At 75.5% G+C, this 54,288-nt stretch carries 56 protein-coding genes and 1 tRNA gene (2 of these 57 only partly in view); 25 read left to right on the forward strand and 32 right to left on the reverse strand.

Annotation, left to right across the window (positions count from 1 at the left end):
* The 3 genes in view from ACIRST_RS25360 to ACIRST_RS25370 are tightly spaced (each overlapping or abutting the next) and all read right to left on the reverse strand, a layout consistent with a single transcriptional unit that may run on beyond the window.
* On the reverse strand, positions 1-248 hold the 5' end (the start) of the coding sequence (locus ACIRST_RS25360) for a DUF6875 domain-containing protein (RefSeq protein ID WP_350519340.1). Its footprint begins 421 nt before the window's first position; the window shows 248 of its 669 coding nt (coding positions 1-248); its start codon is at positions 246-248; the stop codon falls past the left edge of the window.
* On the reverse strand, positions 245-961 hold the full coding sequence (locus ACIRST_RS25365) for a hypothetical protein (RefSeq protein ID WP_402804500.1): 717 nt from the start codon (positions 959-961) through the stop codon (positions 245-247). Before ACIRST_RS25365 ends, ACIRST_RS25360 begins: the two co-directional genes overlap by 4 nt.
* Positions 958-2,517 (reverse strand): pyridoxal phosphate-dependent decarboxylase family protein, encoded by a 1,560-nt coding sequence (locus ACIRST_RS25370; RefSeq protein WP_402804502.1) that lies wholly within the window; start codon positions 2,515-2,517, stop codon positions 958-960. The genes ACIRST_RS25365 and ACIRST_RS25370 overlap by 4 nt, the downstream gene beginning before the upstream one ends.
* 319 nt (positions 2,518-2,836) lie before the next feature.
* On the opposite strand from ACIRST_RS25370, the gene ACIRST_RS25375 reads away from it, so the two are divergent.
* Positions 2,837-4,351: a multicopper oxidase family protein gene (locus ACIRST_RS25375; RefSeq protein ID WP_402804504.1), complete on the forward strand. Its 1,515-nt coding sequence runs from the start codon at positions 2,837-2,839 to the stop codon at positions 4,349-4,351.
* 75 nt (positions 4,352-4,426) lie between these two features.
* Here ACIRST_RS25375 and ACIRST_RS25380 read toward each other — a convergent pair whose 3' ends face one another.
* Both ACIRST_RS25380 and ACIRST_RS25385 read right to left on the reverse strand, forming a co-directional pair.
* Positions 4,427-5,929, reverse strand: a complete 1,503-nt coding sequence (locus ACIRST_RS25380; protein WP_402804505.1) for an FAD-binding protein — start codon at positions 5,927-5,929, stop codon at positions 4,427-4,429.
* Positions 5,930-5,988: 59 nt separating this feature from the next.
* A complete protein-coding gene (locus ACIRST_RS25385) occupies positions 5,989-6,336 on the reverse strand; it encodes a hypothetical protein (protein WP_402804507.1) in 348 nt (115 codons plus the stop codon).
* Positions 6,337-6,879: 543 nt separating this feature from the next.
* On the opposite strand from ACIRST_RS25385, the gene ACIRST_RS25390 reads away from it, so the two are divergent.
* The 3 genes from ACIRST_RS25390 to pgm all read left to right on the forward strand — a co-directional run bounded on the left by ACIRST_RS25390 (position 6,880) and on the right by pgm (position 9,088).
* A tRNA-Tyr gene (locus ACIRST_RS25390) sits at positions 6,880-6,959 on the forward strand.
* Between the two features lie 43 nt (positions 6,960-7,002).
* Positions 7,003-7,302, forward strand: a complete 300-nt coding sequence (locus tag ACIRST_RS25395; protein WP_350519346.1) for a YciI family protein — start codon at positions 7,003-7,005, stop codon at positions 7,300-7,302.
* A gap of 145 nt (positions 7,303-7,447) precedes the next feature.
* Complete coding sequence (pgm, locus tag ACIRST_RS25400) at positions 7,448-9,088, forward strand: phosphoglucomutase (alpha-D-glucose-1,6-bisphosphate-dependent) (RefSeq protein ID WP_350519347.1); 1,641 nt, start codon at positions 7,448-7,450, stop codon at positions 9,086-9,088.
* A 69-nt stretch (positions 9,089-9,157) separates the two neighbouring features.
* Here the strand turns inward: pgm and ACIRST_RS25405 are convergent, their stop codons facing one another.
* Positions 9,158-9,952 carry a maleylpyruvate isomerase family mycothiol-dependent enzyme gene (locus tag ACIRST_RS25405; protein WP_402804510.1) on the reverse strand — a complete coding sequence of 265 codons (795 nt, stop codon included), beginning with the start codon at positions 9,950-9,952 and terminating at the stop codon, positions 9,158-9,160.
* Positions 9,953-9,994: 42 nt separating this feature from the next.
* Positions 9,995-11,272 carry an MFS transporter gene (locus ACIRST_RS25410; protein WP_402804512.1) on the reverse strand — a complete coding sequence of 426 codons (1,278 nt, stop codon included), beginning with the start codon at positions 11,270-11,272 and terminating at the stop codon, positions 9,995-9,997.
* 134 nt (positions 11,273-11,406) lie between these two features.
* Here ACIRST_RS25410 and ACIRST_RS25415 point away from each other — a divergent pair, with 134 nt between their 5' ends.
* Together ACIRST_RS25415 and ACIRST_RS25420 are read left to right on the forward strand one after the other, a co-directional pair.
* Entirely contained in the window at positions 11,407-11,856 is a 450-nt protein-coding gene (locus ACIRST_RS25415; RefSeq protein ID WP_402804514.1) for an ArsR/SmtB family transcription factor, read from the forward strand.
* A 101-nt stretch (positions 11,857-11,957) separates the two neighbouring features.
* Positions 11,958-12,680 (forward strand): HAD family hydrolase, encoded by a 723-nt coding sequence (locus ACIRST_RS25420; RefSeq protein WP_402804515.1) that lies wholly within the window; start codon positions 11,958-11,960, stop codon positions 12,678-12,680.
* A 100-nt stretch (positions 12,681-12,780) separates the two neighbouring features.
* Here ACIRST_RS25420 and ACIRST_RS25425 read toward each other — a convergent pair whose 3' ends face one another.
* From ACIRST_RS25425 to ACIRST_RS25440, 4 genes are all read right to left on the reverse strand, one after another.
* Positions 12,781-13,431, reverse strand: coding sequence for a GNAT family N-acetyltransferase (locus ACIRST_RS25425; protein WP_402804517.1), 651 nt, complete (start codon positions 13,429-13,431; stop codon positions 12,781-12,783).
* A 152-nt stretch (positions 13,432-13,583) separates the two neighbouring features.
* Positions 13,584-14,210, reverse strand: coding sequence for a hypothetical protein (locus ACIRST_RS25430; protein ID WP_402804519.1), 627 nt, complete (start codon positions 14,208-14,210; stop codon positions 13,584-13,586).
* A gap of 101 nt (positions 14,211-14,311) precedes the next feature.
* Positions 14,312-15,133, reverse strand: a complete 822-nt coding sequence (locus ACIRST_RS25435; RefSeq protein ID WP_402804521.1) for an alpha/beta fold hydrolase — start codon at positions 15,131-15,133, stop codon at positions 14,312-14,314.
* A gap of 52 nt (positions 15,134-15,185) precedes the next feature.
* Positions 15,186-15,848: a DUF4097 family beta strand repeat-containing protein gene (locus tag ACIRST_RS25440; RefSeq protein ID WP_402804523.1), complete on the reverse strand. Its 663-nt coding sequence runs from the start codon at positions 15,846-15,848 to the stop codon at positions 15,186-15,188.
* 271 nt (positions 15,849-16,119) lie between these two features.
* Between ACIRST_RS25440 and ACIRST_RS25445 the strand changes: the two genes are divergently transcribed.
* The gene (locus ACIRST_RS25445) at positions 16,120-16,923 is read left to right on the forward strand and encodes a helix-turn-helix domain-containing protein (RefSeq protein WP_402804525.1); all 804 of its coding nucleotides are present in this window, start codon (positions 16,120-16,122) and stop codon (positions 16,921-16,923) included.
* On the opposite strand, the gene ACIRST_RS25450 is transcribed toward ACIRST_RS25445, so the two are convergent.
* From ACIRST_RS25450 to ACIRST_RS25465, 4 genes are all read right to left on the reverse strand, one after another.
* A complete protein-coding gene (locus ACIRST_RS25450) occupies positions 16,924-17,454 on the reverse strand; it encodes a hypothetical protein (RefSeq protein WP_402804527.1) in 531 nt (176 codons plus the stop codon).
* Positions 17,451-18,272, reverse strand: coding sequence for a hypothetical protein (locus ACIRST_RS25455; protein ID WP_402804529.1), 822 nt, complete (start codon positions 18,270-18,272; stop codon positions 17,451-17,453). Before ACIRST_RS25455 ends, ACIRST_RS25450 begins: the two co-directional genes overlap by 4 nt.
* A 126-nt stretch (positions 18,273-18,398) precedes the next feature.
* A complete protein-coding gene (locus ACIRST_RS25460) occupies positions 18,399-19,487 on the reverse strand; it encodes a phosphotransferase family protein (RefSeq protein WP_402804530.1) in 1,089 nt (362 codons plus the stop codon).
* 83 nt (positions 19,488-19,570) lie between these two features.
* Entirely contained in the window at positions 19,571-19,924 is a 354-nt protein-coding gene (locus ACIRST_RS25465) for a VOC family protein (protein WP_402804532.1), read from the reverse strand.
* A 139-nt stretch (positions 19,925-20,063) separates the two neighbouring features.
* On the opposite strand from ACIRST_RS25465, the gene ACIRST_RS25470 reads away from it, so the two are divergent.
* The 3 genes from ACIRST_RS25470 to ACIRST_RS25480 all read left to right on the forward strand — a co-directional run bounded on the left by ACIRST_RS25470 (position 20,064) and on the right by ACIRST_RS25480 (position 21,843).
* Positions 20,064-20,663, forward strand: coding sequence for a MarR family winged helix-turn-helix transcriptional regulator (locus ACIRST_RS25470; RefSeq protein ID WP_402804533.1), 600 nt, complete (start codon positions 20,064-20,066; stop codon positions 20,661-20,663).
* The gene (locus ACIRST_RS25475; protein ID WP_402804534.1) at positions 20,660-21,214 is read left to right on the forward strand and encodes a cysteine hydrolase family protein; all 555 of its coding nucleotides are present in this window, start codon (positions 20,660-20,662) and stop codon (positions 21,212-21,214) included. The genes ACIRST_RS25470 and ACIRST_RS25475 overlap by 4 nt, the downstream gene beginning before the upstream one ends.
* 71 nt (positions 21,215-21,285) lie before the next feature.
* Positions 21,286-21,843: a GNAT family N-acetyltransferase gene (locus ACIRST_RS25480; protein WP_402804535.1), complete on the forward strand. Its 558-nt coding sequence runs from the start codon at positions 21,286-21,288 to the stop codon at positions 21,841-21,843.
* A gap of 46 nt (positions 21,844-21,889) precedes the next feature.
* Here ACIRST_RS25480 and ACIRST_RS25485 read toward each other — a convergent pair whose 3' ends face one another.
* On the reverse strand, positions 21,890-23,323 hold the full coding sequence (locus ACIRST_RS25485) for a cellulase family glycosylhydrolase (RefSeq protein ID WP_402804537.1): 1,434 nt from the start codon (positions 23,321-23,323) through the stop codon (positions 21,890-21,892).
* 370 nt (positions 23,324-23,693) lie between these two features.
* Here ACIRST_RS25485 and ACIRST_RS25490 point away from each other — a divergent pair, with 370 nt between their 5' ends.
* Positions 23,694-24,200 carry a hypothetical protein gene (locus tag ACIRST_RS25490; protein ID WP_402804539.1) on the forward strand — a complete coding sequence of 169 codons (507 nt, stop codon included), beginning with the start codon at positions 23,694-23,696 and terminating at the stop codon, positions 24,198-24,200.
* 48 nt (positions 24,201-24,248) lie between these two features.
* On the opposite strand, the gene ACIRST_RS25495 is transcribed toward ACIRST_RS25490, so the two are convergent.
* The gene (locus tag ACIRST_RS25495; protein ID WP_350519366.1) at positions 24,249-24,686 is read right to left on the reverse strand and encodes a glutaredoxin domain-containing protein; all 438 of its coding nucleotides are present in this window, start codon (positions 24,684-24,686) and stop codon (positions 24,249-24,251) included.
* A gap of 182 nt (positions 24,687-24,868) precedes the next feature.
* Between ACIRST_RS25495 and ACIRST_RS25500 the strand changes: the two genes are divergently transcribed.
* Positions 24,869-25,618 carry a C39 family peptidase gene (locus ACIRST_RS25500; protein ID WP_402804541.1) on the forward strand — a complete coding sequence of 250 codons (750 nt, stop codon included), beginning with the start codon at positions 24,869-24,871 and terminating at the stop codon, positions 25,616-25,618.
* A gap of 133 nt (positions 25,619-25,751) precedes the next feature.
* On the opposite strand, the gene ACIRST_RS25505 is transcribed toward ACIRST_RS25500, so the two are convergent.
* Entirely contained in the window at positions 25,752-26,543 is a 792-nt protein-coding gene (locus ACIRST_RS25505) for a DUF2785 domain-containing protein (RefSeq protein ID WP_402804544.1), read from the reverse strand.
* 158 nt (positions 26,544-26,701) lie between these two features.
* On the opposite strand from ACIRST_RS25505, the gene ACIRST_RS25510 reads away from it, so the two are divergent.
* The gene (locus ACIRST_RS25510) at positions 26,702-27,277 is read left to right on the forward strand and encodes a TetR/AcrR family transcriptional regulator (protein WP_350519369.1); all 576 of its coding nucleotides are present in this window, start codon (positions 26,702-26,704) and stop codon (positions 27,275-27,277) included.
* Positions 27,278-27,366: 89 nt separating this feature from the next.
* Positions 27,367-28,155: an SDR family oxidoreductase gene (locus tag ACIRST_RS25515; RefSeq protein WP_402804546.1), complete on the forward strand. Its 789-nt coding sequence runs from the start codon at positions 27,367-27,369 to the stop codon at positions 28,153-28,155.
* Between the two features lie 64 nt (positions 28,156-28,219).
* Here the strand turns inward: ACIRST_RS25515 and ACIRST_RS25520 are convergent, their stop codons facing one another.
* Positions 28,220-28,816, reverse strand: coding sequence for an XRE family transcriptional regulator (locus ACIRST_RS25520; protein ID WP_402804548.1), 597 nt, complete (start codon positions 28,814-28,816; stop codon positions 28,220-28,222).
* A gap of 308 nt (positions 28,817-29,124) precedes the next feature.
* Between ACIRST_RS25520 and ACIRST_RS25525 the strand changes: the two genes are divergently transcribed.
* The 4 genes from ACIRST_RS25525 to ACIRST_RS25540 all read left to right on the forward strand — a co-directional run bounded on the left by ACIRST_RS25525 (position 29,125) and on the right by ACIRST_RS25540 (position 30,747).
* Positions 29,125-29,376, forward strand: a complete 252-nt coding sequence (locus ACIRST_RS25525; RefSeq protein ID WP_402804550.1) for a hypothetical protein — start codon at positions 29,125-29,127, stop codon at positions 29,374-29,376.
* On the forward strand, positions 29,373-29,621 hold the full coding sequence (locus ACIRST_RS25530; RefSeq protein ID WP_402804552.1) for a hypothetical protein: 249 nt from the start codon (positions 29,373-29,375) through the stop codon (positions 29,619-29,621). Before ACIRST_RS25525 ends, ACIRST_RS25530 begins: the two co-directional genes overlap by 4 nt.
* Before the next feature lie 63 nt (positions 29,622-29,684).
* The gene (locus ACIRST_RS25535) at positions 29,685-30,164 is read left to right on the forward strand and encodes an NUDIX domain-containing protein (RefSeq protein WP_402804554.1); all 480 of its coding nucleotides are present in this window, start codon (positions 29,685-29,687) and stop codon (positions 30,162-30,164) included.
* 193 nt (positions 30,165-30,357) lie between these two features.
* A complete protein-coding gene (locus ACIRST_RS25540) occupies positions 30,358-30,747 on the forward strand; it encodes a hypothetical protein (protein WP_402804556.1) in 390 nt (129 codons plus the stop codon).
* Between the two features lie 131 nt (positions 30,748-30,878).
* On the opposite strand, the gene ACIRST_RS25545 is transcribed toward ACIRST_RS25540, so the two are convergent.
* Entirely contained in the window at positions 30,879-31,274 is a 396-nt protein-coding gene (locus ACIRST_RS25545) for a cupin domain-containing protein (RefSeq protein ID WP_350519377.1), read from the reverse strand.
* Positions 31,275-31,326: 52 nt separating this feature from the next.
* Between ACIRST_RS25545 and ACIRST_RS25550 the strand changes: the two genes are divergently transcribed.
* Complete coding sequence (locus ACIRST_RS25550) at positions 31,327-32,319, forward strand: GlxA family transcriptional regulator (RefSeq protein WP_402804559.1); 993 nt, start codon at positions 31,327-31,329, stop codon at positions 32,317-32,319.
* Between the two features lie 75 nt (positions 32,320-32,394).
* Here the strand turns inward: ACIRST_RS25550 and ACIRST_RS25555 are convergent, their stop codons facing one another.
* The gene (locus tag ACIRST_RS25555) at positions 32,395-32,991 is read right to left on the reverse strand and encodes an AAA family ATPase (RefSeq protein WP_402804561.1); all 597 of its coding nucleotides are present in this window, start codon (positions 32,989-32,991) and stop codon (positions 32,395-32,397) included.
* Between the two features lie 84 nt (positions 32,992-33,075).
* Entirely contained in the window at positions 33,076-33,597 is a 522-nt protein-coding gene (locus ACIRST_RS25560) for a DUF6328 family protein (RefSeq protein ID WP_402804563.1), read from the reverse strand.
* Positions 33,598-33,757: 160 nt separating this feature from the next.
* On the opposite strand from ACIRST_RS25560, the gene ACIRST_RS25565 reads away from it, so the two are divergent.
* Positions 33,758-34,321, forward strand: a complete 564-nt coding sequence (locus ACIRST_RS25565) for a hemerythrin domain-containing protein (protein ID WP_402804566.1) — start codon at positions 33,758-33,760, stop codon at positions 34,319-34,321.
* A 395-nt stretch (positions 34,322-34,716) separates the two neighbouring features.
* A complete protein-coding gene (fusA, locus tag ACIRST_RS25570; RefSeq protein WP_402804568.1) occupies positions 34,717-36,816 on the forward strand; it encodes an elongation factor G in 2,100 nt (699 codons plus the stop codon).
* Between the two features lie 126 nt (positions 36,817-36,942).
* Here the strand turns inward: fusA and ACIRST_RS25575 are convergent, their stop codons facing one another.
* The 6 genes from ACIRST_RS25575 to ACIRST_RS25600 all read right to left on the reverse strand — a co-directional run bounded on the left by ACIRST_RS25575 (position 36,943) and on the right by ACIRST_RS25600 (position 40,550).
* The gene (locus ACIRST_RS25575; RefSeq protein ID WP_350519384.1) at positions 36,943-37,800 is read right to left on the reverse strand and encodes an NAD(P)-dependent oxidoreductase; all 858 of its coding nucleotides are present in this window, start codon (positions 37,798-37,800) and stop codon (positions 36,943-36,945) included.
* Between the two features lie 151 nt (positions 37,801-37,951).
* Positions 37,952-38,314: an ArsR/SmtB family transcription factor gene (locus ACIRST_RS25580; protein WP_402804571.1), complete on the reverse strand. Its 363-nt coding sequence runs from the start codon at positions 38,312-38,314 to the stop codon at positions 37,952-37,954.
* Positions 38,311-38,769, reverse strand: a complete 459-nt coding sequence (locus ACIRST_RS25585; RefSeq protein ID WP_402804573.1) for an SRPBCC domain-containing protein — start codon at positions 38,767-38,769, stop codon at positions 38,311-38,313. Before ACIRST_RS25585 ends, ACIRST_RS25580 begins: the two co-directional genes overlap by 4 nt.
* Positions 38,770-38,872: 103 nt before the next feature.
* A complete protein-coding gene (locus ACIRST_RS25590; RefSeq protein WP_402804575.1) occupies positions 38,873-39,355 on the reverse strand; it encodes a hypothetical protein in 483 nt (160 codons plus the stop codon).
* 4 nt (positions 39,356-39,359) lie between these two features.
* On the reverse strand, positions 39,360-39,920 hold the full coding sequence (locus tag ACIRST_RS25595; protein ID WP_402804577.1) for a hypothetical protein: 561 nt from the start codon (positions 39,918-39,920) through the stop codon (positions 39,360-39,362).
* Positions 39,921-40,019: 99 nt separating this feature from the next.
* The gene (locus ACIRST_RS25600; protein WP_402804579.1) at positions 40,020-40,550 is read right to left on the reverse strand and encodes an EF-hand domain-containing protein; all 531 of its coding nucleotides are present in this window, start codon (positions 40,548-40,550) and stop codon (positions 40,020-40,022) included.
* Between the two features lie 141 nt (positions 40,551-40,691).
* On the opposite strand from ACIRST_RS25600, the gene ACIRST_RS25605 reads away from it, so the two are divergent.
* Entirely contained in the window at positions 40,692-41,540 is an 849-nt protein-coding gene (locus ACIRST_RS25605; RefSeq protein ID WP_402804641.1) for a helix-turn-helix transcriptional regulator, read from the forward strand.
* 170 nt (positions 41,541-41,710) lie between these two features.
* Positions 41,711-42,622 carry a neutral zinc metallopeptidase gene (locus ACIRST_RS25610; RefSeq protein WP_350519389.1) on the forward strand — a complete coding sequence of 304 codons (912 nt, stop codon included), beginning with the start codon at positions 41,711-41,713 and terminating at the stop codon, positions 42,620-42,622.
* 40 nt (positions 42,623-42,662) lie between these two features.
* Here the strand turns inward: ACIRST_RS25610 and ACIRST_RS25615 are convergent, their stop codons facing one another.
* From ACIRST_RS25615 to eccCa, 4 genes are all read right to left on the reverse strand, one after another.
* Positions 42,663-43,571 carry a LysR family transcriptional regulator gene (locus ACIRST_RS25615; RefSeq protein WP_402804581.1) on the reverse strand — a complete coding sequence of 303 codons (909 nt, stop codon included), beginning with the start codon at positions 43,569-43,571 and terminating at the stop codon, positions 42,663-42,665.
* Between the two features lie 215 nt (positions 43,572-43,786).
* A complete protein-coding gene (locus tag ACIRST_RS25620; RefSeq protein WP_350519395.1) occupies positions 43,787-44,152 on the reverse strand; it encodes a hypothetical protein in 366 nt (121 codons plus the stop codon).
* Positions 44,153-44,328: 176 nt separating this feature from the next.
* Positions 44,329-47,271, reverse strand: coding sequence for a hypothetical protein (locus tag ACIRST_RS25625; RefSeq protein ID WP_402804583.1), 2,943 nt, complete (start codon positions 47,269-47,271; stop codon positions 44,329-44,331).
* A complete protein-coding gene (eccCa, locus tag ACIRST_RS25630) occupies positions 47,268-51,203 on the reverse strand; it encodes a type VII secretion protein EccCa (protein WP_402804585.1) in 3,936 nt (1,311 codons plus the stop codon). The genes ACIRST_RS25625 and eccCa overlap by 4 nt, the downstream gene beginning before the upstream one ends.
* 268 nt (positions 51,204-51,471) lie before the next feature.
* Between eccCa and eccD the strand changes: the two genes are divergently transcribed.
* Positions 51,472-52,863 (forward strand): type VII secretion integral membrane protein EccD, encoded by a 1,392-nt coding sequence (gene eccD, locus ACIRST_RS25635; RefSeq protein WP_350519398.1) that lies wholly within the window; start codon positions 51,472-51,474, stop codon positions 52,861-52,863.
* Between the two features lie 74 nt (positions 52,864-52,937).
* Positions 52,938-54,288, forward strand: partial view of a type VII secretion protein EccB gene (gene eccB, locus ACIRST_RS25640; RefSeq protein WP_402804589.1) — the 5' portion only. 104 nt of this gene lie beyond the right edge of the window; 1,351 of the gene's 1,455 nt are visible here — the first part of the coding sequence; it begins with the start codon at positions 52,938-52,940; the stop codon falls past the right edge of the window.

The raw sequence follows: 54,288 nt of genomic DNA on the forward strand, positions 1-54,288 counted from the left end.
GCCGGAAGATCCCCGTCCCCGTCACCGTCGGCGACCGCGATGTGGAACAGGCCCCGGCGCAGCGACGGCTGGGTGTACGGGCACACCGGGCCGCTGCGCCCCAGGTCGGGGTGGGCGGTGGTGAGGAAGCGGCGGGCCCAGTCGAGGACCTCCACGGCCTCGGGGTGCGCGGCGGCGTGGCCGGCGTCGATGTGCTCGGCGCTGAACAGGCGCAGGGCGCTCTCGGCGGCGGGTGCGGGCGCGGTCATCGGGGCCCCCGCCACACCGGGGCCAGGCGGGGTCCGCCGCCGGGCAGCGCGATGGCCTCGCCGAAGCGGGTGAAGCCGTGGGTCTCGCACAGGCGGGCGCCGCCGGTGGAGCTGGTCTCGGCGTAGGCGGCCTGTCCGGCGGCGTCGACCTCCGCGAGGACGGCCTCCAGCATCGCCTCGCCGGCACGGGCCGAGCGGGCGCCCGGGTGCACGCCGATGAACGCGAAGTAGTAGTGCGGGCGGTGACGCGGGTGGCGGCGCTGCTGCAGCCGGGTGATGGCGTCCAGACGGCGGGCGCACTCGCCGTGCCGTCCGGCGTCGATGGCCTCGGCCAGGGCGCGGGTGGCGGCGCCGTCGGCGTGCCCCGGCTCCTCCCACACCCCCGCGGGCAGGAACAGCAGCGCCCCCAGCAGCGTGCCGGCCTCGTCGGCGGCGACCACGACGCCCCGGTGGGCCAGGCACTGTTCGAGGTGGACACGGAAGAACGCGGGCATCACCCGGGCACGGTGCTCCGGGTCGGGGAAGGCCCACAGCATCAGCGCGTCGTCGGCGAAGGCCTCGGAGAGCAGGGCGGCCAGGGCGGGCGCCTCCTGCGGGCGGGCCCGGCGTACGGCGACGCCGGCGGCCGCGGTGGCGGCGGTGGTATCGGGGGCCCCGGCGGCGGGCCGCGGGGCGGTGCCCGTGGCCGCGGGCAGGGTGGTGACGGTGGTCAACGGGCACTCTCCTCGGGCGAGGTGACGGACGAGGGGGCAGGGCGTGCAGGCGGTACGACGGGCGTGGGGGCAGGCGGTACGACGGGCGTGGGGGCAGGCGGTACGACGGGCGTGGGGGCAGACGAGGGGAAAGAGGAGGACGAGGGGGCGGGGGCGGGCGCGGCCACCACGTCGGCGACCGCCTCGGCCGCCAGCTCCGCCACCCGCGCGTGCAACCGCGGCAGCCACGCCTGCGCCTCCGGCTTGATCAGCACACTGCGCAGCACCCGCGCCCCGTCCGCGTCCGCCACCACCCCCCGGTGACGGCGCGCGAAGTCGCCGGCGTCCACCCGCAGCACACTCAGGAACACCGGGTCCTGCTCATCGGCCATGCCCCGGCGCAGCACCCGGTCACTCGCGGCGTCCACCGCCGACAGCGCGGGCACCCCCACCGGGGTCGGGAAGTACGTCACGATGTCCAGCTGCGGCCGCTGGAACAGCGTCAACTCACCACTGGCCTCGATCAGATCGGCCCAGGCCAGCGCGGCCCGCCGCCCCGCCACCAGACCGGCACCCAGCCCGTCCACACTCAGCGGCAGCAACTGCAGCGTCAGCCACAGCGCCGCCGCCGAGGCACCCGCCCGCGAACACTCCAGGCTGATCTCACCCAGGTGCAGCTCGGCATCGGTGAAGTAGGTGTACGGCGAGTCATGGGCGAAGTGCCGGCCGATCGCCGGGTCCGCGAACAGCACCGCACCGCACCCGTACGGCTGCAGGCCGTGCTTGTGCGGGTCCACCGTCACCGAGTCGCACCCGGCGATCGCCCGCCACGGCGCCACATCGACGCCCAGGTCCGCCGCCACCGCGTCGTCCGCGGCCAGCAGCGCGAAGAACCCGCCGTACGCGGCGTCCACGTGCACCCGCGCCCCGTACCGGCGCGCCAGCGCCAGCACCTCGTGCACCGGGTCCACCGCACCCGCCCCGGTGGTCCCGCACGTGACGACCACCGTGCCCACCCGCCCGGTGCGCAGCACCTCCTCCAGCGCCCCCGGATCCATCCGCCCCTCGGCGTCACACGCCACCGCATGACCCGCCACACCCAGCACGTGGCACATCCGGCTGTGCGTGTAGTGCGCCTGCGCGCTGTACGCCACCCCCTTGCCGGGATGGCTCTGCCGCGCCACGTACAGCGCCTCCAGATTGGCGATCGTCCCGCTGCTGGTCAGATGACCCACGTGCGCGGGCAGCCCGAACATCGCGGCCAGCTGCGCCACGCACTCGCGCTCCATGTCGTTGGTCGCCGGCCCGCCCTCGTAGGCGTGGTTGTTCGGGTTGAAACGCATCGCCGTCAGATAGCCCACCACCGCCGCCGGGTGCGGCGGCTTGACCATCTGCCCGGCGTAACGCGGATGGAAGAACGGGTAGTTGTGCTCCAGACGCTTGGCGAAACGCTCGAACGCGGCGGCGAAGTCCGCCTCGTCCACCAGGTGCGAGGGGTGCGCGGTGAAAGCACCGAACCGCTCGCCCCACCGCTCGGCCACCTCGGCCGCCCTCGGCAGCCAGTACCGCAGGTCCACGCTTGGGCCCTTCCCTTCGAGTCCTCTGCGAGCCCACCGGGCCCGGGGCTGCCTCGTGCCGCGAGCCTTCCTCGACCGCACCCCGAGCCACCGTGAAGGCGCCGCGCAACGCGCCCGCAACACCCGCAGCTCACCGCCGCCCGACCCCCCACCGCCCCCACCCGCCCCCGCCCGCACCACCCCCGCCCGCCCCCCGCCCGCCCGCACCGGCCCAAGCCGGACCCAAGCGGCACCCAAGGCGGCGCTGCTGCAATCACCCCCGGACAAGGCCGCCCCGCACCCGCAGGGCAGGCGGGGGAGCACGCGGGAGGAACACGCGATGGTGAGCAGACGCAGGATGATCGGCGCCGCCCTGGCGACCGGAGGAGGGGTCCTGCTCATGCGCACCACGCTGCGCCCGGCCGCCTCCGCCGACGCGGCCTCCGCCGCCTCCGTCCAGGACGCGGCCGCCCACACCCACCCGGCGGGCGACGCCCCCGACCCCGGGCCGGACGCCGGCCCCGGCCTGGTCGAGAAGTTCACCACCGCGCTGCCGGTGCCCCCGGTGCTCAGCCCGGTCTCCACCGACGGCGGCGCCGACACCTACTCCGTCACCATGCTCCGCTCCTACGCCCGCATCCTGCCCGGGCACCGCACCGAGGTCCTCACCTACAACGGCGCCTTCCCCGGCCCCGTCATCCGCGCCCGCTCCGGGCGTCCGGTGATCGTGCGCCAGACCAACCTGCTCAACGACGCCGTCTCCGTCCACCTGCACGGCTCCCGGGTGCCCGTCGCCAGCGACGGCGGCCCGATGAACCTGCTGGACTCCGGCGCCAGCCGCACCTACACCTACCCCAACGACCAGCCCCACGCGAGCCTGTGGTTCCACGACCACGCCCACCACATGGAGTCCGAGCACGTCTACCGGGGCCTGGCCGGCACCTACCTGCTCACCGACGAGACCGAACGCGCCCTGCCGCTGCCCACCGGCCGCTACGACCTGCCCATCGCCCTGCGCGACGCGCGCTTCGACGCCTCCGGCAACCTCGTCTACCGCATGGACGACCCCTTCAACCGCACCACCATCCTCGCCAACGGCCGCCCCTGGCCCAAGGCCGAGGTCGCCGCCCGCCGCTACCGGCTGCGCCTGCTCAACTCCTCCAACCTGCGCTTCTTCTCCCTGCGCCTGGCCGACGGCGGCCCGATCACCCAGATCGGCTCCGACGGCGGCCTGCTGGAACGCCCCCACACCACCGACACGATCGACCTGTCGCCCGGCGAGCGCGCCGACGTCGTCATCGACTTCTCCCGCTACAAGGTCGGCTCCACCGTCGTCCTCACCAACTCCATGCCCCCCGGCCCCGCCGAACACGTCGGCCAGGTGATGCGCTTCGACATCGTGCGCTCCGCCGCCGACTCCAGCAGCGTGCCCGACACCCTGCGCACCCTGCCCGCGCCCGGCCCGGCGGTGCGCGAGCGCACCGTGGTGCTGAAGGTCGAGGAGGGCACCGGCGGCGCCGCGCCGCGCGGCACGATCGACGGCAAGGTGTACGACCCGGACCGCGTCGACGCGCAGATCGCCTTCGGCACCTCGGAGATCTGGACGGTCGTCAACGCCAACACCGACGTCCCGCACAACTTCCACCTGCACCTGGTGCAGTTCCGCGTGCTGGAGCGCAACGGCAAGGCGCCCGGCCCCGAGGAGTCCGGCCTCAAGGACACCGTGCGCCTGCTGCCCGGCGAGAGCGTGCGCCTGCACGCCACCTTCGACTCCTACCGCGGCCGCTACCCGTACCACTGCCACCTGCTGGACCACTCGGCGATGGGCATGATGGCGCAGATGGAGATCGGCTGACACCCGGGGCCGGCCGCGCGCGAACGGCGCACGGCCGGCCCCTTGTCCGTCAGACCGGGTGGACGCCCTTGTCCGTCAGGCCGTGTGGATGCCCTGGCCCGGGGCCAGGATCCCCGCCGGGTCGAACCGGAGCTTGGCCCGCACCACCCGCTCCCACAGCCCCCCGTAGTGACGCCGCCAGTCCGCCCCCGTCATCCCCGGCACCGCCCCGATCAGGTACCGCTTGCCGCCCAGCTCCACCGCCCGGTCGTACAGACGCCGGTTGCGCTCCAGCATCGCCGCCGTGTCCGCCCCCGGCCCCGGGAACGCCAGCAGGTCGAAGTGCCAGCCCACCGCACCCTGCGGCAGCACCGCCAGCGGCGCCTTCACCCGCTCGCGCAGGTACGGGTAGAACAGCAGCAGCCCCGCCCCCAGATCCGCCGGCCCCAGCAGCGCGGCCGCCTCCGCCATGAACACCCCCGCCGTCGAAGCCGGCAGGAACACGCTCAGCCACGGCTTCGGCAGCCCCCAGAACCCCGCCGCCCGCAGGTACCCCGCGAACGCGTCCACCCGGAACGCGTACTCGCGCCAGCTCTGCTCCACCACCGACACCCCGCCCGCCGCCGGCCGCAGCCCGGCGAGGAGAGCCTCGCGCTCTACTGCCTGCCCCGCGTCCGCGAACGCCACCAGCTCCGCCTTGTACCGCCACCGCGACCCGTCCGCGCTGCGCTCCACGTCGCCGACCTGCAGGTCGAAGCGGCCCTCGGCCATCACCTTCTCCTGGTCGGCCAGGTAGGCGTCCAGGTCGTCGTAGTACAGCGAGAAGACGTGGGCGCGCTCGCGCACCGGCACCAGCGCCAGCGTCGCCCGTACGATGATCCCCGCCTGCCCGCCGCCGGCCAGCACCGCCTCGAACAGCTCCCGGTTGCGCCCGGGCGAGGCCGTCAGCAGCTCACCGGTGCCGGTCACCACCTCCAGCTCCAGCACCCGGTCCGCCTGCAGGCCGAAGCGCTGCACACCGCCGCCGATCCCGCCCACGCTCAGCGTGCCGCCCACCGACAGGTGCAGGTAGTCCGTCAGGCACGGCGGCACCCAGCCCTGCGCCAGCCCCGCCTCGACGACCTGCGCCCACGTCGCCCCGGCCTCCACCACCGCGCGCCCCGGGCGCACCGACACCACCGCCGACAGGCCGCGCGCGTCGATCGCGATCCCGCCGCGCGCATTGGCCTGCCCGTAGCTGGAGTGCGACTCCAGCCCCGCCTCGCCGACCTGCGCCGCGTCCCCGCTCTGCCCGTTGACGGCCACCGGGATGCGGTGCCTGCTCGCGAACGCCACCACCTGCTGCACGTCGCGCACCGAGCCGGGCCGCAGCACCGCCCGCGGCGCCTGCGCGACCAGGTGCCCGAAGTCGCCGGAGAACCTTTCCAGGCCCGCGCCCTGCAGCGTCACCGACCCGTCCAGCGCGGGCAGTTCGGCGACGTCCGCCCCGGGCTCGGCGGCCCACGCCCGGGCGGAGGTGTCCCAGCCGACGACGACGGCACCGGCCGCGGCGGCCGCCCCGGCCAGGAGGGAACGGCGGGACAGTCCCGACCTGCTCATACTTCTCTCCGATCAATCGTCAAATAGGGATCGTTGTACCGCAACCATCCCGCGACCGCCTACTGTCCCGCCCGCCCCACCTGCTGCTCCGTCAGCCGAAGATCCGTCACCGCGTAGTCCCACATCCGCCGCTGGTACGCCGGCGCGTCGGCCGGGATGCGGGCCGCCGCCGCCCGGGCCTCCGCCAGCAGCGCCTCCCGCGCCTGCGGCAGGCCCGCCACCCGCGGCCCCTCGGCCGCCTCCCGCAGCACCAGCGCCAGCCGGTAGGCGTACACGTGCGGCGTCACCGCGAACAGCGTCCGGTACACCCACAGCCCCTCCTCGCCGTGCAGCACCCGCTCGTTGTGGCTCAGCAGCCGCACCCGCGCCCTCAGCGCCAGGTCCCCGTGCACGTTCGTCCCGCTCATGTCCTGCGTCCCCCTTCGTCGCTCTGCTCCGCACCACCGCCCCCCGGGCACGGCGGCAGCACGCACCGGGCCGCCCGCAACGGGGGCGCCGGCACGTCAGGCCGTGGAAGGGGGTGGGATGTTGCACGAGTCTGCGGCCCGCGCCCACCGCGCCGCAAGGGCGAACAAGGGTGTGCTGAGTCCTACCGGAACCTTGCCTGACCTGGCAGGATGGGGGTCGACAACCTCCCGGCGCCGGTCTTCGGGCCGGTCTCCCGGCCGGTCTTCGGGCCGGCGGCGCGGGGGACGGAAAACCCTTTGCGGCCCGGCACGGTGCTGCGGCACAGTGGGGACGTACCGCGCCGGACGGCGCCGGACACCACCGCGCAGCGAAAGGGGAGTTCGCCATGACCGCCGCACCGGCCCGTGGCCGCGGTTATCACCGCCCCCCGTACGCCCGCCGCGCCGCCGCCCGCCCGTAGCCGGGCCTGCCCGGTGGCCCGGGCGGCTGCCGTTCTCCTCCTTCCTCCTTCCGTGTCGTGCACGGGTGTCGACGCCTCCTGAGGGCGAGCTGGGCACCGGCGAGCCCACGGGCCTGTAAAGCCCCCGCTTCGGCTGTGGCGGTTCGAATCCGCCCTCGCCCACCCCTGTCGCGACCGCCTGCCCGCCCGGGTCTAGCCTGGGCGCATGTTCGTACTGGAGCTGAGCTACACCGCCCCCATGGAGCAGATCGACGCCGCGCTGGCGCAGCACGTCCAATGGCTGAACGCGCACTACGCGGCCGGTACCTTCCTCGCCTCCGGGCGCAAGGTGCCGCGCGAGGGCGGGGTGATCCTGGCGGTGGGGGAGGACCGGGCCGTGATCGAGGCGCTGGTGGCCACCGACCCGTTCGTGCTCGCCGGGCTGTGCGCCTACCGGGTCACCGAGTTCCTCGCGACCACCACCGCGCCCGCCCTGGAGGGCTACCGCCAGCAGCTGCCGGGCTGAGCGGCAAGACTTCACCGGACCGCCGTGCCCCGGACCGCCCGCCGCGGTTCGGGGCACCGTCGTCTTCTGGCTACGATCGGTGAGCACGGGGCTAGGACTGTGAACGTGGAACCGGACGCAAGTCGGAACTGGCGGGAGAAGACGGATGGCACACGCACGGGCCGGGCAGCCGGCGCAGCCCGGTGACCTGGTGGACGTGGCGCGGCTGGTGACGGCCTACTACGCGCTGCACCCGGACCCGCAGGAGCCCGGGCAGCGGGTGGCGTTCGGGACCTCCGGGCACCGCGGCTCCTCGCTGGACGCGGCGTTCAACGAGGACCACATCGCCGCGACCACCCAGGCGATCTGCGAGTACCGCGCCGAACAGGGCGTGGCCGGGCCGCTGTTCCTCGGCGCCGACACCCACGCCCTCTCCGAGCCGGCGAAGGTCACCGCCCTGGAGGTCCTCGCCGCCAACGGCGTGCACGTGCTGATCGACGCCGCCGACGGCTACACCCCCACCCCGGCGGTCTCGCACGCGATCCTCGCCCACAACCGGCGCAGCCCCCGCGCGCTGGCCGACGGCATCGTGGTCACCCCCTCGCACAACCCGCCGCGCGACGGCGGCTTCAAGTACAACCCGCCCAGCGGCGGGCCGGCCGGGTCCGAGGCCACCGGCTGGATCCAGGACCGCGCCAACGAGCTGATCCGCGAGGGCCTGCGCGGCGTCAAGAAGGTCCCCTACGCCCGCGCCCTGGCCGCGGCCACCACCGCCCGCCACGACTACCTCACCGCCTACGTGGAGGACCTGCCCTCCGTCCTGGACCTGGACGCGGTGCGGGCGGCGGGCCTGCGCATCGGCGCGGACCCCCTCGGCGGGGCGTCGGTGGCCTACTGGGCGCGCATCGCCGACACGCACCGCCTGGACCTGACCGTCGTCAACCCGCTCACCGACCCGACCTGGCGCTTCATGACCCTGGACTGGGACGGGAAGATCCGCATGGACTGCTCCTCCCCGTCCGCGATGGCCTCCCTCATCACCCGCCGCGCCGAGTACGCCATCGCCACCGGCAACGACGCCGACGCCGACCGGCACGGCATCGTCACCCCCGACGGCGGCCTGATGAACCCCAACCACTACCTGGCGGTGGCCGTCGACTACCTCTACCGCCACCGCGCCGAGTGGCCCGCCGACGCGGGCGTCGGCAAGACCCTCGTCTCCTCCTCCATGCTCGACCGCGTCGCCGCCGACCTCGGCCGCACCCTGGTGGAGGTCCCGGTCGGCTTCAAGTGGTTCGTCGACGGCCTGCTGGAGGGCTCGATCGGCTTCGGCGGCGAGGAGAGCGCCGGCGCCTCCTTCCTGCGCCGCGACGGCGGGGTGTGGACCACCGACAAGGACGGCATCCTGCTCGCCCTCCTCGCCTCCGAGATCACCGCCGTCACCGGCACCACCCCCAGCGCCCGCTACGGCGAACTGACCGAGCGCCACGGCGCCCCCGCCTACGCCCGCGTCGACGCCCCCGCCGACCGCGAGCAGAAGGCCCGCCTGGCCCGGCTGTCCCCCGAACGCGTCGGCGCCGGCGAACTCGCCGGAGAGAAGATCACCGCCGTCCTCGCCAACGCCCCCGGCAACGGCGCCGCGATCGGCGGCATCAAGGTCTGCACCGACAACGCCTGGTTCGCCGCCCGCCCCTCGGGCACCGAGGACGTCTACAAGATCTACGCCGAGTCCTTCCACGGCCCCGACCACCTCGCCCGGGTCCAGGACGAGGCCCGCGCCCTGGTCGGCGAGGTCCTCGGGAACTGACGGCCCCTCCCGTACGGCCGCCCCCGGCACGGGGCGGCCGTGCCGGGGGCGGTGCGGGGGCGCTGCGTCCTACTTCTCCTCCGGCTCCCAGGCGCGGAGCAGGTCCAGCAGCCCCGCGTCGCCGTCGACGCGCAGGGACTCGGCCTTGATGCGGTCGTACAGGTAGAGGACCAGCTCACTGGCCGTGCCGTGGACGGAGGCACCGGCCGCGTCCTCGCCGGCCGTGGCAGCGGGCGCGGGGATGCCGGTGATGCGCGCGCCGTCGCCGTCGACCGTCAGGCGCCAGGAGAGGCCCTCGGCGGCGTGGAAGTCGAACGCCGTCGGCTTGTGCGGCCAGGCACTCGGCGTGGCGCAGACGGTGAACAGGAACTCCTCCACACCGTCGAGCGCCAACTCCACCGGCAGCGGCTGCGGGTCGCCCCCGGCGAGCTGGGCGTCGTACGTGTGCACCGCGCTCTCCTGGACCCGGTGCCGGGCGACACCGCCGGAGGTCTGCGGCGACTGCGACGCGGGCCACCACGTCCAGCAACCGCTCTCCGGTCCCGCCTCGCGCAGGGCGTCCAGCAGAAGCTGCGTCGACGCGTCCAGCCAGGCCAGCAGCGCCTCACGCTCCCGCGGCAGCTCCAGAGCGGCGCGCGCGGCGGCGGCCTCGGCCGGGGGAGCGTCGGCAGGCCCCGCGCCGACGATGGCGGCCCAGAAACGGTCCCCCCCACCCAGGTGCTTCACCAGATCGAACAGCGTCCACCCGGGGCAGGACGGCACCGGTGCGTCGAGACCGGGCGCGGCGGCGACCGTGGCACGGAAGGCGGTCGACCGTTCGTCGATCAGGCGCAGCAGCTCGGGGAACTCAAGATTCTTTTCCACGCCGGATGTCTTATCACCGCACTCCGATGATCGGACAGCGATTTATTCACCGTCGCCGCCGCCGGCCGGCCGGTTGCGGACGCCGTCCCCGCCTCCCGCCGCCCGGGTGGAAGCCGCGCAATGCTGCTGCGAGGACGCCGGGGTGACGGCACGCCAGGCTTCCTTCCTGCGCGGCCCTTCGGCCTCGTCGCGCGTGGTCGCCGCCGCCACCGCGCACGCCGCCACCGCCAGCACCGCCGCCGCCAGCGGGAACCACCGCCCGCCCAGCACCGCGACCGCCGCCGAACCCGCCGCACCCCCGGCCGCCGTCCCCAGGTACAGCGCACTGCTGTTCAACGAGATCAGCACCGGCGCGTTCCCCGGATCGATCGACGCCAGCCGGTGCGGCAGCGCCACCGACACCGCCCACCCCGCCAGCGGCACCACCGCCGCGTACACCAGCGCCCCCGGCATGCTGCGCCCCAGCCACGGCAGGGCCGCGAACGCGCACGCCGCCACGGCCGAGCCGGCCAGCAGCACCCGCCGCACCCCCGCCCGGTCCACCAGGCGCCCGCCCAGCCAGCTGCCGGCCACCGACATCACGCCGGTCGTCAGCAGGATCACGCTGAGGCGGTCCGCGTCGCCGCCGGTGGCCCCGGAGACGGCGGTGGCCAGGTAGATGTAGACGCTCTGGAAGGCGAGGAAGAACACCAGGGTGGTGCCCGCCGAGCCCAGCACCCGGCGCTTGCCCAGCGGCGCCAGCCGGGCCCGCAGGGTGGGGGCGGCGGCGGGTGCGGGCGGCAGGCCGCGCAGCAGCGCCGCCAGGCCCGCCAGTGCGGCCAGGCCGAGCGCGGTCACCAGCCACATGGTCAGCCGCCAGTCGGCGCGCCCCACCCAGGTGCCCAGCGGCACCCCGAGGGCGGTGGCCACCGTCATCCCGCCGAGGACGGTCGCCAGCGCCCGTCCGCGCCGCTCGGGGGCGACCAGGGTGGTGGCCACCGCGTTGGCGGTGGGCGTGTAGAGGGCGGCGCCAGCCGCCGCCAGCACCCGGGTGGCCAGCAGCAGGCCGTAGGTGGGGGCGAGCGCGCTGAGCGCGTTGGCCGCGCTGAACACCGCGAGCGCGGTCAGCAGCAGGCGCCGGCGCGGCCAGCGGGCGGTGAGCGTGGCCAGGACCGGGGCCAGCAGTGCGTAGCCGAGCGCGAAGACGGTGACCAGCTGGCCGGCGGCCGGCACCGACACCCCCAGGTCGGCGGAGACCGGGCCGAGGATGCCGGCGACGACCATCGAGTCGGTGCCCACGGCGAAGGTGCCGAGGGCGAGCAGGAGCAGACGTACGGGCACGGGCGGGCCCTCCGGGGCGGAATGGTTGGATGGGCGTGCAACAGTTTGACGCTCGCCAAACATTCGGGGATTGGTGGATGATTGTCAAACCATTCATTCCCCCGCCGTTCCCCGCACCCCGGAGGCCGAGCGCCATGAGCGCCACGAGAACCGCGAGAGCCACCAGCGCCGCGAGAGCCACCAGCGCCGAGCGCACCGAGAAGGCCGACGGTGCCGCGGGCGCCGCGGGTGCTGTGGGCGAGGGCGAGCGGCTGCCCCAGCCCGCCACCGCCGACATCGACCTCGTCACCGTCCTGCACGCCCTCGGCGACCCGGTCCGCCTCACCCTGCTGCTCAGCTACGCCGACGACGCCGAACACTCCTGCGACCCCCGCGGCCTGGGCCTGGAGCACTTGCACAAGTCGACGGTCTCCCACCACATGCGCGTGCTGCGCGAAGCCGGCATCACCACCACCCGCGTCGCCGGCCGCAACCGCTTCGTCCGCCTGCGCCGCGCCGACCTCGACACCCGCTTCCCCGGACTGCTCGACGCCCTCCTGGCAGCCGCCTCGACACACCCCGGGGAAGCAGGAGCCACCCCCTAGCGGGGGCCCGGGCCCGGTCCGGCGGCACACGTAGGGTCCGGGAGCGGAAACGGAAACGGAAACGGAAACGGAAGCGGAAGCGGAAGCGGGAAGGACGGATCGTGCCGATCAGGGGTGTGCTCTTCGACGTCGACGACACCTTGTTCGACTACTCGGGGTCGGAGGAGGCCGGCATCCTCGCCCGTCTGAGGGAGCTGGGCCTGGCGGAGCGCTTCTCCGGCCCCGCGGCGGCGGTGGCGCTGTGGCGGGACGTCACGCAGGAGCAGTACGCGCGTTTCCTCGCCGGGGAGCTGACCTTCGCGGGCCAGCAGCGCGAGCGCGTCCGGCAGTTCCTGGCCCGCCTCGGGGAGGAGGGCGCCGAGCGGCTGCCGGACGAGCAGGCCGCGGCCTGGTTCGCCGGGTACGCGTCCCACCGCGACGCCGCCCGGGCCGCGTTCCCGGACGCCGCGCCGGTGCTGGCCGCGCTCGCGCCCACCCACCGGCTGGGGATCGTCTCCAACTCCTCGCTGCGCCACCAGCGCGACAAGCTCCGGGCGGTCGGACTGCTGGGCCACTTCGGCGACGAGGTGCTGGTCTGCTCCGACGAGCACGGCGAGGCCAAGCCCGCCCCGGGGATCTTCCGGGCCGGGTGCGAGCGGCTGGGGCTGGAGCCGCACGAGGTCGCCTACGTGGGGGACCGGTACGACCTGGACGCGCTCGGCGCCCGCGACGCGGGCCTGCACGCCTTCTGGCTCGACCGCGCCGCCGCCGGCGCCCCGGTGGCGCCGGGCATCCGCGTCCTGCACTCCCTCGCGGCCCTGCCCGCCGCCCTGGGCGGGCACTGACCCGCCGGGCCCGGGAGCAGGAAGTCGGCCCGGCCGACTTCCTGCTCGCCTGCTTACCCGCTCGCCTGCTTGCCCGTTCGTTCCCCGGTCCGCCGGGGTGTCAGTCGGCGATCCCGAGCAGCTCGCGGCAGCCGTCCGTCAGCCCGGTGACGGCCACCGGGGTCTGCGCGTGGCGGGCCCAGTCCTCGCGCGACAGGCGCAGGCGCAGGGACTGCACCACCTGCCCGTCCAGCACGTCGCGCTCGATGCCGTCCTCGCGGTAGCCGAGCTTGCGGGACACCGCGAGGGAGGACAGGTTGTCCGTGAACGACAGCGACGTCGCGAACTGCCCGCCCAGCTCGGCGAAGAGCAGGTGGAGCATCGCGGCGCGCATCTCGGTGCCGAAGCCCCGTCCCTGGTGCTCCAGGCCGATCCAGGAACCGGAGACGACCTCGCGCCGGATCCCGAACTCCTTGGCCCGCACGTCCTGGACGCCCACCGGGCGCCCCTCGTGGAAGGCGACCAGGTTCAGCGCCCACTCCTGCGGCGTCCACCGGCCCAGACGCCGCCAGTGCATCTGCGCGACGTGCCGGGCGCGTTCGGCGGGCGGCAGCTCGCCCCAGGGGAACAGGAACGGGCGGGCGTCCGGCGGGTGGATGCCACGGGCGGCGAGATCGGCCACCTCCGCCAGTTCGTCCTCGGTGGGCAGCCGCAGCTCCAGGCGGGGCGAGATCACGCGCAGCCCGATCAGGGGCCAATGGTCGATGAGCATCGGAACAGTCTGCCCGGCCGCCCCCTGCGTCCGCACCGGAGTTTCCCGCGCCCTCACCACACCACCCCCCGCGGTGACCTGCCGTCATGCCCGCGCGTGCACACGCCGGTACGGTCCGGGGCCGGGCTGGGCCGGGGCCCGGGGTCGGGGGGCTACTCCTCGAACCAGACGACCAGGCGGACGTGGTCGTCGCCGTGGACCTCGGCGAGGGTGCGCATGACGCTCCACACCGGCCGCCAGCCGCCGTCGGCGGGCACGGCGTCGCGGCGCCGGTCGCGTTCGGCGCGGAAGACGGTGGTGCCGACGTCCCAGGTCGTGCCCTCGGCCCACAGGTCGCCGATGCGGTCGGGGTCGACGCTGCGGGTGTCGATGCCGCTGGCCCGGGCGAAGCCGCGGCTCCAGTCGTCGCGGTGCCGGAGCGTCAGGGTGCCGTCCGGGTCGCGGCGGTAGCGGGCGATGGTGGTCGCCCGGGGCAGCGCCGGCTCGTCCCAGTCGACGGCCAGCACCTCGTCCCAGGCGAGCCAGGTGGCGCCGAACGCCGCCTCGCCCCACGAGGCGTGCCCGGCGCGGGTGCGCTGCGACACGTCGCCGGGCAGCCCCCGCCCGGCGCCGACCGGCCGCCAGCGCCCGCCGGGGTCGCGGACGCCGAAGAGGCAGGCGAAGGCCGGGTAGTCCCGGGTCATGCCGAGCAGGGAGAGCTCGACGGCGCCGTGCCAGGCCTTCGCACCGCTGTCGTCCCACGTGCGGCATTCCACGAATCCCCGGATGTCCGTCCCCATGGGGGCTGATTGTGCCCGGCGCCGGCCGGCGCGCCCGCAGCGGGCCCTGCCCCGCGGCCGCCTCGCCGTGGCACCCGCAGCGCCCCGGGCGCCCCGGTCCCTCACCGGCCGCCGCGGGCGCAGCCGGCGGAGGTGGCCTCGCGCGCGGCGGCGGCGACGGCGCGGAAGTCCTTCTTCAGGATCGCGCCGTGACTGCTCGCCACCTTCGCGCTGATCTCGATGTGCGGGTTGCGGGCGGCCACCGCCGTCAGGCTCGCACGGATGCGCTCCTGCTCGTCGCCGCGGCTGCCCAGCGACGACCCCGAGGCGACCACGTACCGCGTGGGCACGGCGACGGCGTCCAGCACGGGGGCCAGCGCGCGCTCACGGGCGACCCGGCCCAGCTCGATGTTGCACTGCGCCATCTCCTCGCCGTTCATCCGCGGGGTCAGGCCGGTGGGCCGCAGCAGCGGCAGGAACCGGCCCCACCGGCGGAACTGTTCGCGGATGCGCTGCTCCATGGCGTCGTCGAGCCAGTCGTGCGGCTGCGCGCCGTCGACCAGGACCGCGCCCAGGGCGCGCCGCGGGTTGCGGCTCGCCCAGTGCGCGGCGACGAACGCCCCGTAGGACCAGCCGATCACCAGGGCCCGGTCCACGCCCCGGGCGGCGAGGACGGCGTCGACGTCGCGCACGCACGCTTCGAAGGAGTAGTCGGCGGAGCGCCCGGACGTGCGGCCGCGGGCGCGCTCGTCGAAGGTGATGTGCCGGTAGCCGTCGCCGAGTTCGGCGATGACCCGCTTCCAGTAGCCCTGGGTGGCGAACTGGCCGTTGCAGTAGAGGACGGGGGTTCCGCTACCGCCGGTGTCGGTGACGGCGAGGGTGGTGTCGTCGACGGGGACCGTGCCGCTCCAGGCGGACGGGCGGGCGGTCGTCTCGGTGCTCATGGGGTGCCTTCCTGCGGGCCGTCGGGGGATGGGATGGGGACGGGGGAGGGGGTCAGAGGCTGCGGGCGGTGATGTCGCCCTGGGCGGTGGTGGCGCGGATGTCGAGGGTGGTGGTGCCGTCGTTGCGCAGGGCGTTGGTGATGCGGCCGTGGCCGGTGGCGGCGTCCAGGGCGGCGGAGGCGCCGGGGGCGGTGTCGACGGTGATGTCGCCGAGCTGGGTGCTGAGTGCGAGGGTGCCGCGGTGGGCTTCGGCGATGCGGATGTCGCCGCGGGCGGTGCTGATCTCGGCGGGGCCGGTGAGGCGGCCGATCTCGACGTCGCCGTCGACGGCGGTGAGGCGCACGCTCGCGGCCTCGTCGATCTCGATCCGGCGGTGGGCGCCGTCGAAGGCGAGGTCGCCGAGGCGGCCGGTGGTGTGCAGCGCGCAGGCCTCGGTCCTGGCCTCGACGCGGGAGCCGGCCGGCAGGTGGACGGTGACCTCGACGCCGCCGGCGCCGAGCAGCGGGTTGTCGGCCGGGGCGCTGCGGACCGTCAGCACGCCGTCGGCGTAGGAGACGGCGGTGCGCTCGGCGGTGCGGGCGTCGCGGTTCCTGGCGGGGTCGGCGGGGCGGACCTCGACGGTGGTGTCGGCGCGGTCGGCGGCGACCAGCCGTACGAGCCCGGCGGGGACGTCCAGGACGGCGGTGATCGCGGCGGGGGTGTCGAAGGTCTGCATCGTGGTCTCCGGTGTTCGGTCGCGGTGTGCGCGGTGTCCGGCCGGGATGTCCGGTCGGTGTTTCTGACATCGGAAACGCTACGTTGCTTTCCGGGAAGCGACAATGATGTCGTTGCATCAGAATGCCATCGTTGCAGGTGAAGTGCGGGAAAGTGTTGCAACGGTTCTGTCGGTAACGCAACGACATGAGACTTGTTCATTGCAATGGGTGAGAAGTGAACGCTATGGTGGGGATCAAGGACCACCACGAGGCACCACCGAGGAGACCGCGATGCCGGGAGGCCGACTCACCCAGCACGAACGCCAGCAGATCGCGCTGGGACTGGCCGACAGCCTCCCCTACGCCGAGATCGCCCGACGCCTGGAGCGCCCGACCTCGACCGTCACACGCGAGGTGATGCGCAACGGCGGCCCCACCGCCTACCGCGCCGACCTGGCCCACCGCGCCACCGAACGCCGCGCCCACCGGCGCAAGCCCGCCGCCTCCCACGGCCCGGACGCCGCCGCCCGCCCGCAGGGCCGCGACGCCGAGGCCCTGGCCGACTACGAGGAGACGCTCACCACCGTCCTCATGGGCTCGGGCCTGTCCCGGATGACGGCCCGCGTCCTGACCTGCCTGTTCACCACCGACGCGGGCAGCCTCACCGCCTCCGAACTCGCCCGGCGCCTGCAGGTCAGCCCGGCCTCCATCTCCAAGGCCATCGCCTTCCTGGAGAGCCAGAGCCTGGTGCGCCGCGAACGCGACGAACGCCGCCGCGACCGCTACATCGTCGACGACGAACTCTTCTACCAGGCGACCGTCGCCAGCGCCCGCGCCAACGACCAGCTCGTCGCCACCGCCCGCCAGGGCGCCGCGATCCTGGGCGCCGACACCCCCGCCGCCCACCGCCTGGAGAACGTCGCCCGCTTCCTCGACTTCATCAGCGAGAGCATCATCCGCGCCGCCGAACAGGCCCGCGCCGTCCTGCACACCAGGCCCGCCCCCGTTCCCGGCGCCGGGGGCGATCCGGCCCCGGGCGATGCCGCCCGTCAGGGCGCCGCCGCCGCCAAGGGCCAGGGCGCCGCCGCGAGGTGATCACCCGTCGGGCCGCTCCCGGAAGCCGTCCAGGAGCCGGTGCGCGTACGCGTCCCGCGCACCGAGCTCCCGCACCACCCGACGGGCCTGCGCCGCCCGGCCCGTCCCGCCCAGCAGCCGCACGAGCCGGTACAGGGCGCCGCCGTCCCCGGCCGCCGCGCGCTCGCGCAGCTGCGCCGCCATCCCGCGCTCGCACAGCGCCCGGGCGAGCCTGCGGCGCGCATGGACGTCCCCGCCGGCCCCGCTGGCCCGGTCGGCCCGGTCGGCCCGGTCGGCCCGGTCGGCCCGGTCGGCCCCGTCGGCCCGGTCGGCCCGGTCGGCCCGGTCGGCCCCGTCGGCGAGGCCGGCGAGTTCGGCGAGGCGCCCGGCGCGGGCCAGCGGGTCCAGGTGCCACAGGTGGTGGGCGTGGGCGAGGTGGTCGGGGGAGAAGCAGACGGCCCGCGCGGCCACCAGGGTGATCGCCGTCTCCCAGTCCTCCCGCTGCTCCGCCTCCAGGGCCCGCGCGTAACAGTCGTCGGGCGGGGCGCTCACGTGGCCGGCGGCAGGTGGCGGGCCGCCGCGAGCCGGGCCACGTCGCGCAGCCGGGCGAAGTAGGCGGCGCAGTACGCCTCGTCGATCAGGGGCACGACCCGGGAGAGGTCGGCGATGCACTGCCACAGGACGGCGATGCCGTCGTCGTCGAGTCCGCCGTTCAGCTCCCGGTGGACGAGCCCGGCGACGTACACGTCCAGGAGGACCAGGTCCGCGCCGTCGACGTCCACCCCGCGGAAGCTCGCCGGGAACGGGGCCCGGGTGTACTCCTGCCACTGGCGGGCGAGGTGCTCCAGGTGCCCGCCCGGGCCGGGCCCCGCCGGCGCGGGCGCCACCGGGCGCAGCGCCAGGGCGACGGCGTCGAACACGGCGCGCAGCAGGACGACGGCCCGCGGCGGGTAGAGGGCGGCGCTGCTCGCCTCGCCCCGGGCGATCCGCTCGCGCAGCCGGACGGCGTGCTCCAGCTCGCCGTCCGGGTCCGCCGGGAGGAGCCCCGCCTCCCCGGCCCGCCGGACGAGCTCGCGCAGCGGGGCGGTGGCGCAGGTGCTGTCGTCGGCGCCGGCGCTGTCGTGGCCGCCGTGGTGGCCGGTCCGCTCGGCGAGGACCTGCTCCAGGGCCAGCAGGGCGTGCGCGACGGCGACGGTGGCGAACTCGTACCGGAAGTAGGAGTGCCGGACGAGCTCGCGGGAGGTGTCCAGTGCGCTCGTCACGGACATCGGCGCGCCCTCGGGCAGCACCAGGTCGGCGACCAGGGCGTGCATGGCGGCGTAGTCGGGCACGACGGTGTGCATGCGCAGGTCCGGTACGGCGGTGTCCACCCGGGCAGTCTCGCCGCCCGGAGCCCGCCCCTGCCACCGGTTTTGCCCGCGGGCCCAGCCGCACGCCGGGCCCGGCCGAACAGGGCGCAGCAGGAGCACCGGGCGCAGCCGTGCCCGGCGGCCGTACTACGACTGCCGGGGGCGCAGCAGGGGCAGCGGGCGCAGGTGCGGCCAGCGGGCGAGCATGGCCCGGCGGACGTCCGCCGCGAGCAGCCCGAAGGCGCGCAGCCCGCCACCACCGTCACCGCTGCCACCGCTGCCACCGCGACCGTCGCCGCCGGCCCCGTCGGCGGTCAGCCGGGCGACGACGTCGAGGCGGTGGGCGAGCCGCTGGCGGGCGGTGGCCGTGCCCCAGGTCCAGTCCTGCTCCACGGCCCTGGCCAGGTGGTCGACGGTGCCGCGTTCGGCCCGCTGGACCAGCGCGTCGCCCCGCAGCAGCCAGCCCGCGCACGCGTCGGTGAGGTCGTCCCCGGCCTCGGTGCCCGTCGCGGCGTGCCATGCGGCGCGGTAGGCGGCCTCCGCCTCGTCCAGCAGGGCGGCGGGCGGGGCGGTGGAGCACCAGCAGGTCGGGAACCCGATGCGCAGGTAGGCGAGTTCGACCAGGCCGCTGCCGAGCGAGGCCTGCTCGAAGTCGACGAACCGCACGCCGTCGCCGGTGTGCAGGTCGTTGCCGGGGCAGGGGTCGCCGTGCAGCAGCGCGTGGCCCGGTGCGGTGCGCAGACGCTCCGTCAGGGCGTCCATTTCGGCCCGTACGGCGGGCGCCGCCGGGACGCCGAGGGCGGTGGCCAGCGCGAGGAAGGAGTCGGTGTCGCCCGGGCCGGGGGCCGGCCAGGCGGGCAGCGCGCCGCCCGCGTCGGCGGGGCCGGTGGCGGCGTGCAGGCGGGCCAGGGCCGCGGCGTAGTCCACCACCCAGTCCTCGGCGGGCGGCCGGTGCTCCAGGTACTCCAGGACCAGGACCCGCCGGGCGGGGTCGGTGCCCAGCAGCCGCGGCACCACGGGCGGCTCCACCCGGGCGGCGAGGGCCAGCGCGGCCGCCTCGCGGGCGAAGCGCTCGTCGGCCTCCGGGGCGTCGACCAGCTGCTTGACCACCACCGGCGCGCCGGACAGCTCCGCCCGCCACACCCGCGACCGCGGGCTGCTCTCCAGCAGGCGGGCCTGGCGGGGCGTGCCGAGAGCGGCTCGCAGTTCCTCTCCGAACGGCAGTGTCGACTCCATGGCCCCATCCTGGCACAGGAGTGAACGGGGGTTCCCGTGAAGCGAGTTGGCGCCGGAGAGGCTTCGACTTCGGCTGCGTACGGTCAGGCCGGCTGCCACAGTTCGATGCGGTTGCCCTCCGGGTCGGTGACCCAGCCGAAGCGGCCGACGCCCGCCATGTCCTGCGTCTGCTCGGCGACCTGCGCCCCCTTGGCGCGCAGCTGCGCGAGCATCGCGTCCAGGTCGCGGACCCGGAAGTTGAGCATGACCTGCTGGGCGGGGGAGCCGAAGTAGTCGGTGTCGGCGTCGAACGGCGCGAACACCGTCGGCCCGCCCTCCTGGCGCCACAGCCCGTTCACGTCGGCGTCCAGCCCCAGGCAGTCGCGGTACCACGCGCCGAGCGCCGCCGGGTCGGCGGACCGCAGGAAGTACCCGCCGATTCCAAGCACACGTTCCATGCCGCCCCATCCTGCCAGCCGGCGGGCCGTACGGACGGGCGGGCGCGCCCGGGCCCGCATCTGGCGGTGTATCAGTCCCCTGATATAACGTAGAACCCTCACAGTCCGTGACCCGGGGGGAGCCAGGGAGGCGATCGCCATGACCGACCACAGCGCCGACCACAGCACCGACCCGGCGGGCGAAGCGGCCCCGGCGGCCCCGGCTCCGGCCGACCCCCACGACCGCCTCGGCCACGCCATCAAACGCGCCGAACAGGCCCTCATCGGCGAGAAGACCCGCGCACTGCGCACCGTGGACCTGACGGTGCCCCAGTACGTCACCCTGCTCCTCCTCCAGCAGTCCACCGGCATGTCCGGCGCCCAGCTCGCCCGCGGGTGCATGGTCACCCCGCAGACCATGACCACGGTCCTGGCCAACCTGGAGACCAAGGGCCTGATCACCCGTGAGACCTCCAGCGTCCACCAGAAGGTCCTGGTGGCCAGGCTCACCCGCTCCGGCCACGCCCTGACCAGGAAGGCCGACGCCCTGGCCCGCGGCGTCGAACAGCGCCTCACCGACGCCCTCGACCCGGCCGAACAGGCCCAGCTGCGCAACCTCCTGGACCGCTCCACCGCCGCCCTGCGCGGCACCGACGGAGGCGCCGACCGCGGCACCGACCGCGGCACCGACCGCGGCACCGACCGAGCGTCCACCCGCCACCACCCGTCCGCCACCGCCCACCCGAGGAAGCCCCGATGACCGACCGCCCCGCCCCCTTCGGCCCCGCAACCGCCCCGGGCACCGTCCTGGTGCTGGTCGACCTCCAGCAGTGGATCGTCGACCGCCCCTCCGCCCCGCTGGCCGGCGCCGACGTCGTGCGCAGCGCCGCCCGCCTGAAGGCCGCCTTCGAGGACGCCGGCCGGCCCGTCGTCCTGGTCCGCTACGCCCGCCTCGACGGCAGTGACGGCGGCCCGGACTCCGTGTTCAACCGCTTCGCGCCCGAGGTCGCCGCCGGCCCCGGCAACGAGGTCGTCACCAAGTACGGCATCGACGCCTTCGAGGGCACCGACCTCGCCGAGCGCCTGCGCCGCCTCGGCGCCACCCGCCTCGTCGTCGCGGGCATCACCACCGAGTACGGCGTCGGCGAGACCGTGCGCACCGCCCTCACCCTCGGCCACCCCGTCGCCGTCCCCGAGGACGCCGTCACCGCGCTCGCCGCCCCCGCCCACACCGCCGCCCTCCACGCGCTGCGCGGCCTGGGCGCCACCGTCACCACCACCGACACCCTCCTGGCCACCGCCCGCAACTGACGGGGCGTCGCGTCGCAGGGCCGCGGAAAACCCGTCGCGCGTGCATCCGGCGCCTTGGTGGGATGACGGGCATGAACTCCCACCGGCCCCCCGCACCCGCCCCCACCCCCGTCGTCCCCGCCCCCGCCGCCGCACCCGCCCCCGTGTCCCTCTCCGTCCCCGTCCACGTCCGTGACCTGACGCCCGCCGACCTGCCGGCCTGCACCTGGTCGGGATCCGCGACCCACCTGCGCCAGGTCGCACGGGAGTTGGAACGGGCGGCGGCCGGCGAGGTGGACTACCTCGCCGTGTGCACCGGCACCGGCCTGCCCGTGGCGATCGGCGGCGTCGACTACCGCAGCGCCCCCGGCGCGGGCACGCTGTGGCAGCTCGCCGTGCTCCCGGCCCTGCAGTCCCACGGGCTCGGCTCGCTGCTCGTGCGCTGCGCCGAGGACCGCATCCGCGCCCGGGGCCTCGGGCGGGCCGAACTCGGCGTGGAGGACGACAACCCGCGGGCCCGCGCCCTGTACGAGCGGCTCGGCTACACGGCCTTCGACCGGCGGCCCGACGCCTGGGACGAGGAGGCGCCCGACGGCTCGGTCCGCCGCCGCGAGACCATGTGCACGATCATGCGCAAGGACCTGGCGTAGCGGACACCGGCCCGGCCCCGGGCCCGCCGGTTCAAGGCCCGCCGGTTCAGGGCCGTGTCACCGTCACCTGCACGGTGTCCTGCCCGGGGTCGGCGGTGAGCTGGAGCAGCCGGGCGCCGGGCACGGACACGACGGTGGCGCCCCGGCTCTCCACCCGGTAGCCGTCGGGGTAGAGGGACTGCGGCAGGAACACCTCGGTGCGGGCGCCGGCGGCGAACGGCGCGCTGGAGTCGGCGCGGCGGGTGCTGTAGCCGAGGGTGAACGTCCCGGTGGTGGCGTCGTACCGCCACTGCTGCGGGGTGCCGGCGACCGCCTGCGGATACGGCCGGACGATCGCCGGGTCCATCAGGTTCGGGCCGGTCGGCGGTTCCTGGGGGTGCCCCGGCGTCTGGTCCTGCGCCAGGGACCAGAACATCCAGGACGCCGTGTTCTCGTCGAACCGGTCGGTGAGGCGGGTCAGCCTCGCCGCGTCCGTCGTCGCGCCGAACTCGGTCACCACCCCGACGGCGCCGTCGGCGGCGGCGCGCTCCAGCCCGTTGGTCACACAGGTGTCGACCGGGCCGAAGCAGTAGTCGTGGAAGCTCAGCCCCGCGTCCGGGTCGCCGGTCGGGTTCGGCACGAAGTCCGGCGTGCCGAAGTCGTTGGTCAGGGAAGGCTCGTAGAACAGGAGGTGGCGGCGGTCGACCCCGCGGATCGCCGTCATGGCCTTCGCCTCGAACGGCGCCAGCACACCGCGCTCGAACGCGGGGCAGCCGTCCGGGAAGCACGTCGGGTAGTCCCAGCCGGGCCACGGCTCGTTGATCAGGTCGTAGCCCAGCACGGACGGCTGGTCCGCGAAGCGCTGCGCGACGTGTGCCCACATCGCCGCGTAGTGCTCCTGCACCCCGACGCCGTCGGGCGCGGCGTGGTCGTGCCAGAAGTTCGCCCACGCCTGGTTCTGTGCGGGGCTCGTGAAGTACACCTGCGGGAAGCCGGGATTCGGCTGCACCGGGTAGCCGTCGGCGAACGTCGCCCAGTCGGGGAACCCGTTCCAGCTCGCGCCCACCGACTCGTCGAACGCGTCCTGGTGGGAGTCGACGAGGCTGAGGATGCCGTACCGGGCCAGCAGCTGCTGGGTCCGGCGGATCTGCTCGACGTAGGCGTCGTCGTACACGCCGGGCTGCGGTTCGACCGCGCTCCACGCGAAGCCCAGCCGCACCGCGTTGAAGCCGTTCTCCGCCAGGAACCGCGCGTCCTGCTCGCCGAAACCGCCGGCCGCGGGGAAGTACGGCGGCTTCTTGTCGACCAGGTTCACGCCGTGGACGGTCACCACCCGGCCCTGGTCGTCGGTGAGCCAGCGGCCCGCGTGCCCCAGCGCGCCGGCCTGCGCGGCCGGCTCCGTCCTTGCCGCTGTCGCGGCCGTCGCCGAGGCCGGTGCGGTCAGCCCCAGCACCAGCACGGCCGCCCCGAGACACCGCGCCGCCGAAGAAATGACAGTCATGGCACGAACCTTCCGACGGGAGAGCGCCCGCGGAAACGCCCGCGGCGCCGACGACGGGAACGGAGAAGCTGCGGAGGTCCGCCGCACAACGGGACCGTCAACGAACGGTCGACACGGCGGAACTGACGCGCAGATGCTATCCACCGCCGCCCGGAACGGCTCACGACACCCCGCCGGACCGCCCCCGCGCACGGCACCACCGCACGGACGGCCCCGGAGGCGGGGACGGGGGACAGGGCCGGGGACGGGAAGCACCGGTCATACCCGCGCGGGCATGGCCCCATAGCCGTATTGGTCTTGGAACACACCGGCCCGCCGGCCATAGCGTCGAGGGAGTTCGCACACGAGTCCACAGCGAAGGGAATCCACCATGCCCGCCGACCCGAACAGCAGCCGCAGGCACCTGACGGTCAACCGGCTCCTCGCCGCCGCGCTGGCCACCGCCGCGATCGCCGTCGCCGCAGGGGGAACCGCGGACGCCGACACCCCGCGCAGGAGCCACGTCGAGGTCCTCGAACTCAAGATCCACAACGAGCAGTACCAGGCCGTGGACCTCGCCCCCGCCGGGCCCAGCCTGGGCGACCTCGACGTCTACTCCGGCACCGCCCTCAAGGACGGCCGCAGCGTCGGCCGCGGCGGCGGATCGTGCCAGGTCATCCAGGCCGACGACACCGGCGTCACCGCGCAGTGCCTGCTCACCATGGAAGTCGAGGGCGGCTCCCTGACGATGCAGTCCCTCTGGACGAAGGGATCGACCGCCCCGCTCGACATGGCCGTCACCGGCGGCACCGGCACCTACGCCGGCGCCCGCGGCACCATCCGCTTCTGGGACATCGGCACACCCGACGAGAGGGCGCGGGCCGAGATCCAGCGCTGACCCGCGACCCGGCCCGCGAGGGGACCAGGCAGCGGGGCAGGCAGTGGATCACGCGACCGGCGAGAGCTGTTCACGCACCCAACCGGGATCGGGGTTGGTGTGCGCCCGGCCCGCCACGAAGACCGTCGGCACCGTCTCGTTGCCGTCGTTCACCGCCCGCACGGCCGCCGCCGCCTCGGGATCGCGCCGGATGTCGACCCAGTGCAGCCGGCCGGCACTGCGCCCCAGCCGCAACCGCAGCCGCAGGCAGTACGTGCACCCCGGCCGCCAGAAGACGACCGGCCGACCGTCGGCCGCACTGCGGCGCTGCGCCTCGGCGGCGCTGACCGACCGCGGGAAGACCAGCGGGGTGTTCACGGCGGCGAGCAGCAGGAACACCAGCAGCAGGGCCGCGGCCGTACCGATGTCCCCGTCGGCGGCCGGCCGCGCCGCAACGACCGCGCCGGACAGGACGATCAGGGCCGGCAGGATCCAAAGGCGTGTCATGGGTCCGCAGACTACCGATGACCCGCCCCGGGCAGGCTTGTGGCGGCTGAGGCTGCGGCGGCTGCCCGGCCACCGTGACGGGCTCCCCGCCCGCGACGGTGACGGACGCCCCGGCCTCCCCAGCTGCGAGGCGGGCGAGGACGAGGTGCCATGGAAGGGGGAAGCAGCGAAGGAGAAGCGCCATGACGAGGAGCGCCGTGACGAGGAGCGAGCACACCCGCCGCCCGGGGAAGCCGCAGCCCACGCCCCGCAGGGCCAGGCGGTTACCGCGCGGCGGGCGGCTCACGGCGCTGGCCGCCGCCCTGGCCGGCGCGGCCACGCTGCTGTGCGCCGCACCCTCGGGCGCCGCCACCACCGCGGTCCCGCACTACTCCCAGCAGCTGGCCAACGACTGCGAGGCGGCATCGCTGCGCATGGTGCTGGCCGCCCGTGGCGTCCAGGTCGGGGACCAGGCCATCCTCGCCCGGATCGGCGTCGACCGGGTCCACTACCAGTTCGGCGTCTCCGGTCCGCTCTCCGGCGATCCCTACCGCGCCTTCGTGGGCGACCCCAACGGCTCGGAGACGGCCGGCACCGGCTACGGCGTGTACTACCCGCCGGTCGCCCGGGCCGCGGGCTCCTACGGCCTGGCGGTCATGCAGGCGGGGCAGGGCATCAGCCCCTCCGAGCTGCGCGCGCAGGTGGCGGCGGGCCATCCGGCGATCGTCTGGGTCGACTACGGCTGGCGCGACGTCGCGGCCGGCTCCTACACCGCCTACGACGGCCGCCAGGTGCTCTACGCCGGGCCGTCCGAGCACACCGTGGTCGTCTCCGCGGTCCGTGACGGACAGTTCCTGGTCGAGGACCCGGCCCGCGGGGAGTCCTGGATCAGCGAGGGCGCCTTCGACGCCGGCTACGCCACGTACCAGGACATGGCGGTCATCGTCCGGTGACACCGCGCCGCCGCTCCACCCCGGGCGACCCCGGGCGACGGGACGCGAAGTCCGTGCGCCCGGAGGACCGGCCACCGCAGCGCACGACCCCCGGTCCCGGCCAGGCCCCCCGGCCCCGGGACCGGGGGTCGTGTCAGCGCTTGACGATCCGGTCGAGGACGGCGGCGACGGCGGACTTGACCGCGTCACGGTGGGCAAGCGGCTGCGCGGGCTGGTCGGGCGCGGGACGCACGCCCCGGTCGGCGAGGACGTAGAGCAGGCGCAGGGTGCGCAGGCAGTTGCTGAGGTGGGCGGGCACCGGGGTGCTGAGGCGGTCGGCGCCGAAGCGGTCGGCGATCGGCTCCAGCCAGTCGACGGCCTCGCGCTCGGTCAGGTCGGTGCGGGTGAGGACGCGGGCGACGGCCCGGGCCAGGCGGTCGTCCTCCAGCTGGTCGAAGACGTGGTCGGTGGGCGCCGTCAGCCGCGCGGCGGCCAGCTCCAGCATCCGCACCGGCGCCACCTCGCGGTGGCGGCCGAAGGAGGCCAGCAGGTCCGCGCCGTGGGCCACCGCGTGCAGCCAGCCGAGCACGTCGTCGTGGCCGCGCAGGTCGTGCTCCGCCGGGTACCAGCGCTCGAACGCGTCCACCCAGCCGGCCTTGAAGTCCCCGGCGGACACCAGCATGTCGAGGACCAGGGGCGCGAAGGTGCGGGCCTCGATCCGCGGGTCGGTGAAGCGGGCGGCCATCTCGTCCCCCAGCTCCAGCCGCCGGGAGGCCCCGATCACCCCGCGGGCTATCCACGTCGCGAGCACGGCGTAGGGCGCGCCGTCGCGCACCAGCGGATCGGGATCCGCCAGCGCGCGGGACAGCTCGTCGACGACGTCGTCCACGGGCGGTCCGGCGGGCACGGCACAGTCGGCGGCCTCGATGCTCTTCCAGTCGATCATGACGCGCAGGATAGGGCGCCGGCGATGCCGTACGCCTGCGAATAACGCCCGGGAGTCCGGCCCTTCCCGGGGAAAGGTGGCACGCCGTCAGGCCGCGGGCCGGGCGCTTGCGGCCGCAGTAGTTGACCTCCGGGTCAAATACTCACTACGGTGGCGGCATGGGCAGACCGAAGGGCTTCGAACCGGACGTGGCCGTCGCGCAGGCGATGGAGACGTTCTGGACCAAGGGCTACTCGGCCACCTCACCGGCCGACCTCGCCGAGGCGACCGGAGTGGCCAAGGGCAGCCTGTACCACGCCTTCGGTTCCAAACGGGAGCTGTTCGCCAGGGCGTTGGACCTCTACGGCCGGCTCGGCTCGGGACTGACCGAGGAGTTCCTCTCCCGGCCGGGCACCGCCAGGGAGCGCATCCACGCGTACTTCGTGCTGCTCGTGGACACGGACCTGGACGGGCCGGTACGGCGCGGATGCCTGGCCCAGAACACGGTCGAGGAGCTCGGCGGGCAGGACGAGGAGGCCGCCCGCGCGGTGCACCGCATCGAGGAGCGCATGATCGCCCTGTTCACCGCCCGCATCGAGCAGGGGCAGCGGGACGGCGACGTCGACCGGAGCGTCGACGCCGGGGCGCAGGCCCTGCTGCTGCAGACCACCCTCGCCGGGCTGCGGGTCATGACCCGGACCTTCGAGCGGCCGGTGCTGCACCGGATCATCGACACGGCCCTGGCCGGCCTCTGAGGCGCTGCGCCGCCGCGGGCGGCGCCTTTTCGCGCCCTGATTTTAGACCTTCAGTTCAAGAACCTGTCATTCCTACAGTGGGGGAGAGCATGGACCTCGGTATCAGCGGGAAGACCGCCCTGATCACCGGCGCGAGTCGCGGCATCGGCCTCGCGATCGCCCGGAACCTGGCCGCGGAGGGCGTCCGGGTGGTGGGTGCCGCCCGGACCGTCACGCCCGAGCTGGAGGAGGTCGCCGTGGCGGCCCTGTCCGTCGACCTGAGCACCCGCGACGGGGCGCGGTCGGTCGTCGACCGGGCGCTGGCCGCGGTCGGCGGGATCGACCTCCTCGTCAACAACGTCGGCGCGGGCGACCCGGAGAACCTGTCCCTGAACGGGTTCGCGGACAGCGACGACGAACAGTGGCAGCGGATCTTCGACCTCAACCTGTTCAGCGCGATGTGGACCACCAAGGCCGCCCTGCCGAGCATCCTGGAACGCCGCGGCGCGATCGTGAACATCTCCTCGATCAACGCCCGCATGCCCGCCGGCGCGCCGGTCGGCTACGCGGAGGCCAAGGCCGCCCTGACCCAGTTCGGCAAGCGGCTCAGCGAGGAACTGGCCCCGCGCGGGGTCCGCGTGAACACCGTCTCCCCGGGCCCCACGACCAGCCCGCAGTGGACCGACCCGGACCGTCTCGGCGGCAAGGTGGCCGCCGCCGCCGGCGTCGACCACGACGCCCTGCTCGCAGGCCTGCCCGGGCAGTTCGGCATCGCCTCGGGACGCCTCACCGCGCCCGAGGAGGTCGCGGACCTGGTCGCCTTCCTGCTGTCCGAGCGCGCCGCCAACATCCACGGCGCCGACCACGTCATCGACGGCGGCACCATCAAGACCGCCTGACACCCCCCGGCCGCGGGAGCCGCCCGAGAGGTCCCGTGCGTAGGAAGTCGGCCCCGCCGACTTCCTACGCGGGGGCCGGGCTGGTGCGGATGTCGCTTCCCCGGGACCAGAGTTCCTCGACGTGGTCGGCGAAACGGTCGAACATGCCGTGCTCCTCGCCGCGCCGCAGATGCATCAGCGGCGAGTCGTGGCCGACGGTGCGGGCGAGGTGAGGTGTGACGAGGGCGTGCTCGTCGAAGCGGAAGACGGAGAGGCCGACGTGGTTCGGGCCGTCCTCAGGGGCACTGAACCGGGCCTCGACCCCCGGGACACCGGCGAGCTTGGCCAGGTTCTCCAGCGTGACCCGGATCCGGGTGGACACCGTGAGGGTCACGTCCTCGATCTGCTCACGCTGGCGCGTGGTGTCGGAGTCGGGATCCCCGAGCAGGAAGCGCACCCGGCAGCCACTCTCGGCCTTGTGCCGCAGGGTCTGCAGCAGGGCGGGCTGCTCCAGCCAGACGAAGTAGTTGGTGTACCCGGCGAGGAAGATCTCGGACCGCGCCTCGGCGATCAGCTGCGTCCACACCGAGCGGGGGCAGGCCGATCGGTACGGGTAGACGGCGAACACCTCCCGGTCGTGCCCGGTCTTCACGTTCGCCCGGACGCTGTTGGGCCAGATCACCCGTTCATCAACCCCTAAAGCCGCGCAGACATCGAAGCGGTTCCGCTGATGCGGCACGAGCGACGCATCAGAGAGCCAGCGTTCCACTGTTTTAGGTGTAACACCGACCCGGGCCGCCAGCTGGCGGGGAGACATACGAGCTGCCGTCATACCTTGTTGAAGCGCAGTGTTCAAGGGGAATCCTGAGACGTTTGGGCTTTCTCGGACAGTAGCGCCGAGACGTGGCAGCTGTCCTGGAGATGGAACATCCATGGACCATTTGGGTGCCGATGATTTCCGCGTAGGCCACGCGAAATGGAGTCGTGCTCATGGAAGCAGAAGCGATCGGTGAATCCGCCGGCACGTCGGAGGAGGGCGCCGAGGTCTCATCCCGGCTGCACGGGTACGGGGTGCGGTTCGACCCCGACGCGCAGCGCTACCGGGTCCGTAACGAGATCACGGGGGAGTGGCTGCGTAGCGACGTGAGCGGCGAGTTGGCCTCGTTCACGTTCTTCGGGGACGCCTACACCGCGTGGCGCCAGTTCGAGGTGCACCCGAGGCCGGGGGAGGCGCCGCGATGACCTCCGCGCTCTCTCGCGTGACGGCCGAGCAGCGCCGGCAGGCGGCCTGCGTCGTGGAGGACCTCGTCTCCGTGCTCGCGCTGGGTGGGGTCACGTTGCCGTCGATCGCGGTGGACTGGGAGTACGGGCGGATCACCGGGAACTACCTGGTCGACCTCGGGTCGGCCCGCCCGCTCGATCTGCTGCGCATCCTGGACCTGCTGCGCAAGGGGCTGCGTTACGAGCGCCTGACGTATGACGACTGATCACCTCGCCCGCCTCCTGTGGTGGGCCTGCTTCGCCCTCCTTCTGTCCCGCACGCTTCGAAAGTGAACCGTCCGATGCGCGACCCCCGTCTTCTCGCCAAGCCGCCGGTGTGCCGGCTCGGCTGCCTCGTCCTCGTGCGCAACCGGCGCGGCGAGGTCCTGCTCGTCGACCCGGACTACCTGGACGGCATGATCCTGCCCGGCGGCTCCGCCAAGCCCAACGAGCCCCCGCACCTGGCCGCCGCCCGGCACCTGCACGCCGAGACCGGCCTGCACCTGCGCCTGAACGACGTCCTCGCGGTCGACTTCACCCCCGCCGACCGGCACCTGGAACGCCTCAACCTCGTCTTCGACGGCGGCACCGTCCCCGACGACGTCCCCCTCACCGTCCCCGCGCAGCAGCGCAGCGGACTGCTCGGCGCCCGCTTCGTGCCCGTGCGCGACCTGCCCGCGCGCATGGCTCCCGCCCAGGCCGCCCGCGTCACCGAAGCCCTCGCCGGCCGCGCCCTGCCCGTCCTCCTCCACGGACAGCGACCCACCTGACTCAGGGCGCCGGCACCAGCCGCCCCCGCGCCCGAGCCGGCGGTCCGCCGCACTGGCCAACCGGGCGGCGCTCACTGCGGCTTGGGGGCGGTCACGGCCGCAACCGGCCGGGTGCGGGCTCGTTGTCCCGGGCGGGTCGAACGGCCCGGCCGGCGGCAGCAGGCCGTCCGGCCCCCGAGCGAGAGGACCTTTCATGACCGACACCGACACCCAGGCCGGTGCCGCCGTGCGCAGCGGCAGCCTGGACTCCGCCGTGGACCGGGTCGCCGACTTCTACGGTGCCTACATCGACGCCGTCTCCGACGGCACCGACGGCCTGGGCGACCAGCTGCGCGCCCACTACCTCACCGAGGACCTGCGCCGGCGGCTGGCGGCCTGGGAGGAAGCCAACCACGCCGACGGGGTGCTGCGCGCCCAGGACGTGCCGACCCGCTGGGAGGTGCGCTACCACGACTCCGGCGCCGGGCACCTGTTCACCACCGTCACCCTGACCTGGGGCACCGGTCCGGACGCTGGGCACACCCGGCTGGCGGTGCAGAGCGACCTGAGCACCAAGCTGATCTCGGACATCGAGGAAGGCTGAGGCCCCGCGCGTGAGCGCCCCCGCCCCGCGCGGAGTCGCCGTCCGGGGGGTGTTCCCTTCCGGCCGGTCCCGTGCACAGGAAGTCGGCGGGGCCGACTTCCTGTGCGGGGTGGGGCGGGGCAGGGTCGGGGTCAGGTGCCGAGGGTGTGGCCGGTGGTGGCGTCCACGTGGTCGGGGATCTCGTCGTGGCGGTCGCCGACGGTCGGGGTGCCGGTCGGTTCGAACATGAGGATCGCGGCGCCGTCCGGGGCGGACGGCCTGTGCTCCGTGCCGCGCGGGACGGTGAAGACCGACCCGCGCGGCAGGACGACGGTGCGCTCGCCGCCGGGTTCGCGCAGGGAGATGCGCAGTTCGCCGTCGAGGACGAGGAAGAACTCGTCGGTGTCGTCGTGGGCGTGCCAGACGTGGTCGCCGTGGACCTTGGCGATGCGGACGTCGTAGTCGTTGACGCGGGTGACGATGCGGGGGCTCCACAGCGCGTCGAAGGAGGCCAGGGCCTCGTCCAGGGGGATGGGCAGGCTGTTCATGGGGCCCATCCTGCGGGTACCGGCCGTCCGGCGGGAGTGCTAGGAATCGCACATGTCGAAAGAATCCTCGCAGCCGGCCGGCACGGCGGGCGTGCACCGGGTGGTCGTGATCGTGGACGAGAACTCCAACCCCTTCGAGCTCGGGTGCGCGACCGAGGTGTTCGGTCTGCGCAGGCCGGAGATCGGCCGCGACCTCTACGACTTCCGGCTGTGCTCGCCCGGGCCCCGCACCCTGATGCGGGACGGGTTCTTCACGCTCACGGGCGTCGCCGACCTGGAGGCGGCCGATGACGCGGACACCCTGATCGTGCCCAACCGCCCCGACCCCGAGGTGCCCCGCCGCCGCGCGGTGCTGGACGCCGTCCGCCGGGCGCACGCGCGCGGCGCGCGGCTGATGGGCTTCTGCAGCGGGGCGTTCACCCTGGCCGAGGCCGGGGTCCTCGACGGGCGGCGGGCCACCGCGCACTGGCAGTGGGCGGATTCCTTCCGGGCCCGCTTCCCCTCCGTCCGCCTCGAAACGGACGTGCTGTTCGTGGACGACGGCGACATCCTCACTGCCGCGGGCAGCGCGGCCGCGCTCGACCTCGGGCTGCACGTGGTGCGGCGCGACCACGGCGCGGAGGTCGCCAACGCGGTGAGCCGGCGGCTGGTCTTCGCGGCCCACCGGGACGGCGGGCAGCGGCAGTTCGTGGAGCGGCCGATGCCCGACCTGCCGGACCAGTCGCTGGCGCCCGTGCTGGCCTGGGCACAGGAGAGGCTGGACGCGCCGCTCACGGTGGCCGACCTCGCCGGGCGGGCGGCGGTCAGCCCGGCGACGCTGCACCGCCGCTTCCGGGCGCAGCTGGGAACGACCCCGCTGGCGTGGCTGACGGGGGAGCGGCTCGCCCTGGCCTGCCGGCTGATCGAGCGGGGCGAGCGGCGCTTCGAGGTCGTCGCACGGCGCAGCGGGCTGGGCACCGCGGCCAACCTGCGGGCGCTGATGCGCCGCGAGACGGGCATCACGCCGTCGGCGTACCAGCGCCGGTTCGGGACGGGGGCGGGGTGAGGGCCGGTCACCACGCGCGCCCGGCCGGGGAGGCCGGGCCGGTGGCCGGGAACGGGGCCGGGGCGGCCGGGTAGGTCAGGCGAGGGCGGCGGCGAGGCGTTCGGGCAGGGTGGCGTACGGGCGGCAGTCGAGCACCGGCAGGGCGTGGGCGGCGGCCTGGGCGGCGAGCCAGGCGGAGTAGCGGGCGCTGACGGCGGCGCGTTCGGGCTGGGGGCCGTAGTCGGGCTCGCGGTCGGCGTAGTTGGCGGCGATGCGGGCCGGGTCGTCCTCGTGGAGGAAGACCGCCCGTACCCGCCGCCCCTGCCCGGCGGCCTCGGCGGCGGCGCGGACGGCGGCGGCCGGGGTCAGGTAGTCGCCCTCGACGACGGCGGGCACGTCGACGGTGAGGCGGTTGCGCACGACGCCGAGCAGGGCCGCCTCCAGGGCGCGGGCGGTGGCGATCTGCAGCTCCAGGACGCGCTCGGCGCCCCCGGCCGGGGCCGGGCCGGTGAAGTGGTGCAGCCCGGGGTGGGTGGCCGCCGTGGTGGCGGCCTGGAGGGCGGCGACGACGTCGTCGAACTCCACCGTGAACGCCCCGTGCCGGGCGGCCAGGCGGGCGGCGGCGCGGCTCTTGCCGACCCCGGAGGCCCCGCCGATCAGCAGGACGTCCCACGGGCTGTCGTCGGTGTGCATACGGCCACGGTAGGCGCCGGGGGCATGCACGAATCCGGCGGGGTGCGGGCGGCGGACCCCCGGGGCGGGTCCCCGGCGGCCGGGTCAGTCCTGGTCGCGGGTGGCGGCGCGGCGGACGGACCAGGGCAGCACGAACCACAGGCCCGTGAAGGTCAGCGCGATGACGCAGGCGATCGGGACGGCCACCGCAGTGCCGAGGACGACGTCGAGGACCAGCAGGACGGCGCCGGTCAGGGCGCTGGCGAGCAGCACCAGGCCGATCTGCGCGATGCGGGTGGAGACGGTGACGATCCGTGTCTTGGCGGGGTGGTGGTACAGGCCGCGGTGCAGGGCGACGGGGGTGGCGAGGACGGCCGCGGCGACGACGGTCAGCAGCAGGGTGGCGATGTAGATGTCCTGCTGGTCGTCGGTGAGTTCGGTGAAGCGCGGGGTGAAGGCGATGCCGAGGAGGAAGGCGAAGACGATCTGCACGCCGGTCTGCAGCACCCGCAGCTCCTGCAGCATCTCCACCAGGCGCCGGTCGGCCCGTACGGCGGGGTTCTCCCAGCCGGGCGGCATCGCGGGGGAGGGCTGCGGGGCGTCCGGGGGCGGCGGTGTGCTGGTCATGGGTCACATTGTCGCCGGGCGGCGGTGCGCGGCGGCGGAGCCGGCCGTACCGGCGTGCTTGCCCGGGCGCGGGGTGACGTGATCTGCTGGCGCCGGCATCGCGTGCCGGTGACGGACTGCGTCAGGCATGGAGGTGCACGACCGAAAGGGACCGCCCCCCGTGGCCTCCCCCTCCGACGGCCGCACGGCCGCCCTCAGCCTTCAACTCTCCCTCGCGCACCAGGACTTGCGCCGCCGTCTCGCCGCCGTCCGCGCCGGCCTCGGGCACCGCCGCCCGGACGGCGACGACACCCTCCTCACCCACTGCCTGGCCTTCTGCACCGCCCTGACCAACCACCACCAGGGCGAGGACGACGGCCTCTTCGCCCAACTCCTGCGCGAGCGGCCCGACGTGGCGCCGACCGTGGCCAAACTCGTCGAGGACCACGGGTTCATCTCCGCCATCCTCACCCGGGTGCGCGACCTCGCCGCACAGGCCGCCGCCCTGCCCGAGCCCGCGAGTGCCACCGACCCCGCCACCGCCCCCGCGAGTGCCGCCGCCCCCACCGGCGCCACCGCCCCCGCCGACCTGGAGGCCATCGGGCGCGAACTCGACGGACTGGCCGCCATCATGGACTCCCACTTCGGCTACGAGGAACGGGCCATCGGCGCCGCCCTCGACGCCGGGGTGCGCGACGACGGCTGGTCCGAGCCGGTCCTGCGCTTCGGGACACCGGCCCCGTAGAACCCGCCGTAAAACCCGTCGCCAAGGGCGAGCGGCCTTCCCTACACTCGCCACGCGGCCGCGCCCCGACGCGTGGCCCACCGAGCCGACGAACGAGACGAGAGAGGGGGGCGAGCGGCCGTGCCGAAGCAGTGCGCCGCCGCCCCCTCTCCCGCGTCGCGGTACGAGGTGATCCTGGTGTCCCCGTCCTTCCGGTGCCCGCTGCGCGGCCGGCACCGGAACGGTGCCGCCACCGTCTGAACCCGGCACAGCCAGGCACAGCCCGGCATGCCCCCGGACGGTCCCCGCCCTGCGGCCCCCGCGGCCCCTGCGGGACCACCCGGGTCCGACGGCCCGCCGGCACCGGCAATCGCGCGCCCACCCCGTACCGAAACGCCTCGAAAGGCAACCGGGCCATGCGCACCCACACCACCACCAGCACAGCCGCCGTCACCACCGCCACCGGCGTAGCCACCATCGCCGCCGTCCGCAACCTCGGCATCCTCGCCCACGTCGACGCCGGCAAGACCACCGTCACCGAGCGGATCCTCTACCTCACCGGCACCACCCACAAGCGCGGCGAGGTCCACGACGGCACCACCGTCACCGACTTCGACCCCCAGGAACGCGACCGCGGCATCACCATCTTCGCCGCCGCCGTCAGCTGCGCCTGGGCCGGCCACCGGATCAACCTCATCGACACCCCCGGCCACATCGACTTCGCCGACGAGGTCGAACGCTCGCTGCGCGTCCTGGACGGCGCGGTGGCGGTGTTCGACGCGGTCGCCGGCGTCGAGCCGCAGAGCGAGTCCGTCTGGCGCCAGGCCGAACGCCACGGCGTGCCGAGGATCGCCTTCGTCAACAAGCTCGACCGCGCCGGCGCCGACCTGGACACCGCCGTCGCCTCCATCCGCGAACGCCTGCACCCGCGCCCGCTCGCCGTCCAACTGCCCATCGGCACCGAGGAGTCCTTCACCGGCGTCGTCGACCTGCTGCGCCTGCGCGCCCTCACCTGGCACGACGACGGCACCCCGGCCGCCGAGACCCCGGTGCCCGCCGGCCTGGCCGCCGAGGCCGCCGCACGCCGCCGCGCCCTGGAGGAGGCCGTCGCCGAACTGAACCCCGAGGCCCTGGAGGAGTTCTGTGCCCACGGCACCGTCACCGCCGCGACCCTGGCCACCGCCCTGCGCGAACTCACCCGCACCGGCGAGGCCGTGGTCGTGCTGTGCGGCTCCGCCTACCGCAACCGCGGCATCGAACCCCTGCTGGACGCCGCCGTCGCCTACCTTCCCTCCCCGCTCGACGTCCCGCCCGTGCGGGCCGCCGACCACGGCGAGGACGGCACCCGACAGCAGCGCACCGCCGACCCCGGACAGCCCCTGACCGCCCTGGCGTTCAAGGTCGTCGCCGCCCCCACCGGCCGCCTGACCTACCTGCGCCTGTACGCCGGCACCCTGCACAAGGGGGCCACCGTGCTCGACACCACCACCGGCCGCACCGAACGCGTCGCCCGCATCCTGCGGGTGATGGCCGACCGCCACAGCGAGACCGACCACGCCCGCGCCGGCGACATCGTCGCCGTCATCGGCCCCAAGGCCGCCCGCGTCGGCGCCACCCTGTGCGACCCCGACCACCCCATCCGCCTGGAGGCACCCGTGAGCGCCGAACCGGTCGTCACCGTCGCCGTCGAGGCCCGCCGCGCCACCGACACCGACAAGCTCGCCGCCGCCCTGGCCCGCCTCGCCGAGGAGGACCCCTCGCTGCGCCTGGCCACCGACCCGGAGACCGGCCAGCGCACCCTGTCGGGCCTGGGCGAGCTGCACCTGGAGGTCGCGGTGGAGAAGGTGCGCCGCGACAGCGGCATCGAGGCGGTCACCGGGGCGCCGACGGTCGCGCTGCGCGAGGCCCTGGTCGAGGGCGTCGGCGGCTTCGTGTACCGGCACGCCAAACAGGACGGCGGCGCAGGCCAGTTCGCGCACCTCGTGCTCGACGTCCGCCCGCTCGCGGACGACGCCGACGGGGAGTTCGCGTTCGCCTCGGCCGTCACCGGCGGGCGGGTGCCGCGCGAGTACGTGCAGGCCGTGGAGGCGGGCTGCCGCGACGCCCTCGCCGAGGGCCCGCTCGGCGGCCACCCGGTCACCGGCGTAGCCGTCACCCTCACCGACGGAGCCACCCACCCCAAGGACTCCTCCGAGCTCGCCTTCCGCACCGCCGCCCGCCTCGCCCTGCGCGCGGCGCTGCGGGCCTCGCGGATGCGGCTGCTGGAGCCGGTCGCGGAGGTGACGGTCACTGTGCCCGAGGACGCGCTGGGCACCGTCCTCGGCGACCTCGCCGCCCGCCGCGGCCACGTCCGGGCCACCACGGCCGGACACGGCGGCACCGCCCGGGTGAGCGCACTGGTGCCGCTGGCCGAACTGTTCGGCTACGCGGGCCGCCTGCGCAGCCGCACCCAGGGCCGCGGCACCTTCACCAGCCGCCCGGCCGGCTACGCGCCCGCACCCGCGAGCGCCGGCTGAGCCCGCTGCCCGGCCCTCCCCGCCCCGGGGAGGGCCGGGCAGCGGGTCCGGGTGTGGGGCCGGCGCGGGTGCCGGCGCGCGTGCGGGGCGGGTGCGCGTGCGGCGGCGGGTGCGCGTGAGCGTCCGCTACAGCGCCCCGGCCTCGGCCGCCGCCCACGCCGACGGGTACAGCGGACGCCAGCCCAGCTCCCGGCGCGCCGCCGCCGTCGACACCTGCCCCTCCCACGGGTCGAACGGCGCCTGCGGCGAACCGCCCGGGTGCGTACGGCCGTTGAGCGCGTGCAGGTCCCAGGCCGTCAGCGGCGCGTCGTCGCCCACGTTGTAGGTGCGCCCCTCGATGCCCGGCACGGTCACCGCCCGCCACAGCGCCTGCGCCACGTCCGCGTGGTGCACCACCGCCAGGCGCTGGTGCGCGGGCCAGGACGCCGCCCACTGCAGCGACTGCGCCAGGTGCGGATCGCCCTCCCCGTACACGAACGCCAACCGCGCGACCACCAGCGGCAGTTCGTCCCCGAGCGCGCGCAGCCCGGCCTCCGCCTGCGCCTTGGACGCCGCGTACACCCCCCACGCCGGATCGGGCGCCAGGCGGTCGCCCTCCACCGCGGGGCGCCCCAGCCCCCGCCCGTACACCAGGTTCGTACTGGTGTGGACGAACCTGGCCACCCCCGCCTTCGCGGCCTCGCGCCCCAGCGCCACCGCCGCGTCCCGGTTGACCGCCCACGCCGCCTCGTCCGGCACCCCGCGCAGCGCCGCCGCCACGTTCAGTACCACGTCGGCCCCCGCCAACGCCCGTGCCCGGTCCGCCTCTTCGCACAGGTCGCCGGTCACCACCTGCACGCCGAGGCCCGCCAGGGCGGCCGCCTTCCGCTCGTCGCGCACCAGCACCCGCACCGAGGAGCCCTGCGCCCCGGCCCACCGCACCAGCCGCGGCACCAGCCGGCTGCCCACCGAACCGGTCGCGCCCGTCACCAGGATCGTCGTCATCGTCCGTCCCCTCCAGGGAAGTCACTGCCGTTCTTCGACACCCACCACCCTGCCCGCGCACCGTGTGGCGCGGCAGAGACCTCCCGAACCAGGGACCGGCGGTCCCTGGCTGGGCCCGCCGGCCGGCCGCCGGCGGGGATCGCCGACGGGCTCACGGGGCGGTGGCGTCCTCCGACAGCTCCCTGATCGCGTCGAGGCGGTGCTCCCACCGGGCGGCGAGGGCGTCCATCCACCGGGTCGTCCGCTTCAGCGGTCGCAGGTCGGCCTCGTAGCGGACCTCGCGTCCGGCCCGGTGGGCGCGGACCAGCCCGGCGCGGTCGAGGACGGCCAGGTGTTTGGCCACCGCCTGGCGGGTGACGGGGAGCCGTGCCGCCAGCGAGGTCGCGGTCGCGCCGCCCTCGCGGGCGAGGACGGCCAGCACGTCCCGGCGGATCGGGTCGGCCAGGGCCACCAGGACGTCCTCGGGGGCCGGTCCCTCCTCGGGGGCGGGTTCGTCCTCGGGGGTGCGGTTCATGCGGCGATCTGCTCGCAGTCCGCGCACAGCCGGTCGAGTTTGCCGGGCCAGTTCAGGCCGTTGGCGCGGTGCCGTTCGGCGGCCTCGCCGGCGGGCAGCCCGAGGCCGGTGAAGCCGCTTTCGACCATGGTCAGCCGGGTGCCCCCGGTGGTGGCGTCCTCGGCCAGGGTGAACTCGACCAGGGTGGCATTGATGTCGTCCGGCTCCTGGCCGGCGGCACCCTGGGACCACCGCCAGGAGAGGGTGCGCGGCGGTTCGACCGTCCGGAGGCGAGCGGGGATGGTGCCGTGGACACCGTGGTCGAAGAGCACGAGACCGCCGGGGCGCAGGTCGATCTCGACCGGCTGTCCGCTGCCGAACCAGCGGCCGAGGAAAGCGGGTTCCGTCAGAACGGACCAGACCCGCTCCCTGGGGGCGTTGATCACGATGGTGCGTTCGATCGTGTCGGGGATCATGGGCAACCTCACCTCGTCCGGATACGCAACCCAAAGGTTGCACATCGGAGGCTGACGCGCAACCTCCCGGTTGCACGTGGGCGTAGCACCGCAACCCCGGCCGTCAGCCGGGCGCTGCGGCCTCCTCGACGATCCGCAGGGCCTGCCCGCCGCTCAACTCACTCCCGTCGGGGCCCCGCCCGAAGGCGGCCGCCAGGACGGCGGGCAGGTCCGCCGCGGCGACGGCGTCGCGCAGCCGCGCGAGGACGCCGGGGAAGTCGGCGTCCTCGACGGCGCCCGCGTGTTCCCGGCGCAGGCGGTGGACCACCTCCACCAGCTCGGGCCGCAGCCGCATCCAGGCGCGGGAGGCGCGGATCTCCTCCTCGACCTGCTCCACGAACCAGCGCAGCACCTCGAACGGGACGTCCGGGCAGCGCTCCTGGGGATCGAAGCTCACCGTCGGCTCGCGGGCCGGGTCCTCGTCGGGGACGACCGCGACCGCCAGGGTGCGCTGCTCGCGGAGGAACTCCAGTTCCAGGTGCCAGGCGTCCTCGGCCACGGAGTACATCGCGACGACCGCGTAGTCGCGGCCGGGGTGGGTGGCCATCGACTCAGCCCTTTCCGTCGCCCGGTGAAGCGTCGGCCGGTGATGCGCCGCCCGGTGGAGCGCCGGCCGGTGGAGCGCCGGCAGGTCTTGCGCCGGCCGCCCGCGTGAGGTCCGGGCCCTCGTGCAGGTGGGCCCCGGCCGGGCCCGGGTGCCGGTCGTCGGCGATGGTCAACTCGTCGACGAGGGCGAACAGTCGGACGTCCCCGCCGGGGAACCGGAGGGTGAGGCCGGCCGCGAAGGCGACCCGGCCGTCGTCGTAGCCGATCTCCCGCACCGCGCGGACCGGCTGCCCGACGAACCCGGTCAGCGGGACGCCGGGCGGGTCATCGGTCACGCGGACGCTGCCGTACTGCGCCATCGCGTACGGCCCGTGCGGCCGCTCGGCCCGCAGTGACAGGCCGGTCGACGGCGTGTGGAACAGCACTGGGCCCAGGCCCTCCAGATGCAGCCACAGGTGCAGCAGCGACGGCTCGTCGTCGCCGTGGTGGTGGTGCCACGCCGCGGTCACCTTCAGCAGCCGTCTGCCGATCAGGTCGGCGCCGGACAGCTCCTCGATGTCGATCACCCGCCGATGCTCGCACGGCCCCACCGGCGGGGCGCCCGGGTTTCCCGGTGGGGGCGCGCGTCCGGCCGGGCTTCGGTCGGGCGGACGGTCAGGGGCCGGTCAGCGGGCGGACGGTTCCCGCAGGCTCGGGCGGGCGTCGCCGTAGGCGCCGGCCATGGGGGAGGAGCCGGTGGTGAGGAAGGCGTGGATCGCGGCCAGGTAGGCGGCGCGGTCCACGGTGCCGTCGCCGTCGGGGTCCAGGGCGTCGAACGCGGTGTCGGCTCCCTCGGTCGGGTTGCCGCTCGCCGTCCGCAGCCCGGTGAACTCCTCGCGGGTCAGGCGCCCGTCGCCGTCGCCGTCGGCGAGGTCGAACAGCGAGCCGAGGGCGGGCCGGCAGGTCTGCTCGAAGGTCTCGTGACCGGCCCAGTCGCGGTACTCCTCGAAGGTGACACCGCCGTCCCCGTCGCCGTCCATCCGCCCGAACACCTCCCGGTGGGCCGTCCGGGCCGCCGCGACCAGCGGGTCCTGCGGGCCGCGCCCGAAGGCCGCGGCGGCCCGGTCGACCCGGGCGAGGTACTCGCCGCGGGTGATCACACCGTCGCCGTCGGCGTCCAGCATCGCGAAGATGCGCCGCTTCGCCGCATCGGACATTCCATCACCAACCGTTCCTGACAGGGATGTTTGCGTCCGTCACGCTATCGGCGGGACGGGCGCGGGCGGGGGAGCCGCGCGCAGCCGGGGACCGGCGGTCCCTGGCAGCGGCCCGCCCCCGCGGGCCATGCTGGGGGCATGATCGACCGAACGGCGCTGGCCGACTTCCTCACCCGGGCCCGGGCCCGGCTCACCCCCGCCGACCTCGGGCTGCCGCCCGGCGCCCGGCGGCGCACGCCCGGACTGCGGCGCGAGGAGGTCGCGCAGGTGGCCGGGCTGTCGGTGGACTACTACGCGCGCCTGGAGCAGCGGCGCGGCCCGCAGCCCTCGCCGCAGCTGCTGGCGGCACTCGCGCGGGCGCTGCGGCTGAGCGAGGACGAGCGCGACCACCTGTTCCGCCTCGCCGGGCACGAGCCGCCGCGCCGGCACGGGCCGCTCGGACACGTACGCCCGGGGCTGCTGCTGATCCTGGACCGCCTGCACGACACCCCCGCCCAGGTCGTCACCGACCTCGGCGACGTCCTCGCCCAGAACCCGATGGCCGGCGCCGTCTTCGGCGACACCGCGGCCCTGGCGCCCGAGCGGCGCAACCTGCTGCTGCGCTGGTTCACCGAACCCCGCAGCCGGGAGCTGTTCCCGCCCGAGGACCACGAGGACCTGGCCCGCGCCCACGTCGCCGCCCTGCGCGCGGCCCGCTCCGCCCGCCCCGGGGACCGGCGCGCCGCCGAACTGCTGCAGCAACTCCTCGCCACCGGGGAGGAGTTCACCGCGCACTGGGAACGGCACGAGGTCGCCCGGCGGCGCACCGGCCGCAAGCGGGTGCGGCACCCGGTGGTGGGGGAGCTGGAGCTGGAGTGCGAGGTGCTGGCCGCCGGCGGCGAGGACCAGCTGCTGCTGGTGCACACCGCCGCACCCGGCAGCGAGTCCGCCTCCCGCCTGCAGCTGCTGCGCGTCGTCGGCGCACAGGCGCAGGCACAGGCGCAGGTGTGAGCGCAGGCGCACGCGTCAGCGCGGGTGCCGGCCTGAAGGCCCCCGGCTCCCCTCACCCCCGGGCCCCGGCGCGCCACGCCCGCGGCCGCTGCCCGTAGGCTGGGCGGGCCGCCGACGGCACAGACCGTCACCAGCAGGGCGGAACACGTACGGAACCGGGCAGGCAGGGCATGCAGTTCGACGACCAGGGCGACCTCGACACCTCGCAGGTGGACGACCGGCGCGGCATCCCGGGCGGGAAGATCGCCATCGGCGGCGGGGCCGTGGGCCTGATCGCCGTGCTGATCGCGGTCGTCCTCGGCGTCGACCCGAAACTGCTCGGTCTGTCCTCCGGCAGCGGCTCCGGCTCCGGTTCCTCCTCCTCGGGCGTGCGCACCGCCGGCGAGGCCCAGCAGGCCTGCAAGACCGGCGCGGACGCCAACAAGCGCCAGGACTGCCGGATCGTGGCGGTCACCAACAGCCTGCAGGAGTTCTGGCGCACCGAACTGCCGCGCCGCACCAACGTCCCGTACAAGAACGCCGAGACGGTGCTGTTCACCGACCGGGTCTCCACCGCCTGCGGGCCGGCGACCTCGGCCGTCGGCCCGTTCTACTGCCCCGGCGACAAGAAGGCCTACGTCGACCTCGGCTTCTTCAACGAGCTCTCCGCCCGCTTCGGCGCCAAGGGCGGCCCCTTCGCCGAGTCCTACGTCGTCGCCCACGAGTACGGCCACCACATCCAGACCCTCACGGGCACGATGCAGAAGGTCGGGAACGACCGCCAGGGCGCGAACAGCGCCTCGGTGCGCCTGGAACTGCAGGCCGACTGCTACGCCGGGGTGTGGGCCCACCACGCCACCACCACCCCGCAGCCCTCCACCGGACGCCCGCTGATCGCCTCCCTCACCGACCAGGACATCGCCCAGGGCCTGGACGCGGCCGCGGCCGTCGGCGACGACCGCATCCAGCAGCAGGCCACCGGGCGGATCAACCCGGAGGCCTGGACGCACGGCTCCTCCGAGCAGCGCAAGGCCTGGTTCACCACCGGCTACCGCAGCGGCGACCTCGCCCAGTGCGACACCTTCTCGGCGGCGAAGCTGTAGCAGCGGGCAGCGCCGAGGCCTCCGCTGCGCGCCCGCGCCGTCAGGCCGGCCCGTCCGCCGGGCCCGCCGCGCTGCCGCCCGCCCAGTCCCAGCCGGCGACGGCGTCGCGCAGCAGGCGGACGGCGGCGGGCAGGCGGGTGCCCGCGCCCCAGGCGAGGGTGAGGGTGCGGCGACAGTCGGGGGCGTCGACGGCGACCCAGGCCAGCGGCAGGCGGGTGGCGGTGCGGCGGCCGACGGCGGGCACCAGGCCGATGCCCAGGTCCGCGCTGATCAGTTCGGCGATGGCGCCGACCTCGTCGACCTCGCAGACGATCCTGGGCACCAGGCCGCGCCCGGCGAACAGCCGCTCCAGCAGGCGCCGTTGCCAGTGCCCGGGGCGGGCGGCGATGAACGGGTGGCCGGCGAGCTCGTCGATGCCGACCGCGGTGCGGGCGGCCAGCGGGTGGCCGGGGGCGACGGCCAGCCCGACCTCCCCGTCGAGCAGCGGGACGGTCTCCAGCCCGTCGGCGGCGATCGGCTGGGAGACGACGGCGAGGTCGACGTCCTGGGCCCGCAGCCGGCGGACGGCCTCCTCGGCGGACAGCTGGTGCAGCTCGATCTCCACCCCGGGGTGGGCCCGCTTGAACCCGGCCAGCGGCCCGCTGAAGGCCAGGAAGGTCTCCGAGGCCAGCCGGACCGTGCCGAAGCCCTGCCCGGCGGCCTCGGCCACCGCCCGCCGTCCGGCCGCCAGTTCGCCGAGCGAGCGCTCGACGTGGCCGCGGAAGATCCGCCCGGCCTCGTTGAGGCGCAGCCGCCCGCCCCGGTCGAACAGCGGGGTGCCCAGCTCGGCCTCCAGGCGGGCGATGCTGCGGCTCAACGACGGCTGGGCGACGCGCAGTTCCTCGGCCGCGCGGCTCAGGTGCTCCAGCCGCGCCACGACGAGGAACTGGCCGAGCGTGTGCAGGTCCACCGGCGTTCCGTCCCGTCCTGTCCCCGTGTCCGCGACGACGGCACACCGCCATCCCTGGTCCTGCAGGGTATCCGCGGCTTCGGACGGGCCGGCGGGCAGTGCACCGGCGTGGGTGCTGCCGGTGCGGGTGACGTGGGCACGGGCAGTGCCCGCCGCTCCCCCGTGCGGCGGGCACTGCCGGAACCGGAACCCCGGTGACGATCCGTGACGATGCGTCAGGGACGGTCGAGCGTGATCGAGTTGATCGGCCCCAGGTCGTAGTACACCCCGTTCTGCGCCGGGATGTCGTAGACGCAGTTCGTGCCGCCCGAACCGCGGCACAGGTGCGCGTGTGCCCCGCCGGTCTGGTTGTTCAGCACCCAGTGGTTGCCGAACTGGTTGCTCAGGTTGTGCGCGCCGTAGCTGTAGTAGACGTCGGTGGGGGAGACGGCCGGGTTCTGGTTCTGCGGGTAGATGCAGACCGCCCCGGACGGGCAGCCCGCCCAGGAGCCGTCCGCGGCGCCGGCACTGCCGGTGCCCATCGCGGTCAGGGCGGCGGTGGCGAGGCCGAGGGCGGCCAGGGCGTGGGTGATCCTGCGCATGGGGTGGTTCTCCCTTGGCTGGTACGGGGCCCGGCGATCGGCCGGACCGGTGCCCGTCAGCCTAGGAACGCGGCGCCCCGGGCGGTCCCTGACATCTGACAGGGGCGTGGCTGCTTGCCCCCTGCCGCCCTGCCGCCCCGCGCCCCCGGCCTCCCGGCCGGGGGACCCCCGGGGCCTCAGCCGGTGGCGACCCCCGGCGTCAGGCCCAGCCGCTCCGGACGGGCCGGCGGGCGCAGCTGATCGGGCGTCAGCTGATCGCGGCGGGCCTGCCAGGCGAGCAGCCGGACCCGGGCCTGCTGGTTGCGCTCCGCCGCCGCCCCGTCCGCGGCGGGAACGGCGTCCGCCTCGCGCAGCAGCACCCTGGCCGGACGTTCGTCGGCGCCGGGCAGGACGTCCAGGACGAGGAAACGCGCACCCGGCGGGAAGACCACCTCCGGGTCCCCGTCCTCGGCGATCACCGACGTCCGGCGGCCGGTGGCCGACCACACCAGGAACTCCGCCGACGTCCCCGGAAGGAGATCGGCCTCCGGAGTCCCGACCAGCGGTGCGGGCTCCGTCAGCAGCGCGTCCCGCACGTAGTGCCGCAGCACCTCCTCGTCCGCGTCGGCGCCCAGCAGCACGGGCCCCCGGTGGTTGGGCAGCCGGCGCAGCCCGGAACCCAGGCACGCCAGGTACGGGTCCAGCGCCCCGGCACCGCCGGGCCGGCGGGCCGCCGCCACCAACTCGGCCCGGGACGCGGGCAGTCCGGTGTCCGCGTGGTGGAGGTAGACCGCCGCGAGGTCGTCCTTCAGGTCGTCACGGGCCTGCGACCGCAGCGCCGGCAACCGCAGGGCGACCTGCTCGGCCCGGCTGGCGTAGCGGTGGAAGTGCGGGCCCAGCAGGGCCCGGAACGCCGCCCGCTCCGCGGCGGTGGACGGCCGGCCGGCGGGGAACGCGCCGTCCGGCGCGACGAGCCGGGACACGGCGGTGCCTTCGGTGTCGCCGGCGTCGGTGCCGCCGTTGCCGGTGCCGCCGGCCGGCCCGGCCGTGGGGTCCACGGAGACGGGGACGGGTTCGGGTTCGGGGACGGGTTCGGGGACGGGTTCGGGGACGGCGGGTTCCACGGCGGCGGGCCCGGCGCCCGGACCGACGGGTGCCGGTTCGGGCTCCGGTTCCGGGTCGGGTTCGGTGTCCGGTGCGTCGGGGAGCGGGGTACGGGCGGGGGCGGGTTCCCGGGTGCCGGTCGTGGTGTCGGGGCCGGCGGAGGTGGCCGCCCAGGTGGGCGGTTCCGGGAAGCCGGGGTCGGTGTCGGTGTCGGCGCCGTCCGGGTCGGCGGGTGGCGCCGACGGCCCGGGGTCGGGTTCGGTGTCCGGTGCGTCGGGGAGCGGGGTACGGGCGGGGGCGGGTTCCCGGGTGCCGGTCGTGGTGTCGGGGCCGGCGGAGGTGGCCGCCCAGGTGGGCGGTTCCGGGAAGCCGGGGTCGGTGTCGGGGTCGGTGTCGGCGCCGTCCGGGTCCGGGCCGGCGGGTGGCACCGACGGCCCGGGTTCGGGCTCGGTGTCCGGTGCGTCGGGGAGCGGAGCACGGCCGGGCACGGCCGGGCGGGCGGTCTCCGGCGCGGGGCCCGCGTTCAGGAGCAGCCCCGGTACCGCCGCGCCCGGGACGGTGAGCGCCGTCAGCAGGCCGTCCACGGCGGCCAGCACCTCCGCCGGCACCGTACGGTCGGTCACGCCCGCGATGAGCACCGGACGGGCCGGGTCGGGGTCGAGCAGCCGCGGGCCGTGGCCCAGCGGTGGGTCCTCCGGGCGCAGCCACAGGCCGGCCGGGACCGCCTCCAGGCACCAGCCCGCCACCGGCGCGCGGTAGAGCGCGGGGCCGCAGGACGTGGTGCCGTCGGGCAGGGGACGCCACGCCGAGGCGACGACCCGGCCGCGGCCGGGGGAAGCGGTCAGCTCGGTCAGCCACGGCTCCCAGCCGGGGATGCCGTCGGCGTCCAGGATCCGGGCGGAGCAGCCGTCCCCGGTGCGCATCGGCAGGCCGACGGCGGCCCGGACGTCGTGGCCCAGCTCGGCCGCGAGGGCGGCGGCCAGGGTGACCAGGGCCGTCGTGGGCGCCCAGGGCGCACTGACCAGCAGGTCGTCCGGGGCCGGGTGGACGCGGCGCAGCCGCTCGGCGACGCCGGCGGCCTCGGGCAGCGGCGCACCGGGGTGGCCGACCACCAGGACCAGGGTGCCCGGCGTCGCCGTGGTTCGGGCCGGCAGGCCGGGCCGAACGTCGGGGGCGGGCTCGTCGCGGAACCAGTAGCCGCGCGGCAGCACGGTCACCAGCGGGTCCCCGTCGAACGGGTCGCGGTCGCCGCCCGCCACGGGGGAGGGCGCGGGCGGTGGCGGTGTCCGGGGGGCTGTCGGGCCGGTCGTGACCGGTACGGCCGTGCCCGCCGCCGACGCGGGCAGGGCCGCCGGTGCCGGTGCCGGTGCCGGTGCCGGTGCGGGTGCGGCCGCGGCTGCGGGGGAGGGCAGGGCGACCGGCACCGCGCCCGCCGCGACCGGCACCGCCGCCGCCGCGCCCGCCATCGCCGCCGCCGTCTCCGGCAGCGGCCACACCGGCCCGAGCCGGCGGGTGCGCCCCGCCGGGGTGAACAGCCACCAGGAGGACGGCTCGCCGTCCTCGGCGCCGCCGCTCAGCAGGGTCCCGTCGGGCCGCAGGGTGACGACGCCGTCGGGCGCGACGATGCTGGTGGCGGCGAGTTCGGCGATCCGCTGGGCGGGCCGCCGTCCGTCGGCCTGGCCGGCGGCGAGGCCGGAGGCCGCGAGGACCAGGGTGGCGGCCCGGCGGGCGGCCGCGGTGCGGGCGAGTTCGTCCAGGCCGGCGAGCAGGACGGGCTGCGCGTCGGCGGCCGCCGCCAGCACCGTCACGGTGCCGACCACGGCCGGCAGCAGGGCCAGCGCGTCGGCGAGGTCGGCCGGCAGCACCGCCGTCGCCTCGGTCCCGTCCGCCGTCCCGCCGGCCGCGCCCTGCGCCGGGCCGGGCGCGATGACGAAGTGCGGGCCCGCCTCGTGCAGCACCGCGGGCGCGGGCGCGGGCGCCGGGACGTCGCGGTGACGGGCCAGCCAGCGCCGCACCGGCGCGCTCCCGGCGCTCACCGCTGCGCCCCGTCGGCGTCGTCGAGGACCGCGGTCTGCACCTGCACGGTGCGCCGCCGGGTGATGTGCAGGGCCCGTCCGGGCGGGAACGTGCGGGGTTTGGTGTTGCCGAACAGGAAGCCCTCGCTCGGCGGGCAGGACAGCAGCACCGCCGGGGTGTTGACCTCCTCCAGCTTGCGCAGCAGCTGGTCGGAGGAGGCCCGTCCGATGCCGTTGGCGCTGCGCGCCACGATCAGGTGCAGGCCCAGTTCGGCGCCCTGCGCGAGGTGGTCCAGCAGCGGTGCGAACGGGTGGGCGGCGATCCCGCCGGGGGAGCCGGCGACCAGCTCGTAGTCGTCGATCAGGATGAACAGCTCGGGGCCCTCCCACCAGTCCCGCAGCCGCAGCCGCTCGGGCGGGATGTCCGCGCCGGGCAGCCGGTTGCCCATCGCCCGTGCCGCGCCGTCGACGATCTGGCGCAGAACGTCCACGGCGACCGCGTGCCCGAGCCGGTACTCCTCCGGCACCGCGCCCTGCAGCACCCGGCGGTAGTCGACCAGCATGATGCGCGCCTCGTCGGGCCGGTAGGCGCCGGTGATGCCGGCCGCGACCAGCTTCAGCAGGTTCGTCTTGCCCGACTCGCTGTCACCGACGACCACCAGGTGCGGCGTGTCCTCGAAGTCGTGCCACAGGGTGTCCATCGACACGTCCTGCAGACCCAGCGGGACGCGCAGCCGGCCCTCGGGCGCGGGCAGCGCGGCGGCGGGCAGCTGCAGCGGCAGCATCCGGACCTCGGGCGCGCGCGGCCCCGTCCAGTGCTCGGCGACGGCGTCGACCAGGTCCGCGACCCCCTCGCCGAGGTCGTCGGTGGCGCCGTTGCCGTCCATCCGGGGCAGCGCGGTGAGGAAGTGCAGTTCGTCCACGGTCAGACCGCGGCCGGGGACCTTGGGCACCGTCCCCGCGACGCGCATGCCGATCGCGGAGTCGACCGGGTCGCCGAGGCGCAGTTCGAAGCGGGTGCCCAGCAGGTCGCGCAGCGCGCCGGTGACCTCGCCCCAGCGGGTGGTGCCGACGACCAGGTGGATGCCGTAGTTGAGGCCGCGCTGGGCGATCAGGGTCAGCACCGGAGCGAGGTCGGGGAACTCCTGGCGCACGGTGTTCCAGCCGTCGATCACCAGGAAGACGTCGCCGTGCGCCTCCTGCGGCAGCTCACCGGCCGCCAGCATCCGGCGGAACGCCGCGACGGAGTCGATGCCGAGTTCGGCGAAGCGCTGCTCGCGCCGCGCGAGGATCGCGTTGACCTCCGCGACCGTGCGCACCACCCGCTCGGGGTCGTGCCGCCCGGTGACCCCGCCCACGTGCGGCAGCCCGCGCAGCGAGGACAGCGTCCCGCCGCCGAAGTCCAGGCAGTAGAACTGTACTTCGCGCGGGGTGTGGGTGAGCGCCAGCGCCGTCATCAGGGCCCGCAGCAGGGTGGACTTGCCGCTCTGCGGGCCACCCGCGATCCCCACGTGCCCGCCCGCCCCCGACAGGTCGGCGGTGAGCAGGTCGCGCACCTGCTGGAAGGGCCGGTCGACGACACCGACCGGAACGCTCAGCGTGCCGCGGCCCGCCGCGCCCTCGGTGGTCAGCCCGTGCTCCGGGTGCGGCGCCAGCGGCGGCAGCAACTGGTCCAGGGTGGGCGGCACCCCCAGCGGCGGCAGCCACACCTGGTGCGCCGGCGGCCCCGCGTCCAGCAGCATCCCGGCCGCGATGGCCAGCAGGCTGCCGCTCTCCTGCTCCTCCTCCACCTCCGGCTCCTCCGGCACCAGGACGGGCTGACGCGGCGCCACGTACCCGGTGCCGTACGCGGCGACCTGCCCGGCCGCGGCCTGCCGGCGCACGGCCGCGGGCCGCGGCGCCCGGTAGGGCCCGGAGACGTACGCGGCCTTGAACCGGGTCAGGGTGGCGATGTCGCTGCGCAGGAACCCGTTGCCGGGCTGGGACGGCAGGTGGTACGCGTCCGGCACCCCCAGCACGCCCCGGCTCTCCATCGCCGAGAACGTCCGCAGCCCCACCCGGTACGACAGGTGCGACTCCAGCGCGTGCATCCGGCCCTCGTCCAGCCGCTGCGAGGCCAGCAGCAGGTGCACGCCCAGCGACCGGCCCAGCCGGCCGATCATGATGAACAGCTCCATGAAGTCCCGGTGCGCGGCCAGCAGTTCGGAGAACTCGTCGACCACCACGAACAGCGTCGGCAGCGGCTCCAGATCGGCCCCGCCCGCCCGCGCGGTCTCGTAGTCCAGCAGCGAACTGTAGTTGCCCGCCGCCCGCAGCAGCTCCTGACGGCGCACCAGCTCACCGTGCAGCGCGTCCCGCATCCGGTCCACCAGCGCCGCCTCGTCGGCCAGGTTGGTGATCACCGCCGAGGTGTGCGGCAGCCGGTCCAGCCCCAGGAACGTCGCACCGCCCTTGAAGTCGACCAGCACGAAGTTCAGCACCTCCGAGGAGTGCGTCAGCGCCAGCGCCAGCACCAGCGTGCGCAACAGCTCCGACTTGCCCGACCCGGTCGCCCCGATCAGCATCCCGTGCGGACCCATGCCGCCCTGCGCCGACTCCTTGATGTCCAGCTCCACCGGCGTGCCGTCCGCCGCGATCCCGAGCGGCACCCGCAGCCGGTCCGCGATCCCGCGCCGCGCCCAGCTCAGCGCCACGTCGTGCCGGTGCAGGTCCCGGATGCCCAGCAGCGACGCCAGATCGAAGTCACCCGCCAGCGGCTCCCCGGCCTCCACCTGGTCCCCGAGCCGGTACGGCGCCATCAGGGAGGCCAGCCGACGGGCCGCCGGCAGCGACAACGCGTCCGGCCGCCCCAGCTCCGTCACCTCGTCACGGTGGTTGCGGTCCGCGCCGACCATCGCCAGCCGGCCCTCCTCGATCCGCAGCCGCAACCGGTGCCGCAACGGCTTCCACTCCAACGCGTCACCCAGGTCCAGCAGCACCGCGTTGCGCCACCCCGCCAGCGCCGCCCGGCTGCCCGCACCCGCCTGCGGACCGTCCAGCACGATCACCGTGAACGGCTCGTCCCGGCCCGGCTGCGCCTCCGGCTCCCACGGCCCGCGCCCCGCGAACTCCGCCCCCAGCACCTGCTCCAGCTCCGCCAGCGACCCCGCCACCAGCCGCACCGGCCCCAACGCGTCGGTGTCCACCGGGTGCAGCGCGTGCGGCAGCCACTTCGCCCACTCCCACCGCTCCCGGTGCTCCGCGTCCGTCACCACCGCGATCCGCAGCTCGTCCGGCGCGTGGAACAGCGCCAGCTGCGCCAGCATCGCCCGCGCCAGCGCCCGCGCCGCCTCCCGGTCGTCACCGCGCACCAGCACCTGGGCGTACCCGCGCACGTACACCGCGATCGGCTGGTCCGCGACTGTGCCGTAGGCGTGGATGAACCGCCGCAGCGCGTGCGCGCACAACGGCTCCAGGTCCTCCACCGGCTTCGTCGACAGCGGCGCCAGCCGCACCGCCAGCCGCTGGTGCCCCACCCCGATCCGCACGTCACCGAAGTCCGGGTGCGCGCTGCGCCGCTCCCACAGCCGCGAGGTGCGCACCAGCGACGCCACCGTCGACGGAGCCGGGTGCCGCCAGGCCAGCGCCTCCTGCTGGCGCACGATGTGCCCGCGCACCTGCCGGCGCATCTGCGACAGGTACCGCAGGTAGTCCCGCCGCTCGGCCCGCAACTCCCGCTTGCGGTCGCTGGAACCGCGGATCAGCGAGGTCACCAGCATGCCCACCGCGGACAGGCCCATCATGCCCACCGCCACGTAGCCGAGCACCCCGCCGCCCTCACCGGGACGCAGGAACACGAACACCATCGACAGCGAACTCAACGCCATCGGCGCCATCGAGATCATGCTCGACATGCCGCTCTGCGACTCCGGCAGGACCGGCGGCTCCTGCAACTGGATCTCGCCGTCGGGCATCGCCGGACCAGGACGCCGAGGCGGACGGTCGACCAGCACCACACTCAACGCAACGGCTCCTCGCACCAGGGGGGACGGCCGCGAAGGCCCCGCGGTCCGGGGCGCCGTCCGCCCAGGACGACGGACGGCGCCCCGCCCCGGGTTCACCCGCCGTACGGAACCCGCCACCCGCCGGTGAACCCCGCGGCCCCCGCCGCCCGTGGCCCAGGGTGAAGGAGACCGCCCCCGCGGGGCGGACGGCCCAGGCCGTACGGACGTGAGGAGAGCCTTGAACGGGAGCGCCAACGGGACCGCAGTCGCCGGACTGTGCCGACTGAGGTTCCACGCACCCGAAGCGGTGTTCGACCTCGCGGTCCCCGCCGACGTGCCACTGGCCGACCTGCTGCCCGCCGTCCTCGCCCACGCCGGCGACGACCTGGAGGAACGGGGCACCGAACACGACGGCTGGATCCTCCAACGCCTCGGCGAACCGCCCCTGGACGAGGAACTCGGCGCCGACGCCCTCGGCCTGCACGACGGCGAGGACCTCCACCTGCGCCCGCGCCGCGACCCCCTGCCCGAGGTCCACTACGACGACCTCGCCGACGGCGTCGCCACCGGCATGCGCGAACGCCCCGACACCTGGCGCCCCGCCCTCACCCACCACGTCGCCCTCGCCCTGGCCGTCACCGCCCTCGCCGGCGGCCTCGCCCTCCTCCTCCTGCCCGGCCCGCCCCACCTGCGCGCCGGCGCCGCCGCCGTCACCGGCCTGTTCTTGCTCCTCGGCGCCCTCAGCGCCTCCCGCGCCGTCGGCGACGCCGGCGCCGGCACCGCCCTCGGCGCCACCGCCGTGCCCTACCTCGCCCTGGCCGGCGCCCTCCTCACCACCGGCACCGGACCCTCCGCCACCGGAGCCCGCCTGCTCGCCGGCGGCTGCACCGGCGCCGGAGCCGCCGTCCTCGCCATGGCCGCCGTCGGCTGCGCCGCCCCGCTCTTCCTCGGCCTGGTCCTGCTCGCCCTGCAGGTCACCACCGCCGGCGCCCTGCTGCTCGGCGGACTGACCGCCCCCGCCACCGCCGCTGTCCTCGCCGTCCTGCCCGTCGCCACCGCCTCCTTCCTGCCCGGCCTGTGCTTCCGCCTGTCCGGCCTGCGCCTGCCCGCCCTGCCCCGCAACGCCGAGGAACTCCAGGAAGGCATCGAAGCCGTCCCCGCGGCCTCCGTGCGCTCCCGCAGCGCCGTCGCCGACGGCTTCCTGACGGCCTTCCACCTCGCCCTCGCCCCCGTCCTCGCCCTCTGCCTGGTCACCCTCACCGGCCGCGACGGCTGGGCCCCCACCGCCCTGACCTGCGCCCTGGCGCTCCTGCTCCTGCTGCACGCCCGCGGCATCGGCAGCATCCCCCAGCGCCTGGCCGTCCTCGTCCCCGGCGTCCTGGGCCCCGCCCTGCTCACCGCCCACCTCGCCGCCGGCCGGTCCACCGCCGAGCGCACGGGCCTGCTCGCCGCCCTGGTCGCCACCGCCGCCGTCCTGGCCGCCGTCTCCTGGACCGTCCCCGGCCGGCGCCTGCTGCCCTACTGGGGCCGCGCCGCCGACCTCCTGCACACCCTCGCCGCCGTCAGCGTGCTCCCGCTCGCCCTCGCCGCCGCCGGCGCCTACCAGGGGCTGCGCGCCATCTCCGGCTGAAGCCCGCCGCCACCCGCACCCGCGCACCGCCCGCGCGAGCCGACCCGACGCCCCGCCCCGAGGAGAACCACGCCATGCAGTCGAAGCGCGACCAGGTGCAGGCCCACCTGTTCGTGATGGGCCGTCTCGCCACCGGCATGCTCCGCGGCGAACCCGACGCCCCCGACGCCCCCACCGGACGCACCTCCCGCGGCATCGTCACCGGCACCGTCATCGCCGTCCTCGCCTGCCTGATCGCCGCCGTCTACGGCGTCCTCGTCCCCGGCGGCGCCACCGGCTGGAAGAAACCCGGCACCCTCGTCCTGGTCAAGGAGAGCGGCGCCCGCTACCTCTACCTCGACGGCACCCTCCACCCCCTGCTCAACGAGACCACCGCCCGCCTCATCGCCGGCGACCAGCTCACCGTCGACCAGGTCAGCACCCACTCCCTCGCCGGCACCCCCCGCGGCACCCCCCTCGGCATCCTCGGCGCCCCCGACGGCCTGCCCGAACCCGGCCGCCTCACCACCGCCCCCTGGCTCGCCTGCGCCGCCCTGCGCCCCGGCCCCTCCGGCACCCGCACCCCCCACCTCGCCCTCGCCGTCGACCCCGCCGCCCGCGGCACCGCCCTCACCGACAACCAGGCCCTCCTGGTCACCGCCCCCGACGGCACCGCCCACCTGCTGTGGCACGGCCGCCGCCTGCGCCTGGACACCCGCAACGGCGCCCGCCAGGCCCTCGGCCAGAGCGCCGCCACCGCCCAGCCCGTCCCCCAGGCCTTCCTCAACGCCCTGCCCGCCGGCCCCGACCTCGCCGCCCCCGACCTCGACCAGCGCGGCACCCCCGGCCCCGACCTCGCCACCCGCCCCACCCGCGTCGGACAGCTCTTCACCGGCCCCAACGGCGACCCCTACCTCCTCACCGCCGCCGGACTCACCCCGCTCACCCCGATGGCCTTCGAACTGCTGCGCAACGACCTCCGCACCCAGCAGAGCGCCTACCAGGGCGCCGCGGTCACCCCCGCCGCCGTGGGCGCCGCCGACCTCGCCGCCCACAGCGCACCCCCCGCACCGGCCGCCAACGCCGCCACCGCCCTGCCCACCACCGTGCCCGAACTCCTGACCGCCCCCCAGGGCCGCGACGTCTGCGCCGAACTGCGCCCCGGCGACCCCGGGCCCATCACCGCCGTCACCCTCGTCGACGACACCGCCCTGCAGGGCTCCGCCCCCACCGTCCAGCCCGGCGTCGAGGCGCCCTGCGCCACCGCCGACACCATCGCGGTGCGCCCCGGCGGCGGCGCCCTGGTGCGCGCCCTGTCCACCGCCGGCACCGGCACCACCCTGTACCTGGTCACCGACACCGGGGTGAAGTACCCGCTGCCCTCACCGGCCGTCGCCAAGCAGCTCGGCTACGGCGAGGCCGCCCCGCCGGGCGTCCCCGAGGCGC

This window comes from Kitasatospora sp. NPDC101447 (assembly GCF_044767225.1).
Classification (GTDB): domain Bacteria; phylum Actinomycetota; class Actinomycetes; order Streptomycetales; family Streptomycetaceae; genus Kitasatospora.

What these genes read in the sequence shown, in the direction of transcription:
- ACIRST_RS25375 (WP_402804504.1), top strand. Translation starts at nt 2,837, where the DNA reads ATGGTGAGCAGACGCAGGATGATCGGCGCCGCCCTGGCGACCGGAGGA.
- ACIRST_RS25495 (WP_350519366.1), bottom strand. Translation starts at nt 24,686, where the DNA reads ATGACACGCCTTTGGATCCTGCCGGCCCTGATCGTCCTGTCCGGCGCG.
- ACIRST_RS25500 (WP_402804541.1), top strand. Translation starts at nt 24,869, where the DNA reads ATGACGAGGAGCGCCGTGACGAGGAGCGAGCACACCCGCCGCCCGGGG.
- ACIRST_RS25575 (WP_350519384.1), bottom strand. Translation starts at nt 37,800, where the DNA reads ATGACGACGATCCTGGTGACGGGCGCGACCGGTTCGGTGGGCAGCCGG.
- ACIRST_RS25490 (WP_402804539.1), top strand. Translation starts at nt 23,694, where the DNA reads ATGCCCGCCGACCCGAACAGCAGCCGCAGGCACCTGACGGTCAACCGG.
- ACIRST_RS25555 (WP_402804561.1), bottom strand. Translation starts at nt 32,991, where the DNA reads ATGCACACCGACGACAGCCCGTGGGACGTCCTGCTGATCGGCGGGGCC.
- ACIRST_RS25540 (WP_402804556.1), top strand. Translation starts at nt 30,358, where the DNA reads ATGACCGACACCGACACCCAGGCCGGTGCCGCCGTGCGCAGCGGCAGC.
- ACIRST_RS25560 (WP_402804563.1), bottom strand. Translation starts at nt 33,597, where the DNA reads ATGACCAGCACACCGCCGCCCCCGGACGCCCCGCAGCCCTCCCCCGCG.
- ACIRST_RS25590 (WP_402804575.1), bottom strand. Translation starts at nt 39,355, where the DNA reads ATGGCCACCCACCCCGGCCGCGACTACGCGGTCGTCGCGATGTACTCC.
- pgm (WP_350519347.1), top strand. Translation starts at nt 7,448, where the DNA reads ATGGCACACGCACGGGCCGGGCAGCCGGCGCAGCCCGGTGACCTGGTG.
- ACIRST_RS25610 (WP_350519389.1), top strand. Translation starts at nt 41,711, where the DNA reads ATGCAGTTCGACGACCAGGGCGACCTCGACACCTCGCAGGTGGACGAC.
- ACIRST_RS25395 (WP_350519346.1), top strand. Translation starts at nt 7,003, where the DNA reads ATGTTCGTACTGGAGCTGAGCTACACCGCCCCCATGGAGCAGATCGAC.
- ACIRST_RS25515 (WP_402804546.1), top strand. Translation starts at nt 27,367, where the DNA reads ATGGACCTCGGTATCAGCGGGAAGACCGCCCTGATCACCGGCGCGAGT.
- ACIRST_RS25475 (WP_402804534.1), top strand. Translation starts at nt 20,660, where the DNA reads ATGACCGACCGCCCCGCCCCCTTCGGCCCCGCAACCGCCCCGGGCACC.
- ACIRST_RS25440 (WP_402804523.1), bottom strand. Translation starts at nt 15,848, where the DNA reads ATGCAGACCTTCGACACCCCCGCCGCGATCACCGCCGTCCTGGACGTC.
- ACIRST_RS25460 (WP_402804530.1), bottom strand. Translation starts at nt 19,487, where the DNA reads ATGGAGTCGACACTGCCGTTCGGAGAGGAACTGCGAGCCGCTCTCGGC.
- ACIRST_RS25550 (WP_402804559.1), top strand. Translation starts at nt 31,327, where the DNA reads ATGTCGAAAGAATCCTCGCAGCCGGCCGGCACGGCGGGCGTGCACCGG.
- ACIRST_RS25600 (WP_402804579.1), bottom strand. Translation starts at nt 40,550, where the DNA reads ATGTCCGATGCGGCGAAGCGGCGCATCTTCGCGATGCTGGACGCCGAC.
- ACIRST_RS25415 (WP_402804514.1), top strand. Translation starts at nt 11,407, where the DNA reads ATGAGCGCCACGAGAACCGCGAGAGCCACCAGCGCCGCGAGAGCCACC.
- ACIRST_RS25380 (WP_402804505.1), bottom strand. Translation starts at nt 5,929, where the DNA reads ATGAGCAGGTCGGGACTGTCCCGCCGTTCCCTCCTGGCCGGGGCGGCC.
- ACIRST_RS25385 (WP_402804507.1), bottom strand. Translation starts at nt 6,336, where the DNA reads ATGAGCGGGACGAACGTGCACGGGGACCTGGCGCTGAGGGCGCGGGTG.
- ACIRST_RS25480 (WP_402804535.1), top strand. Translation starts at nt 21,286, where the DNA reads ATGAACTCCCACCGGCCCCCCGCACCCGCCCCCACCCCCGTCGTCCCC.
- ACIRST_RS25435 (WP_402804521.1), bottom strand. Translation starts at nt 15,133, where the DNA reads ATGAGCACCGAGACGACCGCCCGCCCGTCCGCCTGGAGCGGCACGGTC.
- ACIRST_RS25620 (WP_350519395.1), bottom strand. Translation starts at nt 44,152, where the DNA reads ATGCGCAGGATCACCCACGCCCTGGCCGCCCTCGGCCTCGCCACCGCC.
- ACIRST_RS25530 (WP_402804552.1), top strand. Translation starts at nt 29,373, where the DNA reads ATGACCTCCGCGCTCTCTCGCGTGACGGCCGAGCAGCGCCGGCAGGCG.
- ACIRST_RS25445 (WP_402804525.1), top strand. Translation starts at nt 16,120, where the DNA reads ATGCCGGGAGGCCGACTCACCCAGCACGAACGCCAGCAGATCGCGCTG.
- ACIRST_RS25470 (WP_402804533.1), top strand. Translation starts at nt 20,064, where the DNA reads ATGACCGACCACAGCGCCGACCACAGCACCGACCCGGCGGGCGAAGCG.
- ACIRST_RS25585 (WP_402804573.1), bottom strand. Translation starts at nt 38,769, where the DNA reads ATGATCCCCGACACGATCGAACGCACCATCGTGATCAACGCCCCCAGG.
- ACIRST_RS25485 (WP_402804537.1), bottom strand. Translation starts at nt 23,323, where the DNA reads ATGACTGTCATTTCTTCGGCGGCGCGGTGTCTCGGGGCGGCCGTGCTG.
- ACIRST_RS25425 (WP_402804517.1), bottom strand. Translation starts at nt 13,431, where the DNA reads ATGCTCATCGACCATTGGCCCCTGATCGGGCTGCGCGTGATCTCGCCC.
- eccCa (WP_402804585.1), bottom strand. Translation starts at nt 51,203, where the DNA reads ATGCCCGACGGCGAGATCCAGTTGCAGGAGCCGCCGGTCCTGCCGGAG.
- ACIRST_RS25545 (WP_350519377.1), bottom strand. Translation starts at nt 31,274, where the DNA reads ATGAACAGCCTGCCCATCCCCCTGGACGAGGCCCTGGCCTCCTTCGAC.
- ACIRST_RS25505 (WP_402804544.1), bottom strand. Translation starts at nt 26,543, where the DNA reads ATGATCGACTGGAAGAGCATCGAGGCCGCCGACTGTGCCGTGCCCGCC.
- ACIRST_RS25465 (WP_402804532.1), bottom strand. Translation starts at nt 19,924, where the DNA reads ATGGAACGTGTGCTTGGAATCGGCGGGTACTTCCTGCGGTCCGCCGAC.
- fusA (WP_402804568.1), top strand. Translation starts at nt 34,717, where the DNA reads ATGCGCACCCACACCACCACCAGCACAGCCGCCGTCACCACCGCCACC.
- ACIRST_RS25525 (WP_402804550.1), top strand. Translation starts at nt 29,125, where the DNA reads ATGGAAGCAGAAGCGATCGGTGAATCCGCCGGCACGTCGGAGGAGGGC.
- ACIRST_RS25580 (WP_402804571.1), bottom strand. Translation starts at nt 38,314, where the DNA reads ATGAACCGCACCCCCGAGGACGAACCCGCCCCCGAGGAGGGACCGGCC.
- ACIRST_RS25430 (WP_402804519.1), bottom strand. Translation starts at nt 14,210, where the DNA reads ATGGGGACGGACATCCGGGGATTCGTGGAATGCCGCACGTGGGACGAC.
- ACIRST_RS25510 (WP_350519369.1), top strand. Translation starts at nt 26,702, where the DNA reads ATGGGCAGACCGAAGGGCTTCGAACCGGACGTGGCCGTCGCGCAGGCG.